Consider the following 57,671-nt stretch of genomic DNA (forward strand, 5'->3'; position numbering starts at 1 on the left):
TTCCAGAAGATGCCAGGAGAAATCGTTATAACCTAAAAGGCTCTTCTTTTGGTACTCTGTATAAAAGCAGAAGGGAGGATATCTACCTTCTTTATCAGGAAAATGAAAAAGAGTGGGCAATAGAACGCAATCATAATAGATTTGAGGAAACCTTTGCTAATTTCGAAGAAGGGGAAAGTTACTTAAAAAGAAATTTTGAGGTCTGGCTAGTAAAAGACGATGATTTTGTAAAGTACCTTATGAAAGAAGTAAAAGCATATAAGAACTAAAAACACCACCACAGAACTAGTGTTCTGTGGTGGTGTTTTTAGTAAGGGATACTACTATTGTTTCATATGATTTAAGTCCTCGATGCATTCCTGAACAAGTGTTACCGCCTGACTCATCGCTGCTCCGCCGCCAAATGCTGCAGTCACGCCAACAGCCTCTAGGATCTCCTGTTCAGAACAGCCTTGATCGAGACACCCTTTTGTATGGTAGATGATACAGTACTCATCCTGAGTATACAGGCTGATGCCCAATGCAATTAATTGTTTTTCACGCTGTGATAAAGCACCTTCTTTGAAGCATTCTTCTGTAAAAGCATTGAAGTGCCTAGCGAATTCAGGCATTTTTTGAGTAAATACTCCTAAGCCTGCTTTATACTCATGAAGCGCTGCTTCAGTACTATTTCTAGCTTCAAATTCCATTTTTCGTCAGCTCCATTTCTAATTATCATCAATCCAAAATTAGTATGAGCAAACAAGGAATAGATTAACCAACATTACAAGCTATTATGGTAGTTCTTAAAATAGGATGTTAAAGAGCAGGGTGGCGTTTCCATATCAGGCACAAAGGCACTAAGCTTCGTCAAAAAATAACATGACTCTGGAAAATGATGTTCTAAGAAACGAAGGGTAGTGGCATTGAGTACTTCTTTTCCTTTATAAAGCTTAATTACATGTTCCACCAATTGGTTAAAGGCAAGGACTGTTCCAGTGACTTCTCTTGCGAAGGCGATTTGTACAGGGAAATGAGGAGGCAAAAATCGTAAATATCCTTTGATTGCATCATTTTTTAACATATGCGCTGAAAAAAGTTTACTTAGTGTATCCACTTTTTCTTTTAGGATTAGCTCAATACCATCTAGACCCCGATTTAATAATGAAGCATGGCCAATCTGATCTTCTAACCATAAATCTAATAAATCTACTAGCGACAGTGGTGGGTAATCTGCTCCATTCATATAGTACTGAAGAATTCTTAAATATTCTCCGTTTTCATTCAATGTCCCGTTAAAATAGGTTGGAGTAATGTTGATAAGTACTTGATTATTTAATTGTAAGTTAAGGACCTTTCCTTCGAATCGATAATAATCATAGGAAACTTGAGCAGAAAGCTTTGAAAATTCAATCATGGAATGAGAATTTACATTACTGTTTTTGGGAATCTGCTCAAGCCGGTTTCTTACCTCTGAAAATCTACCTATAAACATTACGGCTTCGTCCACCAGGTTTACCTCAATTGGTGATAGATAATCTCGAACAAAAATCGCATGATCCAAAAGGATATTTACCCAGAAATAATGCTCCTCCCAAGGAGTAAATGGATTTAAGATTTTCACCGACAGCCTCCTCTAAATGAGATCTTTCTTATATAAGTTATTAAAATGCGAACGAATAAATGTATAAATTACCATTGTTAGCAAAAAATATAAGAAAAATAGATGGGGCGGATGCGAATGCGAAAAGATCGCAATCGCTTTTTTAAAGATATTAAACTGCAGAAAGAACCTATAAGAGAAAGTGTTTCAACTGAAGATACAATTTTAGCTAGGAATCCGATACTCCAGCAATTTATTAACAATTTCAGTAATCATTCGGATTTAAGTGTCACCGAATTTCCGCACCTGACAGTCAAAATATATTATTTCAGTTATCTCATTAATAAGGATCATTATGAACAATTTTTATCTAACATTAGAACGATCACTCTTGACGAGTTACCGCCATTTTTGAACCATTCAGAGTTTAAACGATTGTCAAATTTCGACAGTATTGAAGAAGCTATTCTTTCTGGCAGTGGTATTTTATTTACAGAAAAACGAGCTTATGAGCTGCCTTTTAAAGAAGGGTCCGGTCGTTCAATTGCTCCATCTGAAACAGAAACGGTTATTTTAGGTGCACATGATTCTTTTGTTGAATCGATTGATGTCAATTTATCACTTATTCGCAAAAGAGTGTTGAGTTCACAACTGAAGACAATCAAATTGCATGTGGGAAATAAGGCAAAAAGGACTGTTTATTTACTTTATATCGAAGGAGAAGCATCCGAGAAAGATATTGAAGAAATTAAAAAAAGAATACTTTCAATAAAAAACGATGCAATTGTCGATACAAATATGCTCGTTCAATTTATTGACGAACATCCTAATTCACCATTTCCACAATTTTATACAACAGAGAGACCAGATGTCATTGCATATAAATTGTTTGATGGGAAAGTTGCAGGGTTAATGGATAACAGTCCATTTGCTTTTTGCACACCAGTCAGTTTTTTTGATTTTATGGAATCGATGGATGATTTTGGGCAAAGATGGATTGTCAGTACATTTATCAAAGTAACGCGATATATTGCCATTTTAGTTACTTTGTTATTTACTGCCTTATATGTAGCCGTTACAACCTATCACTATGAAATGATTCCGCAGGCATTACTGCCGACATTGCTGGTGTCACGGAGTAAAGTGCCGTTTCCACCTGTGATTGAAGCGCTTTTTCTAGAATTTTTGTTAGAACTTTTGAGAGAAGCAGGAGCAAGGCTTCCAACAAAAGTCGGACAAACAATTGGTATTGTTGGTGGTATTGTAATCGGACAGGCCGCTGTGCAGGCAGGAATTACCAGCAATATCCTTATTATAGTTGTAGCAGCATCTGCTATCGCGTCCTTTGTCGTACCCAATTATTTATTGAGTACCTCTATCCGAATTGTCCGTTTCGGATTTATTATCATATCTGGATTTTGGGGAAATCTTGGGATAATTTTTGGAATGGGTATCTTGATTATCCATTTAAGCAGTCTGACAAATTTAAATTCTCCATATCTATTGCCAATATCACCTATGTTTCCGAAATTCTTTAAATACTCACTAATAAGGGGATCATTTAAGAAAAAAGCTGAAAGGGGTTAACAATCTTGCAAATGAAAGAAAGGTTATCACCCTTTCAAGCTTCGATATTGATGTATTTAACCCAGTCCGGTGTTACCTTATTTTCTTTACCGCGATTTGTTGCGGAGGCCTTTGGCACAAACGGCTGGATTGGACTTATCATTGTTTACTTCATCGTTAATATCAATTTAGTACTCATTTGGCTCGTATATAAAGTCAGTAAGGGGAAGTCCATGTTAGAAATTATAGACATTTTCCCGAAGTGGATGACACTTCCTTTTAATTTAATAATAGCAGGAGTGTGGATGCTATTAGGAGTAATGATCATGGTTAAGTTTTGCATGATCCTTAAAGTATTGTTTTACAATAACGTGTCACTTATATACTTATTGACAATGGTATATATATTAACCTATTTACTGTTAAAGAAAGACTTATATCAAATCGCAAAGTCTACAGTAGTATTATTTTATTTTACCATTTGGACGGTTTTTTTATTAGCATTTCACCTTCCAGAATTTAGTTTTATCCGGCTTACCCCGTTTATCTTTAAAGGTGATACGGATATGTTAACAGGGGGAATATCTATTTATACGGCCCTTTTGGGTTATGAACTGTCCATTTTATATATCCATATGATCGAGAAGAAACAATTAAAATCTATTATTGCAGGGAATACCATAACATCCATTATTTACTTAGGTGTGACCTTTGTCAGTTTTGGTTTTTTCAGTTTTGATCAGTTGTTAAAGGAAATGTACCCAGTTGTGACCTTGTTAGGGTATATATCATTTCCAGTTCTTGAACGTGTAGAAAATTTTACGTTTACGATTTTCGGCTTAAAGGTACTTATGACGACCGTCATGTATTTATGGGGTACAAAAGAACTGGTACAATATCAGTTTAAAAGGATAAAACCAAATTTTCTCGTAATTGGAATTTTGATCATTGGATTTACCGTTTCCTTTATTCCTAAGGTCATAAAAGATGTTGATTATTGGATAACGTATATTTCCTATGCAGCTACAGTAATTGCCTTTTTATTACCGATCCTTTTATTGCTTACTATTCTATCTTCGAAAATATTGAAATGGAAGGCAGCCAATGAATAAGTTTATTCTAATCATATTCATATTTTTAGTTACTGGATGTGCGGAGCAACGGATAATAGATGATTTAGCGCTTATTAACGCAGTAGGATATGACCTCAGTGATAACGAAAAGAACCCCTTAAAGTTAACTGTTACTTTCCCAATCATAACAAAAGACGGAAAATATGATCGAAAAACGATAATGGTGGAAGGGAAAACAAGTAAAGAGGCGAGGGAAAAAGTTAGATTTAAGACTAATTATAAATTAGAAAGCGGACAAGTTCGTGTTTCCTTGTTTGGCCAGGAATTAGCTAAAGAGGGACTGTTACCTAATTTACATTCCTTAGTTCGTGATCCAAGTCTTGGTACTAGAGTAAAATTGGCTTTAGCAGAAAATGAAGCCAGTGATATTTTGATGCTGCAAATAAAAAATGAAGGACAAAATGCAACGTATCTTGAGCAATTTTTATCGAAATTAAATAGAGAAAACTTTAGGACGAATTATAATATTTATCAATATCTCCGAGATTACTATGATGACGGTATAGACCCAATCCTGCCGGTCTTTAAAGTCGAGAAAAACAATATTGCTTATAATGGCATTGGTCTATTTCATGAAGATAAACTTATAGAAATCCTTAAACCTTCTGAAGCCAGTTATCTTTTCCTTTTTCGCGAAGAGATGAAACAAGGTGTTTTTGTCGAACAAATTGATGTTGGGGAGGAAGAACAAGCCTCAATCATGCTTAATTATGAACTAAAGAATCACCATATTGAAGTTCCTTCAACACCTAATAAACCAAAGGAAGCATCTATTTATATAGAACTAATAGGAGATATAGTTGAATATACAGGGAAAGAGGACGTTTCAGAACCCAAAATACAAAGAAAAATTGAAGCTATCATTACTAAGAAAATTAAGATGGAAGGAAAGAAGCTGATAATAAAATTACAAAAACTCCAAGTTGATCCGATTGGAATAAATCGATATGTACGAAATAAAATGAGCTACAATCAATGGAAATCATTAGATCAGTATAAATCCTATCAGGATATGAACATAAATATTGAGACAAAAGTTTTCATTAACAGTACAGGAAAGTGGAAGTAGGGAGGAAAAAATAATCCACCAGGAGAGTGGATTATTTTTTTTCTAAACTGGTTACATATTCCTTAACCATCTCAATTGTCACATTTTTTCTAATTGAAATGATTCGCAAATTAATTCTGTTCATTCTATTTGTTACTTCATTAATTTTATCAGTTGTAAAAGGTTTTCCTTGTTTACATAATTCAACCGCTTCTTCAATGTATTTTTCACGCAAATCATCCATGGCCTGAAACTCTTGGTAACTTTGATTTTGGTTTTGCGCATGTTTAATTAAGTCCTTATGTACACTCATGATCCCACTCCTCAAAAAATAACTGATTCCATCATACCATAATTAAAAAGGAAGGAGGATAGTTTGTTATTCCTTTAGAGTAAGTGCTATCATTTTAATAAGATAAAAGGAGATGCTACTATTGGTTAATAAAATTATTTTAGATGAAACCTCTATAAACGTATACCATTATGAAGAAGCAGCGGAAAATGGTTTACAAAAAATATCTGTCGATTTCAAAGTTACAAGCGAGGAATATCACGACATCACGACACTATTGTATAAAGGTACATTTGATGTAAAAGTCCCTGAGAGGGAGCTGTCCTTTACGGCAAAGATTTATCAATACTCTACTTCCTTTACAAATTTATACATTAAAGGGCAGGTTGGAGATTTTAAGTTAGTTTTACTAGAAGTCAAAGAGTAGATAGGAAGGATGGTAAAGGAATGAGATTAAGCATTTTAGATCAAGCACCTATTTCCTCTAATCAGTCGCCTCGAGAGGCACTGCAAGCATCAATGAAATTAGCACAGGCGGGTGAAAATCTAGGATACACGAGGTATTGGATTGCAGAGCATCATGATTTACCCGGTTTGGCATGCTCTGCACCTGAAGTGATGATAAGCTATATTGGGGCCAATACGGAAAAAATTCGGTTAGGCTCTGGAGCCGTTTTATTGCCGCATTATAAACCGTACAAAGTTGCTGAGGTATATAATATGCTGGCTACATTGTTCCCAGGACGAATTGATGTGGGCATTGGCAGGGCTCCAGGTGGTTCTGCAGAGGCAACCAACGCTTTATCCGATAACTTTTTACAGCAGGTATGGAATATGCCGAGCTCCATACAAGATTTATTATATTTCTTAGACAATGATATTCCTTCTGATCATCTGCATGCGAAGGTGTCAGCTTCACCAGTTCCTGATAAGACACCAGTGCCATGGCTGCTAGGTACTAGTAAAAAAAGTGCACTACTTGCGGCAGAGAAAGGACTTTCGTATGCATTTGGACAGTTTATGAGTGATCAAGATGGCGCAGCCATTATCAAACAATATAGAGAACACTTTAAACCTAGGAAGCAAAATGACATTCCTCAAGTAATCGTGACTGTTACGGCCATTTGTGCCGAAACATCTGAAAAAGCAGAAAAAATAGCACTAAGCTCACTAGTTTGGGGTCTGCAAAGAAAAAGAGGAGAGGGGACATATGGAGTTCCGTCTATCCAGGATGCGAAAAACTATCTAGGCAGTGAAAAAGATGATCTGCTAGATGAAATGAAACGTGGTATGATAATCGGCAATCCTAGGGAAATAAAAAAGAGTATTCTAGAACTGCAAGATAAATATAATGCTGACGAAATCATGATTGTAACTATCACACATTCACCTGCAGATAAAATCCAATCCTATAAATTGATTGCAGAAGGAATAATATCTAACACTGATGGTTAAAAGGGGTCTGTATGGTTGAAAAAGGAGGGAGGAAATGAAATAGGGCTTGGTGGGACTCGAACCCACAAAATACTCAACAGTTTACGATTGAAACTGTCGGCTGCTCTACAGTTGAGCTACAAGCCCTGTTTTTATTATGGTTTTAAGACAGTATCTTATGCATTCATTTTCCTAATTTCTTCACTCACAACAAATGCAAGATCATCATTACCAAATAAGGATAATACACCAAGAAGTGTTTCGTCGCCAATTTCTCCAGCTTCGTCTTTAGGCACTACTAATTCCAGGGCTTCTTTTAAAGCGGTGTTAGAAGATTGGTTAGGATATGCCCGCAAATACAACTCTTCAGGATTTAAATCATGATTGATACACCATTGAGCAAAAACGAGAATCATCATTTTTTCTTCGCCTTGGTAATTTTCAATAATTTTTTCTTCTAATTGTTTATTATTCATTAAGAATTCTCCTTTAAAAACAGCATAAATTTATTATATAGGAATTGTTTGTTACACAGAAGGGATTTCAGACGATTGAAGGGGAAGAGTCTAATATAGTCGATATAATACTAAGATTTTTATAAAAATTACGGCCCAATCATAGTTTAACATAATTACGTAAAATATAAATTTGACGTAATTAACCTAGTTAGGTAAAATATAGAAGTGAGGTGATTTTATGGTAAATCCATCAAAACAAGATCATTTTAAAAAGCTGCAATCCCTTTTATCTGAATTGCCCTGGTATGTGGATGAATACATCAATCATAAATTAAGGAAACTTTCGACTGCCTCCTTATTTAATTACTGCCATGATTATAAGATCTTCTTTAATTGGATGATCAGAGAGCAACTATTTACTGGAGCAGCAAAAGATATCCCTTTAGAACGATTAGAGCAAATGACAGTTATTGAGATTGAAAGTTTTTTAAATTTCCTGCATTACGAATTAAATAATAAAGAATTAACGGTTAACCGAAAATTATCAGCTTTAAAGTCCCTGTTTAATTATTTGCAGAACATTGCTGAGACCCCTGATCTAAAGCCATATCTTCACCGTAATGTATTGGCGAAAATTGAATTTAATGAAGTAAAAGAAAACATGGAAACCAAAGCTGCTAAAATGGAAGGAAAAATTCTTCTTGGAGACGAATACGAAAAGTTCCGTTTGTTCGTAGCAAATGATTACGGTGAATTAAATAAAGAAAACAAAAAACTCTATAACTTTCATCAACTAAATAAGGAACGTGATACGGCGATTGTTTCATTAATCCTAGGTTCTGGTCTTCGTCTCTCTGAATTAATTGGGATTGAATTAGATGACATTGATTACAAAAAGTACTGTGTAAGGGTCATTCGAAAAGGAAATAAAGAGCAATTTGTTTATTTTAGCCAGGTTGCTATGGCAGATCTTCAAGCCTATCTATCTGTAAGAACTACTAAATACCAAATAGAAAAAAGCAACAAAGCCTTATTTATTTCAGCACCGATTGGTCCAAAAGGAAAATCGCGAAGACTTACGGCACGAGGTGTTGAGAAATTAATCGAAAAATATGCAACGGCATTTGGTAAACCATCGTTATCCGTACATAAACTAAGACATTCATTTGCTACAAGATACCATGCAGAAATTAACGATGTACCTAAATTACGAAGACAATTAGGCCATTCATCCATTCAAACGACAATGATTTATACACATATTAAGAATGATGATTTAAAGATTGCTGTAGATAAGATGGATATGCCAAAAGAACAGGAACAGATAGAATGAAGTCGGCAGGCTATACTGCTGGCTTTTTTAATTTTTATCAGTTTACATAATATTATTATGGTAACAAATAGCGATAATATCTCAAAACCCAAGTATACTTAAGAAAATGAGACAGTATAAAATTTTTTTGGTTTTCAATATCATAATCTATCTTGATTAATTCAGTTGTTAACAAATCCATAGCTTTTTAACAACTCTTCATGATTTATTTCTTCCTAAATTACAAATTTTCCAGTCAAAAGTCACAAAAAAACACAGGTTTCCCCTGTGTTTTGTGTTATTTTAGAAGTTTCTTATATTGCTGCTCCCCCTGCCCTATTTACTCTCTTTTGTGGTAACACTTGTAGAATTGAGGTTCCACTTTCCGTTATTAAATTTCCATGTAGACTCTACAAAGGCTATCGTATCAGCATTTGCAATTCCAGTAATTCGCTGCATACCTTTTAAGATTAATTGGCCTGTGTTTAATTTAACCGGCTTAAGTGAATGAAACGAGTTAACCGTTAATTCTGTAGGTTCATTTAATTTTCCTTTATAAAATAACCCTAACTTTTTATAGTACTTTTTCCTATCTTTTAAATCAAATAGATAAGATTTACCTGTTTGTCTAATGGTCATCTTTGCTTTATATCCATTTTCAAAACTACTATCCATTTCTAATGGTTCTGGGACACTCAGTTCTTTGCTGATATTATCTTTAAGGGTATATAAATAATTTAGGGTTATTCCCCCGCTTCCCCCTGTAAAAACATTTGCAAATATATCCTTAACTCCATCCTGATTAAGATCTACTAATTTTAAAGAGGCTTTAGATCCGCTTTCAAGAGTTATTTTGTATTTTTTATCATCTGAGGTGGAGACCTCTATATAAATTTCTTTTAAATAATCTTCATCATCTTCATAAGGTACGCCTTTTAAGTGAATAACTTCGTTTATTCCATCTCCAGTTATATCAGATTCGTGTTGCGAAATAGTAACATTTTTCGTTTTTTCTTCGTAAGCATAAACCCCTGTAATCGCGGTAAACGACATGAGAAAAAATGCAGAAGCAACAAATAAAAACCCTTTTTTCATTCTTTTCCCCTCCAAAATCTGATATATGTAGTATGCCCCAGTTTTGGTAAAAACATGAAAAAAAGACCCCCAAAATTTTGGGAGTCCTTCATTATGGTTTAATCATTCGCTTTAACTGGACCTTCTGCCATCCAAATGGTTGTTACTTTTCCATTGTCATTTTCATCAAGGACGAAAGATCCGTTGGAATAACGGTCATTAAACCGTATTTCGGATGTCACAATCTTTTCGATGTGGCCTTTTTCAGTTTGAATGAAAAGTGTATCTTCGTCAGCTGCAACAACAAAGCCAACTATACGGTGAGGATTTGCCTTTAGCTCCCGTAAGATAACAACCCCGCGCTTCGCTCTTGTTGATTTATCAAATTCCTTCAGCTTCATCCGCTTCACAGAACCGCGTTGAGTGGTGATTACGATCGTTGCTTTATCATTGTCAGGAGTGATCACTTTCCCGCCGACAACAACATCCCCATCCTTCAAATTAATACCTTTGACACCAGCTGCACGAATACCGATAATACTAATTTCTTCTTCGTGGAACCATAATGCATAGCCAAAATTTGAGATGATGAATATTTCCTTTGTACCATCTGTTAGGTGTACATCAACTACTTGATCATCATCCTTAAGATTGATACCCACTAATGGTTTGGAATAGCGCTGTGCCTTATATTGCTTTAGCTCTGTCTTCTTAACCATTCCGTTTTTCGTAACAAATACTAGATAAGCATCAGCCTCAAAATCCTTGACTGGAATAACTTGAATTATATCTTCATCGCGATCAATCGGTATGATATTGGCAACATGCTGTCCTAAGTCCTTCCAGCGAATATCTGGAAGTTCATGAACCGGACAGTATAAATAGTTCCCTTTATTCGTGAAGAGAAGCACTACATCTTGTGTGTTTATTTCAAGTTGTGAAAGTAACCGGTCTGTATCCTTCATTGCCAGATCCTGACCATTAGAAGCAGCAAAAGAACGCTGGCTTGTCCGTTTGACATACCCTTCTTTTGTTACCGTTACAATTACATCTTCACTAGGAACCGTTACCTCAAGATTAATTTTTAATTCTTCAATTTCTGCCTCTATTTTAGAACGACGAGGATCAGCAAAACGTTTCTTAACGTCTTTTAATTCCTTTTTTATGACAGAAAGCAGCTTCTTCTCACTTAATAGGATTGAAGTCCATTCTTCAATTTTACTAGCCAATTCTTCCGCTTCTAGCTGTAAAGCCGTAATATCTGTGTTGGTTAAGCGGTATAGCTGTAAAGAAACAATGGCTTCAGCTTGAGCTTCGGTAAATGAGAATTTTGCAATTAAATTATCTTTTGCATCACGTTTATCCTTAGAAGCACGGATTGTCGCAATTACCTGATCAAGGATTGATAATGCCTTCATTAACCCTTCAACGATATGTTGGCGTTCTTTTGCTTTATCCAACTCATACTTCGTTCTTCTAACAACAACTTCTTTTTGGTGATCGATATAAGCATCTAATAATTCACGAATGCCTAATAACTTTGGATGCTTTTTAGAAATAGCAACCATATTGAAATTATAGGCAACCTGTAAATCACTATTTTTATATAAATAATTTAGAACACCATTTGCATTGGCATCTTTCTTTAATTCAATAACAATTCTTAGTCCAGTTCGATCTGTCTCATCACGAACCTCTGATATTCCATCGACTTTTCGGTCAAGTCGGAATTCATCAATTTTCCTAACAAGATTCGCTTTATTGATTTCAAAAGGAATCTCAGTTACAACAATTTGTTGTTTGCCGCCGCGAAGCTCCTCAATTTCAGCTTTACTGCGGACAATAATTTTACCTTTACCTGTTTCATAAGCCTTTTTAATGCCGTCTATTCCTTGAATGATTCCCCCCGTTGGGAAATCAGGTCCTTTAATAGCGGTCATTAATTCCTCAATGGATACGTTAGGATTATCCATTCTCATGATGACACCATCAATGACCTCACCAAGATTATGCGGCGGGATATCCGTTGCGTACCCTGCCGAAATTCCTGTTGAGCCATTTACAAGCAGATTTGGGAACATAGCGGGCAGCACCGTAGGTTCATTTGCTGTATCGTCAAAGTTAGGAATAAAATCGACTGTGTGTTTTTCGATATCACGAAGTAATTCTGCGGAAATAGCTGACAGACGTGCCTCAGTATAACGCATCGCTGCTGGCGGGTCGCCATCCATACTTCCGTTGTTTCCATGCATCTGAACGAGAACGTTTCGAACCTTCCAATCCTGGCTCATCCGCACCATTGCATCATAAACAGAGGAGTCACCATGCGGATGATAATTACCGATAACATTTCCGACTGTTTTAGCGGATTTACGGAAGCCCTTTTCAAAGGTATTTCCTTCAACATGCATCGCATAAAGTATTCTGCGTTGAACTGGTTTTAATCCGTCCCTTGCATCAGGTAAGGCCCGTTCTTGAATAATATATTTACTATATCTGCCGAAACGATCGCCAATTACATCCTCTAAAGGTAAGTCACGGAATATCTCAGTTGAGCTCATTCTTCAGATTCCTCCTCAGCGACCGTAATATTTTCGTTTTCCAAAATACTATCATCTTCCTCTAAACCAAAGGCTACATTGTTTTCAATCCATTTACGGCGCGGGTCAACTTTATCACCCATTAAAGTCGTAATTCGGCGCTCAGCTCTTGCCGCGTCATCAATTTTCACACGGATTAATGTCCGAGTCTCTGGATTCATCGTTGTATCCCAGAGTTGATCTGCATTCATTTCTCCAAGACCTTTATAACGCTGGATCATATAGCCTCTGCCAACTTTTTTAATCGCACCTTGGAGTTCATCATCGCTCCAGGCGTATTCAATAATCTCTTTTTTACCCGTACCTTTACTTACTTTATAAAGTGGAGGCAGTGCAATATACACCTTACCTGCTTCAATAAGTGGTTTCATATACCGATAGAAAAAGGTTAACAGTAACACTTGTATATGCGCACCGTCTGTATCGGCATCCGTCATAATAATGACTTTATCGTAGTTTGCATCCTCGACATTAAAGTCAGAACCTACTCCAGCACCAACTGTATGAATGATTGTATTTATTTCTTCATTCTTAAAGATATCAGCCAGCTTCGCTTTTTCTGTATTGATTACTTTTCCACGCAAAGGAAGTACGGCTTGGAAGCGGCGGTCACGGCCTTGTTTTGCAGAGCCGCCTGCGGAGTCACCCTCAACTAAATAGATTTCATTTTTTTGCGGATTTCTAGATTGAGCAGGTGTAAGCTTCCCTGATAAAAGAGTATCCGAGCGCTTCCTCTTTTTACCGCTCCTTGCGTCCTCCCGTGCTTTTCGTGCTGCTTCACGGGCTTGATAGGCTTTAATTGACTTTTTAATTAACAACGAGCTGATGTCGGGGTTTTCTTCAAGAAAATAGGTTAGGTTTTCAGAAACCACTGCGTCTACCGCCGATCTAGCTTCACTAGTCCCTAATTTTCCCTTCGTCTGTCCCTCGAACTGTAATAACTGCTCTGGAATTCGAATAGAAATAATCGCAGATAATCCTTCACGAATATCAGCACCCTCAAGATTCTTTTCCTTTTCTTTTAAAAGAGAAACCTTTCGGGCATATTCATTGAAAACACGAGTCATCGCTGTTTTCGTCCCTACTTCATGCGTTCCGCCGTCTTTCGTCCGGACATTGTTTACAAATGATAGCATGTTCTCTGAATAACCATCATTAAATTGAAAGGCATATTCCACTTCAATCCCATTGTGGCTTCCTTCAAAACTAATGACTGGGTGAAGGACATCTTTTTCCTCATTTAAGTAAGCAACAAAGGCCTCTATCCCATTTTCATAATGGAAAACCTCATGAAAATCATTTCGATCATCGATGATTTCAATCTTTAAACCTTTTAAAAGAAACGCTGACTCTCTTAACCTCTCACATAATGTTTCAAAGTTATATGTGGTGGCAGAAAAAATGGATGCGTCTGGTTTAAAGTGAATTGTAGTACCCGTTTGATTGGTTTTCCCGATTTTTTCCAAGGTGGTAACGGGTTTACCGCCATTTTCAAAGCGTTGTTCGTAAACAAAACCATCTCTTTTTATCGTTACCGTTAACCATTCAGATAAGGCATTAACAACGGAGGCACCAACACCATGTAATCCACCGCTGGTTTTATATCCGCCTTGACCAAATTTACCGCCAGCATGAAGAACTGTTAGGATAACTTCTGGAGTCGGTTTCCCCATTTTATGCATGCCTGTTGGCATTCCACGACCTCTATCCGAGACACTAATTGAATTATCTTTGTGGATCTTTACAATGATTTGATTCCCAAATCCTCCTAGAGCCTCATCGACTGAGTTGTCGACAATCTCATATACAAGATGGTGTAATCCGCGTGTATCAGTGCTCCCGATGTACATTCCTGGTCGCTTCCTGACGGCCTCCAGTCCCTCTAGTACCTGTATGGCATCATCATTATATTCAAAAGCTTTCTGATTACTTGCCACTAAAATACCCCTTTCATTCCCTGCAACGAAAAAACATCTTTTAATTGCTATCTTTATGAGTAAATTTATTCATTCGTGTAAAAAAGTTATTATTATGGTTATTTTAGAACGAATGTTTGCCGCTCTTAATTGTATCACATCTTTTCGGCGTCTATGCTTTATTTTAGCGATTTATTTCGATTTGGCAAATGTCTAATTTGAAACAATATAATTTTGTAACTGTTTTTTTAGTAAAAAAAAGAAAAAAACTGCTAAATATTAGCAGCCTCTTTCAACCAAAATCATTATTTTGTTAAGGCATGTGCCACTTTTATGCAAAGGTCCATAATCACTGTATATCCTTTTTCTTTCAAGAAATCATAAGCTTCTTCGTTTACTAATCCCTGCTGTGCCCAAAAAACATCTGCGTCGACTTCATCAAACTCTTTCGCAACATCAAATAATTGCTCTGAACGACGGAAAACATTCACGATATCAATATGCCCCTCAATATCTTTTAACGAGGCAACCGCTTTTACTCCAAGCACTTCATCAACTGTTGGATTAACCGGAATGATTTCATAACCCGCTTTTTGCATCACCTCAGAAACCATATACGAAGTTCTGTCTGGTTTATCACTTAAACCCACAACAGCGATACGTTTAGATTTTTTCAATATAGCTCCAATTTCTTCTAAGGTTGGATTTTCAACTGCCATGAACAAACACTTCCTTTATTTCCTGAATTTTACTATCTACTTTCACTATAACATAAATGGATAATTTGCAAAAAAAAATGCTTTCAGCATTAAAAAGAACCAAAAAAATAGACCAGCATTGCTGATCTATTTCTGTGTGACTGCTTTATTTGAATCCATATTGATGGCAGTCCATGCTGTCTGATCTCCGAAGGTTCTTGACCAGGAAGCAACTCCAGCTAGATGATAAGAGGCTGCTAGGTTTGCTCGTTTCGTTAAGGATAATTCATCTTCAATCCACACTTTATAGGTGGCATTTTCATCTGCTGCATAATACTCTGCGTAGTTTTGCCCACTAGCTTCATCATACACAGGCTGCAGACCTTTCTCTGCTAACCATTCCTTGACCTTAGACATTGACATCGACTGCGAGGTAACCACTGTACTTCCATCTGCATTGTGTTGTTCTTTCCAAAGTCTAGTATATAATGGTACACCGAGAATGAGCTTCTCTTTAGGAACCTCTTTTAACAAGTTTTGCAAATTCTTTTCAACCCAAGGCAGACTAGCGACACTGCCGGCAACTGGAGATGATCCTGCGTGCTCATCATAAGCCATGATAATAAGGTAATCTACAATTCCAGCGAGCTTACTTCGTTCATAAAAAGATGACCAATTATTATTTTCACCTGCATAAAAGGTAATGTCCATTGAAACTACTAATCCTGCTTCATGCAAATAAGGTGTGGCTTCTCTCATAAATTGGGTGACGAGTTGCCCATCTTCCTGCTTTACGTTTTCTATATCAAAATTTATCCCTTGCAGCTGGTACATTTGACTGAAATGAAGCAGCTGAACAATGATTTTTTGACGAGTTTCAAAGTCTTTTAATGCTTCATGTGTAAGTACGGGGTCGAAAGAGTTTGAAAACAATCCCCATACTTGATAACCCTTAGACTGTGCCCATTTACTATACTCTTGGGAAGCTAAGTTTTTTATACTTCCATCAGTTCCTGCTAAGGAAAACCATGTTGGAGAGACAACATTCAAACCTATCATGTCTGGTATTTGTGTATGATTTGGATTTTTCGTATAAACGGCTTCCCAAGTTAATTGGATAGGACCATCAATTTTTGTAACACCTGTCGTTTGGGGTTGCTGTTTTAGCGTAATTGTTACTTCTTTGTTTTTTGTAATATTCTTCTTACTAATGTATCCGCTGATTCCATTTTCTTTTCTTACCAAATAATAATTTTCTTCCTCAGCCTCAATCATTACATTTTCCTGTTTCGATAATTCCGCTGTAAACGGAGCCTTTAAAGTTGGCTCTGTTCGTAATCTTAGCTTTTCAGGGTGAACATCTTCCGCTGTTGTGGTCCCTTCGAAATACTGGTCCCCATTCTTTTGAATCCAAATCGTACCTGTATCCTTTAATACCTTATATTGTATAGGATAAAAGCTCAGCAGAGGATCGATTGCTACAAATATTTGTCCATCCTTTGAGATAATTGGTGAAACCTGCAGCTCTACCGGTTTTGAATTAACAAAGAAGGTTAATGAATCTGTAGGCATTTGGATAACCTTTTCTGCTGTCGTTATGATGATGGAGGTAGATTTTTCATCAAAAATAATCGTAGAATCTATGTTCTCTTGCATAAATGAAAGTGGGAGAAAGATCGTATCCCCTTCGAGTAGTGCATTTCCCTTTTGAGTTCCTTCAAAAAGGACTGGATTTTGTTGAGTAAAATAATTAACTTTTTCCTTTGAGGCAAATGGATAAAATAAAAAAAGAATAGAAGAGGCAATCAGTAAGACTGCTATCATCAATCCTCCTAGGATCCATTTTGGTGATAATGATTTCTTCTTATGGTATTCAATTTGTGACAACGCTCTTCCCCCTCATTTCTATCGTACGGTATTAAAGAAAATTTGAGAAGGAATTTTTTCAGCATAAATTGAAATAGTTAAAAGCACTGGTAGTGTTTTTTCACCATTACATGGTAAAATAAAAGGACTTGCACTATTTATAGAAGGAGAAATCATTAATGGTTCAAATTATCTTAGTCTTAATACTAGCCTACCTGCTTGGATCCATTCCGTCAGGTTTAATTATCGGTAAGGTTTTTTATAAAACTGATATCCGTGAACATGGGAGTGGAAATTTAGGGGGAACCAATACTTTTCGAACATTAGGAGTAAAAGCAGGTATCGCTGTAACCTTAGCTGATATTCTAAAAGGGACATTAGCTGCTTACTTACCTGTTATGTTTGGACTCGATATTAATCCTTTACTTGCTGGAGTATTTGCTGTAATTGGACATACCTATCCCGTCTTTGCTGGATTTAGAGGCGGCAAAGCAGTTGCTACCTCTGGGGGCGTATTATTGTTTTGTGCACCGCTTATGTTTTTAACGATTTTCGTTGTCTTTTTTGCCAGTCTATACATAACAAAGTACGTATCATTATCATCTATGCTCGCTGGCATTTGTGCAGTCATCTATGCTGCCATTGATGGGGATATTCCTCTCTTAATTGCAGTAACACTTTTAGCCTCATTTGTAATTTATCGACATCGCGCTAATATTAAACGAATCATGAATAAAACAGAACCTAAAATTAAATGGCTTTAAGGAATCTTTTGTGGCTTCCTTAGAGCCATTTTCAATTTTTCATTAAAACTACATATTCTTAGTGATTTTTTTCTCCCCTAATAAAGTAAAATAAAGGTAAAGGAACTCATGGAGGGATTTTTAATGTCTGAATATAATCAAACTTATAAGTTTTCCACAGACGTTTCACCTGCTTCCGATCAAGAATTTGAGGTTGAATTTTATCAATGTTTAGTAGACGACCATGACCTGCCGGAAAAGATTCCATACAAAGTAACAAAGACTTTTGATGAGCTAATTGATTTTCTTGAACAAATGGATGAATAAGCCTCATAAAAAAACGGAGTTTCCGCTTAAGGAAACTCCGTTTTATATTCTTAATAATGTAAATGAAGAATTCCCCATTACATCTTTTACATAATCCAGTTTGGTATGGTCAAAGTATACATAATCCTGTTCATGTATAAGGATCCCTATCCCATCAAACTCAAACAACACATCACCAGTAATTTTCTGCTCCTCCAGAGACAGATTAAGTTTTGGCCCGCCTCAGCCAATTCCCATACTTAACCGGACCAGTAGTTCCTCATTTGGAGTTTGCTGTTCCTTCATGATTAATTCTTCCAATTTACCATGGGCACTCTCAGTGATTTTGAACAAAATACATCACGTCCTTTATTTTTTTCAAAAAATGCGGGAAAAAGTCGAAAATTAGCATATAAATATAATATAGTATTGGTAGAATAGTTGAAAATATTTTGCCTTAAAATCTGTTAGTTAGGAGATATTATGAAAAAGAGAGCCATTATATCATCTGTCATTATCATTTCAATATGTATTCTCGCTGCAGGCGGGCTTCTAATTCAGCAAAATAATAACAGGAATGCTGCTTCAATAAAACACCCTGCTAAGGACCATGCAACGAGAGTACAACCCGTCGTAACGAGGACATTAACGGAAAGGTTGACCATTGGGGCAATTGGCGACATCCTGATCCATGATAGGGTTTATCAGGATGCTTTTAATGGCACGCAATATAATTTCAATCCAATCTTTGAAAATGTAAAAAGCATATTGGAATCACCGGATGTGCTTACAGCCAATCAAGAGAGTATGCTGGGTGGTGTTGACATAGGTGTTTCTAGTTACCCTATGTTTAATAGTCCCCATGAAGTGGCAGATGCTCTCGTCAATACGGGCGTAGATATTGTATCACTAGCTAATAATCATACGCTGGATAAAGGGCAGAGAGGAATCCTTTCTGCAACCGATTACTTAAATAGTATCGGACTTCCCCATGTAGGAAGCTTTTTAAATGAAGAGGATCGTCAAAAACTAAGAATCATTACTAAGAATGGCATTAAATTAGCCTTTCTTTCATACACCTATGGAACAAATGGGATACCAATCCCAGATGGTAAAGATTTTTTGGTTAATCTTATTAACCGTGATAAGATGAGTGAAGAAATAAGACGGGCAAAAAAAGAAGCTGATGTTGTGGTAATGAGCATTCATTGGGGGAACGAATACCAGCGAGTACCTACCAGTGAGCAAAAAGATTTAGCAAATTTCCTTGCGAATGAAGGGGTAGATATCATCTTTGGCTCTCACCCGCACGTACTGCAGCCAATGGAATGGATTAACCGTGATGATGGCAAGAAGTCATTTGTTATTTATTCATTGGGTAACTTTATCTCCGGGCAAGTAAGAGACTATAAAGATATAGGCGGGATGGCAACCGTTGAAATAACCAAACACATAACAGAAACAGGTAATAGTATTGATTTGTCCAACCCGGCTTTTTATCCAACCTATGTTTCAAGTCAAGGACAGCAGAACTATCGAGTAGTACCACTTGAGAAAGCAGGTTCTTTTGGACTGCAGGATGCCCCTGCAAAATATCAGGAAATTCAAAACCATATGACACAATGGCTCCGTTAATACGGGGCCTTTTACACGCTTACGTTGGAAGGGTGTTTCAAATGAACCAAAAACAATATCAAGGTACCTTTTTATCTCTATTGTTTATCGTCCTCATCTATCTTTTTACGAGAAATTATTATAGTCTGTTCTCTTGGATTCTTCTAGGTTTATTACTGCTGGTGGCCTTCCTTAGGGAAGAAAATCGATTGTTCGTATGGGTAATGATTTCTTTTTTTGGTGGAAATTTCGTATTGTTTTATATTGATAAATTTATCGAGGGATTCCAGCTAATGCCATATTATGGGGCTATCCTAAGTCAGTTAATGTTGAGCATCCCAGCCCTAACAATGGTATATGTGATCAGGCAATTTAATAAAAGAATTAGTTTCTTTTTTTATATGCCAGAACTAACTGAAAGTTTTGCTAACAAAAAAATTCTCTATATTTTTTTGTGCATGATTATTGGGAGTTTCCTTCTAATAAGTTTTACAATTAGTTTTAGAATTTACCTCCCTCTTATTTTATTTGTTTTTATACATGTTTTCCTGCAGGAGATTATATGGAGGGGCATTCTATTAACCCAATTGATAAAAATTACGAATGAAAAAATGGCTATTCTTATATCGGGTATAGCATTTGCACAAAATACAACCATATTTGGTTATTCTCTCGGAGTTTTTCTATTGTATCTAACTTTAGGGTTCTTACTTGCCTATTTAACAACTAAATATAAAAGCATTTTGCCATCTATCTTTGCTCATATATTGGTACTGCTTTTCATTTTTCTAAATGGCTGGCTGCGGCTGCCTATTTAAGCAACTTCATCGATATTTGTGTGTGCTTTATTATATACTACTACCATAGGCATTTTGAAAGGAGATACAAATGAAAATCCAAATCAGCAGTGAGGCAGCAGCATGGTATAAAAAAGAACTCAGTTTAAATACAGGTGATTTTGTCCGTTTCTATGTACGGTACGGCGGATATAGTCCCGTACAAAAAGGGTTTTCACTTGGCATTTCTAGTGATGAACCCAATGATATTGGTGCAAAGACTACTGAAGACGGGATTACCTTTTATGTTGAAGAAAAAGATTTATGGTACTTCGATGAACATGATCTAGTTGTTACATACCATGTAAAATATGACGAACCTGTATTAGATTATAAAAAATCCTAATCAACTAAAAAAGCACACATGAATGGTACTCATTTCGTGTGTGCTTTTTCTAATTCTTGCTTTCTGAGCTGTTGGACAACCAGCTCACATATTTCATGTGTCTGTAACGAATCGCGGGCAGTCACAGATGGAAGGCTATCATAACGTACGGCGCTGATAAACTCCTCAATTATCTGTTCAAATCCTCTTTTAAACAAGGTAGAATCCCAGTTGTTAAAGGAGAATGAAGTTTCTGACTGGTTACGATAAATTGTCAATTTATCTAGGTCTTGAACGACCCTTTTCTCATTTGTTCCCATTACTTCTAACTTTTCTTCAACTGCGCCACTGTCACGATTCATAATCGCCAGACCTGTCATATCTCTAGAGATAAATTGAACAACCACATGATAAAGGATTCCACTTCTTACTCTTCCATGAACGATAACATCCTGAATATCGCTTTTAAACAGGTAACGTACCGTATCTAAAACGTGAATAAAATCATCATAAACAAATGACCGAATATCACCTGGAAGGTCATGACGGTTCTTTTGGAGAATAATCATATTTGGTTTGTCAATTTCTGATATGGACCGATAAAAAGGTGCAAACCGCCTATTAAATCCTGTCATTAAGATAAGTCCTTTACTTTCAGCGAGTTCTACCAGTTCCTTGGTAGTCCCCAAGTGATAGGTTATAGGCTTGTCCACATAAACATGTATCCCATTATTTAAAAGCTCTCTCACAATGTGATCATGGGATTCAGTCGATGAATGGACAAATGCTCCTTTTATTCCGCTCTTTATGATAGAAGACAGACTAGTGTGAGTGTAAGGAAACCGATATTTATTACTGATTTCAGTTAAAACCTCAGTATTTCTAGTGTATAAATGGAACTCCACATCAGCCAGACTTCCTACAACAGGCAGATAAGCTTTTTTCGCAATATCCCCAAGTCCGATGATTCCAAGCTTTAACATCGTTTTATTCCCCCTATTTCACCAAATATGATGATGTAATCCTTCACTAAGCAGGATTTCTTTTTGCCTATCTCCAATTAGATCAAAATGGGAATAGCCATCTCGGCGGTGGTGAATCCATTCTTTTTTTAACCCATATTTCCTTCCCCATTCAGCAAGCTTTTCAAGATCATGGCAGCCTACCTTGGTTACAGTCTTGGAGCCTGGGAAGCGGTCATCTAACCAATAATGGGTTAGAAATGCGATTTCCCCGCCATCAATTTTTTGCTTCCACTCTCGTACTTCCTGTTTTTTGATTCCAAAAGCCATATCGTCACCCCAAAGGTCATTCCATTACTTTTTCTTAATTTCTTCATACTTAAGGAACCATTCAGGGAAGGCCTTTTTAAATGCAATCGGTCGAAAGGTATCCTTTTTGACAACAATATGAGTCGATGTTCCTTCTGCACAAACTTCCTTATCTCCATTTGTAATGGAATACCCGTAAATCGTTTTAATTCCATCATTTTTTTCAATCCACGTATTTACAAATCCTCTATCGCCATAACGTAACGGTTTCTTATAGGTTGCTTGGATGTCATATACGGGTGCAAAATAGCCTGCATTCTCCATATCTAGATAACTATAACCCAAATCCTCGATTAAGCCGCTTCTTCCGAGTTCAAAATATTTCAAATAGTTTGCATGATAGATAACTCCCATCATGTCCGTGTCTGCGTATAAAAGTTGAATTTCTCTAGTTGAAATAAAAACGTTGTCCATTGCTTACTCCCCTTTTCTTATCAATGAATCTTAAAGCGTCATCTTTTTAAGCGCTTTTTCCACATCTTCGCCTTCTATATGAAGGGCTTTATCTAATAAATCTTCTTCTTTTGTGTCTCCCATCAGCCTCATGGCTTGTGCTTGAATCATTTCATCCGCTAAATTGGTTGCAAATCTGCCATTTCCTTGGAATGTATTGCTTTCTATACTCTGCCTCAATCGGGCTCTAGCATCTTCACTTAAGTTGTATTGGTAGCCTTCTACATATGCCTCAATAATCGCAAGCAGCTCTTCAGGAGAATAATCAGGGAATAAAAAGAATTTCTTAAATCTCGAACGGAGACCTGGATTGCTCTCCAACAGCTGGTCCATTTCGTTTGGATATCCCGCAAGGACAACTACCAGATTTTCGTTATGTTTCGTCATTTCATCAACCAAGGTATCTACTACCTCTTTACCGAAATCACCAGCAGTTTGGCTTAATAGTGAATAGGCTTCATCAATAAATAAAACTCCTCCAAGTGCTTCTCGAATCTTTTTCTTCGTTTTTCCTGCTGTTTGACCGACATATCCCGCTACAAAATCGGCTCTGCTTGCCACGATTAAATGACCCCTTTTTAACATACCGCATTCCCTTAGGAGCTCTGCATATATCTTCGCCACTGTTGTCTTCCCAGTCCCTGGATTACCGGTGAAAACCGAATGAAGCTGTATAGGTACGGCAGGAAGTCCTTTTTCCTTCCGAAACTGCTGCATTTTTACAAAGGAGACAAGAGACTCCATTTCTCCTTTTAACTCTGTCAATCCAATTAAGCGTTCTAATTTCTCAAAAGGCGATTCCCGCTGCTCGGTCTTTTCTGCCTCAAAGTCAGTTTTATCCAAAATGGTATAGGTAAGAATATCTTCATTTGATATCGGATGATCTGATCCTTTTTTAAAAATCGCGTCTAACACAATATTTCGAACAGACCTCGCATTACCAAAGGTATCGTCTACACGCTGCTGATCAAGAAGATGGTTAATTTCTACCTTTGCTTCTTCTGTCAGGATGTAATCATTTTCTGAAGCAATTTTTTCTGCAATATTGATTAATTCCTCATTGGAGTAATTAGGTAAATGAATGAGGTTAGATTGAGGGAATCGGCTTCTTAATCCTGGATTTGCATCTAAAAAGACACGCATTTCATCAGGATATCCCGCTAAAATAACGGCGAATTTCCCGCCATATTCCTTACCGGTCATTAGCGAAACAAGGGTATCAACCGCTGTTTGACCGTAATCGTTTCCCGTTTGCCCTTCTCTTTTTAAACTATAGGCTTCATCAATAAATAGGACACCACCAATAGCTTTTTCAACCACCGCTCTGACATTTTCCTCTGTCTGGCCGACAAAGGCACCTACTAACTGTGATCTGTCCGTCTCAATCACTTCTGGCCGCGGCAGTACCTCAAGTTCGTGATAAATTTTAGCTAATAAACGGGCAATGGTTGTTTTTCCTGTGCCGGGATTCCCTGTCAATACCATATTTAGGCTAAGTTCATCTTTTGTTTGAAATCCAAGCTCTTTCCGATCTCTTTGGTATTTTAAAAACTGATAAAAATTATTGACTCTCTTTTTGACAATTTCCATCCCGATCATTTCATTAAGCTGTTCTAGTGCATTGTCAGAATCTTGCTTGAAATCTTCTTCGACAATAAAAAGCTTCTCCCAGCTTTGTTTTATTTCTTCTAGACCCGATAGATGGACTTTAAGCTCATCAAAATAGGTGGCAGTGTGAAATACTCCCTTAATCGATTCTTCATACTCCTCAGCAGCTTTTAGAAGGCTGCCAGTGATATCAATTGAATCAGAAAGCAAAACAGCAAGTTTTTTATATTGTTGAGAAAGTGAAATGTCTTTCAAGGATTCCGCAAGTTTCATCTTTTCAGTAAGATCCTCTACATGATCATCTGCTTCTGCTAAGAAACTTTGGCAAATTTGTATGTATTGTTCTGCAACCTTTTTCTTTGCTGTCCTGTTATCTGTTTCCCGAATAGCCGGAAAGGTAAGAACATCAAAGATATCTTTCTTCTTTTTCCAATCGTATTGGATAAAATACGACTTTGCTTTCTCATTATCAGGGAATAATTCCAATGCTTTATGAAGCCAAGCTAGAGCTAATGAATCATTACTTTTACGATTTAACCGTGAAAGTGCAGCAACTGTTAACAACCTTGAAAGCAATACAGAGTTAGACTCAAAGCGTATGGCAGTTAACAGCTCATTTTCATTGGCAATTTGTCCTTTTTCATTTAACTCTGTTTCCCACTGTTCTATACGTTCTACAGAGGGAATGTTTTGATTGGTTTGTTGTCTTATCATAGGATCACTTCTTCTTCAAAATTTCCCTTTTATCTTACCATAACCTGTTCAAACAAACGAAATTCAAGGCTCAAATAAAAAGGACCTGTACAAAATGAACAGGTCCTAATTACCTCTATGTTAAACTTCATCCTTTATTTCGGAGCGGAAGGATTCGATACTTTCACGACGTCTTTCGTTTTTCGCCGCAATTTGCTGGCGCTGTGTTTCGCTGTTTGTAAATGCAAGAGATTCCTCAGCAGCTTCAATGTTTTCAATTGTATCATGAATCATGGATTGGAGCTTTTCAACATTATCACTGCGGTCATCTGGTTTTGGTTTGTTGTTATAAGTCATCACAATTCCTCCTTGGTATTATCAGGGTTACTACAGATATAGTTTGTTACGAAGTGAAAAAAATATCACAGAGAAATTTTGTTAGACTTAAAACAAAAAGACCCGGTGGCACATGCCTGACGGGTCTTTACCATATAACTTATTCACCTTTGGTTTGCATGACTTGAGCATGTTTACCAGATTTATCTTGATATTTTTTACCTTTGTTTCCACCAAAGTTCTTGGACTTAGTTCCAAGATGATCTTCGCTGAAGCCTTGTTGACTGTGTTTTGGATTACTCATATTAACATCCCTCCTCTTTTACATTTTGTCCGCTTTAAAGGAGGAACATGATTGGTAATCTATGTGAGTTTATTTATTCAGCTTTTCCAAGGCGTTTTTCTTCAAGGCGTAATTCAATTTTCTCCATCGCAGCTCTATCTTTTAAAAGTTGACTTTTATTTTCAGATACCAATTCTGCAAAGGAACGTTTTCTAGGCTTTCTCATGTATATCACCTTCCTTATTTCCTATTCTAACAGTTATTATGCCCGGAAACGGTTGCAATTATTACAACTTTTTGAAAATTATAAGAAAATAATGCGTTAAAGCTTTAAAGTGTCCGTAGTATAAAAAAAGACATCGGATTTTTTCATCCAATGTCTAATTTAGATCCTTTGTATATTGTTTCATTGCATCAAGACTCATAGCCCCGATAAACTTATTTCCGATATTCCCTTTTGTATCAATAAAATACGTCGTAGGAATGGAAAGTACTTGGTAGGTTTCGTTTACTTTATCCTCGGCATCTAAAGGTATAGGAAAGGTAATCCCATTTTCGTCAACAAAAGCTTGAACATCCAAATGAGGATCAATATTTACCGCTAATATAACAACTTCGTCCCCAACTTCTTTATGAAATTCTTCCATAGCTGGCATTTCAGCTTTACATGGTGGACACCAAGTTGCCCAGAAATTGAGCATTACTTTTTTTCCTTTTAAATCCGAAAGTTTAACGGTCTCCCCCGTTAATGTTTTTAATTCAAAATCAGGAGCTTTTGCCCCCACTTTTAAACCACCCATATTAGCCGCTTCTTGACTTACGTTCTCGGGTTCAGCCTTTTTGTCCATAGCCTGCACAATTGCAACTCCAAGTAAGGCTATAAGTACAACAGCAGCGATGACTTTTTTTACCATACCCCCGAACCCCCTTGATTCAATAATGTACTACATTGATTTTACACTATAAAGTAAGTTGAAATGAAAGTTGTGTATGCCAAATATGTGACAATTTACAAACAGTTTAGTAAAAGTATACTAGAAAAGCAAATAAAGTTACTTATTTAAGGCATTAAAGACACTGGTTGTCACACGGTCTACAATGATGTCAATATCCCTTTCAGATAAGGTCTGTTCGTTTGTGGGTGTCACTCGCTTTGCATTATAGCCTTTAGGTACATCTACGCCTAATGGTGATACGCCATCAAGTCCCAACATGTTTTTTATATCAATGAGCTTAGCAACATTCTCCTTTGAGAGTTCTCGGTCACCTCTTAATTGTCTGGAAATCCAATTAATTTTTGCGGTGAACTCTAATGATTCCATTAAGTAATAAGTATGCAATAAATCCTTGCCCCAGGTTAAAGCCCCATGGTTTTCTAATAATACACCCTGATGATCATAAACATGTGATTTGACGGCTTTCGGTACCTCATCTGTTGATGGTGTTCCATATTTTGCTAATGGAATCGTCCCTAACGATACGACTGCTTCAGGCATTATGGCCTGGTCTAAAGGTATCCCCGCAATTGCAAAGGCTGTTGCATATGGCGGATGGACATGCAGCACCGCATGAACATCAGGACGTTCCTGATAGACAAGCAAATGCATTGTCATTTCAGAAGATGGTTTATACTCGCCTTCAAGTACGTTTCCTTCGCCATCAACTTTAATAATCATATCGGTAGTTAGGAACCCTTTACTTACTCCTGTTGGCGTAATCAAAAACTCATTTTCATCAATACGGACGGAGATATTTCCGACATTAGCTGCAACAAAGCCTTTTTCATAAACACGTTTTCCAATATCACAAATAAGTTTTTTATATTTAATCTCGATAATCATATAAACCCTGCTTTCCGTTTTGCGAAAACAATTGTTTCACATAGTATACCCTTAATCTTATTGATATTAGAGATTTATGCTTAGTTAGATATTAACGCAATGTTATGAAAATTTGTTCCTATTAACTTCGCGGATATGTTTGATTTTACGCTGATATACAGCAATCATAGTAGTTGAAATAAAAAATAGCCCCCTTCTCGAGGGGGCTATCTTATTGTTATTATAGTAATTTTCTTTTTTGCTTCAGCAATTCGTTGAATTCACTATCTAATTCGTTGTATTTTGGGTTCTTTTGATCAATTAAGGATAGTTCTCCTAAAATGGTCGCAATTCTGTTTTCGATAATCATTAATGTTTCTTTTTTTTCAGCAGGTTCTGCAGTCTGTTCTTTCTGAAAGTATTCTTCAGGCTTCATTTCCACACGCTTTATCCTTTGGTTATCGAATACAAGGAGCTTATCACATAGCTTATTTAAGAAATAGTAATCGTGAGAAACGGTTATGATGGTGCCATTAAATTCACTAAGCGTCTTTTCAAGCTCTTCTCTGCTAGGTAAGTCTAAATGATTGGTGGGCTCATCTAAAATAAGAACATCATATTCTCTCATTAGCATGTCGACTAGTTTCACGCGTGTTCTCTCTCCAAGGCTCAAAGTCCCAATTGGCTTTGTAATGAACTGCTCCTTTAATCCGAGATTGGCAAATAAGGTTCGGGCGCGAAGTATATTTTCACGGTCTGTAAACCCTAATGCCTCTAAAGCGGTTCTATCTTCGGGTAAATTATCAACATCCTGACTGAGGTAAGCAATCTTTAAAGAATCACTTTTCCACAGCTCTCCATTAGAAATGGATGTTTCGCCAAGCAGCATTTTAATCAAAGTCGTTTTACCACTGCCATTTTCTCCTAATAAGCCTATACGTTCTCCATGATTTATATAAAAGTGACTTCCGCTGAAAAGGGATCTTTCTTCAAAAGACTTTGTTAGACCCTTCGCCTCAATAATCCTTTTTCCTCTATTCCCTTTCGAATCAAATTGAAATTTAACCTTTGTCTCTTCTAGAGGTTTTTCAACCTTGTTTTTTTCAAGCTCACTCTGCAGTCGCTTCATTTTCGACTTCACTTGCTTATCACGATTCTTTGCTTTTACCCGGTGATATTCCTTATTACCATAATCTCTGCCTTGCTTTGTTGAGGTCCTGTGAGCCTTATCAGACCATGCAGTTAATTGCTCCATTTGCATCTCAATGTCTTCTTTTTTACGCTGTTGTACCTCGAAATGGTGCATTTGGGTTTCTGTTCGATGCTTCTTTTCTTTCTGGTAATCACTGTAGTTCCCAGTATAAAAGTTAAGCTTAGTATTCACTATTTCAAATATCCTGGTTACTGTCTTATCTAAGAAATGACGATCGTGAGATATGATTAATACTGGACCCGTAAATTTCTCCAACTCTTCAATTAACCATTCTATCCCTTTAAAATCAAGATGGTTCGTAGGCTCATCTAGAATTAAGAATCCGGGCTTGGAAGCCCACACATTAGATAAGGCAAGTTTCAACTTCTCACCACCGCTTAAATGGTTTAAACGCTTCTCTTCCCATTCATACACCTTTTTTAGCCCTAACTCACTGGAGTGCTGCAAGATTTGTCCCTCAGAAGATAGAGATTGTTGAAATTCACTGCCTTCGTAATCTATCGATTGTGTCAGATAACCAATCTTTAATTCCGGTGATTTTTCAACAAAACCCTTATCAGGGGTGAGTTTTCCAGTAAGGATATTGGCTAATGTCGTTTTTCCGGTGCCGTTATACCCTACGAGACCAATCCTTTCGCCATTTTTTATATCAAAAGAAATATTGTCTAGGATTTTTCGAAGATTAAAGTTCATCTCCAATCCAGTTACTTTTATTATTGAAAAATTACTTTTGTTCATAAAAAAACTCCCTTCCATTGAACCTGAAGAGAGTGTTTAAGTCATGTAGTTTACACATTAATAAAAAAGCATACGTTAATAAACCTAAAAAGGCCTAAGTTAACGATGATTTTCATTGTAATATAAACGTAGAGGACTAAAAAAGGATAGACTAATCCTATTCTTCAGGTTCACCATTTTTCGTTATTCGAATAAATGTGCTGAAAAAATAAGATTATAACTTCATTCCTCTTTACCATTCCTTTGCGTTTGTTATGTTTATTTTATTTTACCGTAAACCAATTTGTCAATGATTTCCGCAAAATTAACATCTGAATACGGCTTTCCACGCTCAATATTATTTTTTAAATCAATAAGAGTATACTCCTGCCAATCCTGTAAGTTTAACAAATCCCATTTCTCCAAAAATAATGTATATAAAAAGATCTCCCTGATTTTTAAAAAGATTGGTATTTGCTGAATGAGTTCTTTGCTAATTTTGTGTTCCTTCTGATAACCTCGTAAGAAATGTTCCCAGAATTCCCTGCTAAATTGGGTGTTTTCTGATGTAAAAGAGGAAGCTTGCCAATAGGCATGATAAAAGGAAGTGGCTATGTCATAGGCAAACCAATGATAGGCACTATCATCAAAATCAAAAAGTGTCAGCCTGCCTTTATCTACAAATAAATTCCCTTGGTGAAAATCATTATGGATAAGCCCGAATAAATCAGACGTTAGTGGGAACGCAAATAAATGCTTTAAATGTTGTTTATACTTTTCTGCTATAGGTTCTGAAGTAATCCTTGGGAGAAGATTTAATAAATCCGGTTGGTTTACGGTCCACCTAGGTCTGTTTAGCTCAATGTTTTTCCCTGCATTATGCATCTTCCCCATTAAATTTCCCCAATAATAATAGAGTTCTTTGTTCCATATATCAAGATTGGTGACATCAATGGGTATTCCCTTGGCTTTTTCAAATACCACTAAAAAATATTGATTGCCTACTGTCTCAACGAAATTCCCACGAATAGATTTTACAGGCATCGATACCGGAACAGCTTTCTTCCATAAATCCTTTATAAATTCCAATTCATTTAAAATATCCTCTTTCTTCCGTCTGCTGGATGGTGAAAGTCTGAATATGAGATTACCAAGGGAATAGACGGTATTATGAAAGCCATCATTTATTGGAACTAGTTCACCCTCCGTAAACCCATATAAAGGTAAAATCTTTTCCGTAATCATTTTTCTCTCTCTTTCGTAATGAACTCTTATTTTAATTTTTTATAAATTTTATCCGCATAGCTCCCAAAACGAGAATTGGTGGTTGTTCCTCTCTTTTCCAGCAGCCTCTCCATTTCCATTCGTTTTTTTCCCAGTTTCGCTTGAAGACGTTTTTTCTCGTCTTCATCTGTTGAATTTTCCAATAATTCTTCAATTCTAAAAATTTCATTTTTTACTTCATCAGGTGAATAGCCCGCATTTTTTAATACGCGGTATGCCATTTTCCATTCATCGGACATTCCGGGAAAGTCATCTTTTAATTCCAGCGGCTGCCCCATTCCAGGGAGATTGTCGAGATCATTCTTCTTTATTGCGTCCTTAATTTTATCTTCAGCAATTTTTGAAAAATCCATTTACCTACCACCCTTTGCTCCACAAGTAAATAATTTATTCTTCCCAAAAATATATGTTGTTATCAGCTGTAAAAAACCACCATGCAAAGTGAGCATGGTGGTTTGGACATTAAGCTTCTTGTAATTTTTCGCGAAGTACCATTGGAAGGATACCGCCATGACGGTAGTAATCAATTTCAACTTCAGAATCGAAGCGAACAAGTACTTCAAATTCTTTCTTGTTGCCAGCTTCATCAGTAGCAGTAACTTTTAGGAAGTCACGTGGTTTAACGTTCTCATCCACTTGAACATCGATTGTTTCTTTACCCGTTAAACCAAGTGTTTCAGCACTTTCGCCATCTTTAAATTGAAGTGGAAGAACGCCCATTAACACAAGGTTTGAACGGTGGATACGCTCGAAGCTTTCAGCAAGTACTGTCTTAATGCCTAGAAGGTTTGTACCTTTCGCAGCCCAGTCACGTGAAGAACCCATTCCGTAATCTTTACCAGCAAGAACAATTAAGCCAGTGCCGTTTTCTTTGTATTTCATACAAGCATCATAAATCGGTGTTACTTCGCCTGTTGGCCAGTAAGTGGTTACTCCGCCTTCTGTGCCTGGTGCGATTTGGTTACGAATACGAATGTTTGCAAAAGTTCCACGCATCATGACTTCGTGGTTACCACGACGAGACCCGTATGAGTTAAAGTCACGCGGCTGAACACCTTTTTCAAGCAGATACTTACCAGCTGGAGTGTTCTTACCAATTGCTCCTGCAGGTGAAATATGGTCAGTTGTTACAGAATCCCCAAACTTCGCTACTACACGTAGGTTAGTCAAAGGCTCAACTGTACCTGGCTCAGGTGATAAACCTTCAAAGAATGGTGGGTTTGCAATGTAAGTGGAATCCTCATCCCAAGTATACAATGGCTCATTGCTAGTTTTGATATCGTTCCAACGTTCGTTATCACCGAACACATTCGCATACTCTCTGCGGAATAGTTCAGGAGTTACTGTGCGCTTAACAACATCATTTACTTCAGCAGTTGTTGGCCAGATATCCTTGAAGAATACATCGTTTCCATCTTTATCTTTACCAATTGCTTCAGAAGCAAAGTCAATGTTAACAGTACCAGCTAAAGCATAAGCAACTACTAGTGGTGGTGAAGCAAGGTAGTTACCTTTTACAAGCGGGTGAATACGTCCTTCAAAGTTACGGTTACCTGAAAGTACGGATGTAACTAATAGATCGTTTTCAGCGATTGTTTTTTCAATTTCTTCTTTTAATGGACCGGAGTTACCGATACAAGTTGTACAGCCGTAACCTACAAGGTTGAAGCCAATTTCTTCTAAATAAGGAAGTAATCCGGAATCACGAAGGTATCCAGTAACAACCTTTGAACCTGGTGCCAAAGAAGTTTTAACGAACTTTGGAACTTCCATGCCTAGTTCAACAGCTTTTTTCGCTACAAGTCCAGCACCTACTAATACGTATGGGTTAGAAGTGTTTGTACAGCTAGTAATAGAAGCAATTGCAACTGCACCTGTTTTAATGGTTGTTTCATCACCATTTTGGAAATTAACCACAGCTGACTTTTCAAGCTCATCTGCTTGTAAGCCGAAGCCTTGGTTTCCTTGTGGTGCAGAAACTGCCTTAACAAATTCTTCTTTCATTTTAGAAAGTGGAATCAAATCTTGTGGACGCTTAGGACCTGAAAGATTCGCTTCAATAACTGAAAGGTCAATTTCAACAACATTTGTATAAACTGGCTCTAAAGCTGGATCAAAGAATAATCCATTTGCTTTGCAGTATTGTTCTACCACATTGATTTGTTCTTCCTCACGGCCAGTTAAACGCATATATGCAAGAGATTCATCATCAATTGGGAAGAATCCACATGTAGCACCATATTCAGGAGCCATGTTAGCAATCGTTGCACGGTCTGCTAGTGGAAGTACAGATACTCCAGGACCAAAGAATTCAACAAATTTGCCAACTACACCTTTGCTGCGAAGAACCTGTGTTACTTTTAAAGCTAAGTCTGTTGCAGTAGCACCGTTTGGCAGCTCGCCTGTTAACTTAACTCCGACTACTTCAGGTACCGGGAAGTATGAAGGCTGACCAAGCATTCCAGCTTCTGCTTCAATACCGCCAACACCCCATCCAAGAACACCAAGACCATTGATCATGGTTGTATGGGAGTCAGTACCAACTAATGTATCTGGATATGCTTCTAATTCACCATCAGCAGTTTCTGCTACATGAACAACATCTGCTAAGTACTCAAGGTTAACTTGGTGCACGATACCTGTAGCAGGCGGCACTGCACGATAGTTATTGAATGATTTTTGAGCCCAGCTTAGGAACTGGTAACGCTCCGCATTACGTTCAAATTCAAAATCCATGTTTACTCGCAATGAGTCTGCTGAACCGTATGCATCAACCTGTACAGAGTGGTCGATTACAAGGTCAACTGTTTTCTCTGGATTAATTTTATCTGGATCCCCGCCAAGGTCTGCCATTGCTTTTCTTAAAGAAGCAAGGTCAACTACTGCTGGAACTCCTGTGAAGTCTTGCAGGATTACACGAGATGGCTTGAATGGAACGTCCACTTCTTTAAGCTCATCTGTTCCCCATTTTGCTAAGTTTTCAACGTGCTCTTTTCCGATAACACGGCCATCGTATTGGCGGAGCACTGATTCAAGTAATACTTTTACGGAATATGGCAGGTTTGAAACCTTGCCGATTCCAGCCTCTTCAAGTGCACTTAAGCGGTAATAGTGGTAGCGTTTACCGTTAACTTCAAAAGAAGTTCGTGCGTTAAATACGTCATTTTTCACCATTGTAAAGCCCCCTCATTCGTCATACATTAACTAAATTAACGAAAAGTCGAAAAGTTTGAATATTCATATCCATTCCTACTTTTCTCACAATTCTAATCTTAATACAACCTTCTACATAAGTAAATAACAAGAAAGTTATTGTACTTGATAAGTTTTCCTTATGTTTTTTATGTAAAGTGTTCATAATATTTAGAAAAATCTTATAAGAACGTGTAACTGGATTTCATAATGATTAGAATTGTGTGCAGATTTATTATCTCAAAAAACTTTTTTGTTGTCATTTATTTTCTCTAAAAAGGTAATATTATCATTATCGAAAGAGAATTCAACAGAATTCTCCTAGGAGGTGAATGGTGTGCAACGAAGAAAGTCTAATCATGTAATCCCTGGAGCGAATGCTGCTAAAGGTCAGGGGCAAGGCGCAGGTTACAATGAAGAAATGGCGAATGAACCATTAACAATAAAAGAAAAAATGAACAATAAGAAACGAAAAAAGAATCAATAATACAGTTAAAAAGCAGGAGCTCCATGTCCCCTGCTTTTTTAACTTGTTTATTCTGGAAGATTTACTTCTGCGACTATGCTCTGCAAATCTTGCTGAAAACGCTCAAGTTGTGCTCTTTGGTGTTCGGAAGCTACTTCCAGCGCATTTTCAATTTGTTGGTAGGCTTCATTCACTTCTTCTTTTAAATGCTTCAATTGATGGCCGTAACTTGCACTATCACTAATAATAGTTGCCGCAAGCCCTTGTGCCTCTTCATATCCTTGCTGAGCAGCTTGAAAAGCCTGTTGTTTGTCTTTATTGTATGGATATTGCTGCATTGACTGTTTCACTCCCCTCAATCGTTTATAACGTTAAATTGCACAGCGGAATAACAAATTATTCAGCATAAAAACTCTTCAGCATACCATCCTAACATTATAGGAGGGATGAAAAATGGTGAACAAAAATGACGGCAAGGATATGAGAAGAAATCAACCGAAGATATCTGGTCAGCCTGAGCCATTAAGCGGATCGAAAAAAGTGAAAAACCGCAACCATACACGCCAAAAAAGTAAGTCGCATCACGATATGTAACTGGTTAAACAAGTGATTACTTGGAACCATATAAATAGTTCGAACCCCCTCTAGACCGAAGAGGGGGTTCGATTTATAATTGGATTAAGGCTTGAAGTAAAAGCTTTTCTTCTTCCTCTGTAACAGTTCTTAAGTCGATGATAAATTCATCCTTTTGAATTCGTCCGATGATGGCTGGCTTACTTTCTGTTCTCAATTTTCTTCCTACCTTTTCGGCAGTAAGAGTAAGATGTTTAAGAGAAATGACCATGGTTGGAAGCCCTACATCCGGCATCGTACCCCCTCCTACTTGACTTGTATCTGGGAATATTTTCGCCTGGAAATGTTCTGTCGCTTGTAACAAGTTTGTAACAAACTTCTTCGATCTTGCGTCTAATTCATCGAGAGTAACTAATAAATCACGGATTGTGGGAATATTTTGTACACCTTGTTCTCCTCGTGCATAATCAATTAATGTACCTTCTAGTGCCGCTAATGTCATTTTATCAACCCGGACTACTCGTGCTAATTGATGTCTTTTTAGGGTATCAATGAATTTCTTTTTACCAGCAATGATCCCAGCTTGAGGTCCGCCTAACAGTTTATCCCCACTAAAGGTTACAATATCCGCACCCATTTCAATGACCTCTCTCACTACTGGTTCATCGCCGATTCCATGTTTTCTAAAATCAAAGAGTGCACCACTGCCTAGATCTTCATAAAAAATAACGTCTTGTGTTTGATTGGATAGCTTTATTAAATCTTCGGTTTCCACAGATTTAGTAAATCCAATCACTTTGAAATTACTTGTATGTACTTTCATGATAATCGCCGTTTCAGGATTAAGTGCTTTTTCATAATCATATAAATGAGTTTTATTTGTTGTACCGACTTCGACTAACTTCGCTCCACTTTCTTCCATAATTGAAGAAATACGGAACGAACCGCCGATTTCTACTAACTGACCTCTTGATACAATGACTTCTTTATTTTCTGCAAGCGCTCTTAATATCAGATATACCGCGGCAGCATTGTTATTAACAACCATTGCTGCCTCTGCACCCGTTATTTCTTTAATGAGGGCCTCTACATGGCTGTGTCTTGAGCCGCGCTCACCTTCAATAAGTTTATATTCTAGGTTTGAGTAGTTTTGTGCTGTCTCCACAACATGCTGTATAGCATGATGACTAAGTCTAGCTCTTCCGAGATTGGTATGCAGGATAGTTCCTGTTGCATTAATAACTCTTTCTAGGGTATAGGAATATTGTTTCTTTATATTAACTTGTACCAGTTGAAAAATTTCTTCAATAAATTGATTGGTATCTGGAGTTGCTCCAGTCCAGTCTCCTTTTAATAATAAATGCCTAATATGGTCGAGCGCTTCCTTAACCTGTTTTGTCAGCTGGGAAGCATCAAGACGATTCTCGATTAGAAGAGCTTCAAACTGTGCATGATTTTGCAATTCATGTACAGCAGGAATTGAACGTAACCATTCTTTCACTACAAAAACTCCTTTACTATTCCTACTTTATTCCTATTATATCATTTCACATTTTCATTCTGAATGAATAATATAAACCGAGCAAGGGGGATAGTTATGAAATCTAAAAAAAATTTACAGCCAATTGATTTTGACCTTGTGGAAAAGTGGTTAGAAAACTACTGCCTTGATCCTCTTACTTCGCAGGACGATCTGACTCAATTTCGAATAGATTTATATGAAACAGATCAAGAATGGATCGTTGAGGCATTACTTAACGAGTATAACAGCTCGGATATAAAGGTTTTTATAGAGGATAATAAGCTTGTTATAACTGCTGTTAAATCTTCCACTCCCTCTAATGAACTAAAAAAAGTCCGTACTATCCAGTTCCCCTTTCAAGTGATTAACCAAAAAGTAATGGCGCATTATATTAATGGAATTTTAGAGGTCCTTATTTCAAAGTCTGAAAAAGGCTTAGGGAAAAATTGCTATATAACACTGCCTTAAGGTTATAGCTTATGGCATGATTTTTTTGTATACAGTTAACATAATGTGATTATATAAAACAAAACACCCTCATATCTGATTTGATATGAGGGTGTTTTTTATTTTTCTGAAATTTTATTAATGATATCCTCAGTGTCAGGAAATACACCGGTATCTAGCTTGGAATAGATCTTTTCCCCATTGACAGTTACTTCAAATGCTCCGCCTGAAACAGGAATTAATTCCATTTTTCCAATCTTTCGGTTAAAGTGTGTAAACAGTTCTTCCGCGAGACTCGCGGCTTTTGGTGCGTAGTTTCATTGCATGCAAAATTCAACAGTTACTTGATATATATTCATTGTTAGTCCTCCAACTCATTTGTCCTAATTTCCTACATCACTATAGTAAAAATATTTTATCGTATGGAAATATTCCATGCAAATCTTTTGCTTCTACCCTAGTGTGTGCGATTTTTAGTGGAAACAGTTATACTAATTAATGGAGGTGGATCTAATGAGTGAGCAAGAGAAAATTCGCCTAACCTCTTTATCAACTAAAGCTGGTTGAGGCTGTAAAATTGGTCCTGAGGACCTAGCGCAAGTTTTGCGCTTATTACCTAAGCAAGAACCTGTTCCAGAATTATTAGTGGGACATGAAACGTCAGATGATGCGGGTGTTTATCAGTTAACTGACTCTATTGCCCTTATTCAAACGGTTGATTATTTTACCCCAATCGTGGATGACCCATATATGTTTGGACAGATTACCGCTGCAAATGCATTAAGTGATGTTTATGCAATGGGTGGAGAACCGAAAACAGTATTAAATATTGTCGGTTTTCCAATAAAGAAACTTGGAGCCCAGATGCTTTCTGATATTCTCCGCGGTGCAGCAGATAAAGTAAAGGAAGCTGGAGCGCTGACCGTTGGAGGCCATTCCATTGATGACCAAGAGCCTAAATTTGGACTCTCTGTGACGGGAATTGTTCATCCTGACAAGGTTTGGAAAAATGTTGGTGCCAAGCCTGGTGATGTTTTGGTTTTAACCAAGCCGATTGGCGTTGGTATCATCACTACTGGTATTAAGCGGAGTGTGGTAACACCTCAGCAAGAACAAATTGTCACAGAAACAATGGCTGAGTTAAATAAAACTGCTGCTGAAGTGTTAACAAACTATCATCCTCATGCTGTAACGGATGTAACAGGATTTGGATTGTTAGGGCACAGCAGTGAGATGGCTCGGGGCAGTGATGTAAGCTTTGAAATTTCCTATTCAAAGGTTCCAATTCTTGAAGGTGCAGTAGAGTTAGCAAGAGACGGAGTGGTTCCAGGTGGTTCAAAGTCAAATCACAAATGGATACTCGAAGATGTTGAATATGACTCCTTGCTTCCTGAAGAACAGCTAATTCTATGTGATGCAATCACTTCTGGAGGGCTGCTCGTTTCCATGAGTGAAGCAGAAGCTGTCCAATATGTGGACAACCTACATTCAGCTGGAAAACCTCATGCAGCTATTGTTGGCAGAGTTACGGAAAAGAAAGAAAAATTAATTTATGCAAAAAGATAACAGCGCAGCATTTGCTACGCTGTTTTTTTCTATAGTTGATGTTTTACAAAACCGTACAGTTTATACAAAATAGTGTACAGTTTTTACAAAGAACCATACAGTTTATACAAAAAAGTGTACAGTTTTTACAAAGAACCGTACACTTTATACAAAAAAGTGTACAGGTTCTACAAATTCGAAGGATTAACCTTTCATATGTAAACATAAAAAAAGATGACCCAATAAATAGGCCATCTATTAGTATAATTATTGGATCCCGCTCGCGTTGGTTTTATTCATGGTTAATTTATTTGTTAGTTTACTAATCATGTCTTGTGTCATTTTCGCTAAGTCATATTCGAACTTAAAGCCCCACTCTTCTTCTGCGGCAATCGCATCAATGGAATTTGGCCAGCTGTCAGCAATTCTTTGACGAACAGGATCAACTTGATACGTCAGCTCAAAACCAGGTATATGCTTCTTAATCTCGTTCGCAATTTCTTCTGGGTCAAAGCTCATCGCCGTTACATTAAACGAGTTACGGTGAATAAGCTTACATGGGTCCGCCTCCATTAAATCGATAATGGCATTAAGGGCATCAGGCATATACATCATATCCATGTAAGTCCCTTTGTCGATATAGGAAGTATATTTGCCAGTCTTGATGGCTTCATAGTATATTTCAACCGCGTAATCGGTTGTTCCCCCGCCAGGCAGTGCAACATGGGAGATTAAGCCTGGGAAACGTAGACCCCTGGTGTCGACTCCGAATTTATGATAATAATAATCGCTTAAGAGCTCGCCAGCTACCTTATTCACTCCATACATCGTAGTGGGACGCATAATCGTGTCCTGTGGAGTGCTATCTTTTGGTGTTGAAGGGCCAAAAGCACCAATGGAACTTGGTGTAAAAAATTGCGCATTAAGTTCTCTTGCAGTTTCCAGGGCATTCATTAAACCGCCCATATTTAAATTCCAGGCTAAGACGGGTCTAGCCTCGGCTGTAGCAGACAATAATGCGGCTAAGTGCATAACGGTATCAACTTTATATTTTTTTGCAACTTCACCCATTCTTTTCAAGTCAGTTACGTCAACAACTTCGAAGGGGCCGCTCTGTGCTGCTTCACTGTCATTCTTTTTAATATCAGTAGCAATTACATTATCAGTACCATACGTTTCCCGTAACTTCATCGTAAGTTCAGAACCGATTTGACCTAATGCACCTGTTATTAATATCCGTTTCATTCTTCTCCGTCCTCTTCACTTGTGTCATAAATTCTTGCCCACTGAAGGGTTTCTATAATTAAATAATGCTCATTTCCTTACCAACTTTTTCATATATAGCAATAGCCTGGTCAAGCATTTCTTTCGTATGTGCAGCTGTTGGCATATTGCGAACACGTCCTGTTCCTTTTGGAACGGTTGGGAATACAATTGCCTTTGCATATACTCCTTCATCATTCAAACGTTTGCTGAATTGCTGTGTTAATGCCTCGTCTCCGATAATACATGGCGTTATTGGGGTTTCAGAGTTCCCGATATTAAAGCCTAATTCTTTTAAGCCTTTTTTTAGATAATCGCCATTCTCCCAAAGCTTCTTATTAAGCTCTGTGCTTTCCATTAAGATTTCAATGGATTTTTTGCTTGCTGCCACATCTGCTGGTGTAAGTGATGTTGAGAACAGGAATGGACGGCTGCGTACCTTTAACCAATCAATTAAATTCTTCTTCCCTGCAACATAGCCTCCTACTACTCCAATGGCTTTTGAAAGGGTCCCAATTTGGAAATCGATTCTATCAGACAAGCCGAAATGCTTAACCGTACCAGCACCATCACCAAGGACACCTGATCCATGTGCATCATCTACATATGTAATGAGATCGAATTCTTCTGCGATTTTTACGATTTCTGGTAATAATGCAATATCGCCATCCATGGAGAAAACGCCATCGGTGATAACCATGATTTTGTTGTATTGACCAGATTCCTTTGCTGCCTTCGCCTTTGCCCGCAAGTCATCCATGTCAGAGTGGTTTACACGAATAATCTTTGCTTTTGATAAACGGCAGCCATCAATAATAGAAGCATGATTAAGTTCATCGGAAAGAATCGCATCGTTTTTATCCATAACAGCCGAAATAGCAGCCATATTACAATTGAACCCAGATTGATAGGCAATTGCAGCTTCCGTGTGTTTAAATTCTGCTAATTTCTCCTCGAGTTCCACGTGAAGTTTTAATGTTCCATTAATGGTCCGAACGGCTCCTGCACCAACACCGTATGTCTCAATTGCCTCAGCAGCTGCTTGCTTTAAGCGTTCGTCCGTTGCTAATCCCAAATAGTTATTAGAAGATAGATTAACTAATTGCTTACCATTTATCGTAATCATTGGACCATTAGGACTCTCTAATGGATCGATGACATTATATAGACCTTTACCTTTTAAATCTTCTAGGTTCTCGTTTAAAAATTGCTCCAAAATCGTACTGGACATATTTATTCCTCCTTATTGTCGCTTTTAGAAAAACAATTGTCCGTCTCAGGCGGACAGTGGAAAGTTCGTTGAATACCATTGTAAAAGGGTTTCTGTACTATACTTTATCATATTTTTTTGGAAATGTTCACACCTAGAGGACATTTCTTATGAAAAATTTTCATTTTTAGGTTATCCAATTAGAAAACAGGTTATTTTTCAAAAGCCTTAAAATAGGTATAATGGTAGGCACAGTCTTAAAGGTTGTTTGATTACAGGAAGGATGTCAAATGTGGAAGTTATTTCATCACTAATCTATACCGTCATTGTTGGCGGGTTGTTTATCTTTATTTTTATGTACCTCTATGATTGGCTTTTTGGGGAAAAACACGAAAAACAAATTCGTAAAATCCATAAATATTATGCAAAGGAGAACATACAAAAAGTTGAGATGCTTGAGCATCAGCCGAAGAAATTCACTTTGTATCAAGTCAAAAGTGACAGAGAAACAAAACGTGTGAAAATAAAGCCAGGTTATAAAGTGGTTAAAATGGTATCTAAGAAAAAAGAACCTTCCCGATGATAGGGTTGGTTCTTTTTTCTTAGATACCTGTTGGCCATGAGGCGAGACGTCGTTCACTTTTTTCGCGTTTTTTGGTTAATAAGTATTCTAGTGATTGACAGAGAAATTTTCTTGTATCACTTGGGTGAATGACATCATCGATTAGGTTTTTGGCAGCTGCCTTATATGGTGAGCTGTCAAAAGACCAGTGCTCTAATAGTTGTTTTCTTACTTCCTTAGGATCCTCTGCACGTGCAAGTTCCCTTCCATAAACAACATTTATTCCAACCTCGGGTCCAGTAAAGTTGATTTCAGCTGTTGGCCAAGCTGCAACCAAATCGCCTCCCATCCCCGGACCGCACATATTCCCATAGGCAGCACCAATACTCTTTCGAATAACAACCGAAATTTTAGGTACAGTTGAAAGAGCAAGCGCCTGATTCCAAACCATTATCTTTGTCGGCATCTTCGCCTTTTCTGCTTCGCTGCTGATCCTGAATCCAGGTGTATCATGCAGAAATATTAATGGTATATGGTAGGAATCACAGAGACAAATAAATTCAGTCGCTTTTTGACATTCCTGTGGACCCGATGCTCCAGCATACTGGTTTGGCTGACTGGCAATAATACCAACCACATGACCATTCATATGTCCGAAAGTAGTAAGCAATGCCTTGCCGAATTTCCTTTGATATTCATAAGTTTGCCCATCATCCACTAACACAGAGATAATTTTCCTCATATCGTAAACACTGTTGCTTTTCTGCGGCAGGATGGATAAAACCTCGTGAACCTGCCGGTAAGGATCATCGAGTGTTTCTCTCATCATTGGACGTTCATCTGCATTTTGCGGCATATAGGTAAGAAAGGTTTTTAACTGATTTATGCACTCTTCCTCGGTGGCACCATCATCATCGATTTGTCCTGTATATCGATGATGAACATCCACTCCGCCGAGCTCTTCAGGGGATAGAATTTGCCCATTGGCGAGTTCAAGCATCCGGGGACCAGCAATAGCCATACAAGTTCCTTGAAGCTGGGTAACGAAATCAGAAGAAACTGCTTCCCAGGTTGGACCTCCAAAGCTGTCACCTAAAATCGCAGCCATGGTTGGAACTTGCCGATGAAGGGTTAGCATTTCTCGTGGGAAAAGTTTTTCGCTAATACCATCTGAGCCCATTCCATCTGGCATTCGCAAGCCACCGCCTTCATTTAAGGCGATAATCGGCAAGCCATTCTTCACAGCAAATTCGTGAATCTTTTTTGATTTCCGAATATGAACATTTCCTTCCGTACCAGCAAATACCGTTTTATCGCCAGCTCGTATTACTGCTGGCCGGCCATTTACTTTACCTATCCCAGCAATTAGCCCATCGCCATAACTCTTATCTTCTACTCCTTTAACATCTGAAGTATTTAGCATTCCCAGCTCCATAAATGTACCAGAGTCAACTAGCTTTTCTATTCTTTCCCTAGCTGTTAAAGATCCTTTTTTATGCTGGGCTTCGATTCTTTCGGGTCCTCCTCCCAAAAGTGCTTTTTCCTTTCTTCGCTGAAGGTCATCCGTTATCTGTTTTAATACATCCATTCATTCTCTCCCTCCTAACCAGTCAGTATCATTTTTTGATTATTTTACGGATAATCTACTTAATTTTGCAGAAGTTTGATTAACTTTTTTCAACGCTTCTTGATACTGAACTTCTAGAGTATTGATGATATCCGCAGTTGACTCAATCTTATCTATTGCTCCCACCCCATGTCCAGCGGACCAAATATCACGCCAAGCTTTCGCATCTGATTTTTTCTGGAGGCCATCAAAATCAACTTTCTCCTTCTTCACTAATTGCTCCGGATCCAGCCCTTCCTTAACAATACTTGGTATAAGCATGTTTGCCTTTACTCCAGAAAATGCATCCGTTAGGATGATATCCTCTTGTGACGACTTTACAAGCATTTCACGATAATCATCATGAGCCATACTCTCAGTTGAGACGATAAATCTAGTTCCCATATACGCTAAATCAGCACCTGCAGCCTGTGCCGCTAAGATTCCATTACCGGTTGAGATACCTCCCGCTAGGACAATGATTCCATCCCAGAAGGAACGGACCATATCCACGAAGGCTAGACTATTGATTTGTCCTGCGTGTCCGCCTGCGCCGCTGGCAACTAAAATTAACCCGTCAACACCTGTTTCAGCAGCCTTCCGGGCAAATTTAAGATCGCTGACATCCGAGAAGACCAATCCGCCATATTCATGGACTATTTCGACTACGTGTTTTGGACTGCCTAGAGAAGTAATGACCAATTGTGGTTTGTGTTTTTTGATTAGCTCCAGTTCATCCTGTAGACGACTATAGGTGCTATGTACAACCATATTCATGGCCCATGGTGCAATTTTTCGGTCAGGCTCAGCATTCCTAGCCTCTGCTAATTCTTCATTTAATTGACCCATCCATTGATCGAGAACCTCGATCGGTCTAGCATTTGGCGCTGGGAATGATCCAATTACACCATTTAAACAACAGCTTTTTACTAGTTCTGGCCCAGATACTAAAAACATAGGTGCTGAAATTACCGGCAGTCTCAATTGATTCCACCAATTTTCAGGAATTGATTTTTGCATTGGATTCGCTCCTTCATTTTGAATTTTCTGAATAGATTACCTATTTTAATAGTAACTGAAAATGAATGGTTATTCAATCATAGACTGAAGCCTTTTAGATTAAATATTAAAGCGTTTTCACTACACGAACGATGCATCGCGAAAAAAACTTATCGTTCGTCTTTTGCTTAAAAAACAATTGCTTTCCTTCTTCACCATGTTATAATGAATTTAAATTTAAAAGGTATCACTCATATAATCGCAGGGATATGGCCTGCAAGTTTCTACCGGATTGCCGTTAACAATCCGACTATGAGTGGGTAATGCTTACGGCGCTATTTTGCGTCTATACATTTCGGTTATCAAGCCCAAATGTCATTGCCTCACTCAAATTTGATGTGAGCAATGGCGTTTGGGCTTTTTATTTTTTCATAGGGGGATAAACATGAGATTACTAGAAGAAAAGATTAAAAAGGATGGCAGAGTGCTTAATGAAAATGTATTAAAGGTGGATTCGTTTTTAAATCACCAAATTGATCCTCAATTAATGAATGAACTTGGAAAAGAATTTGCACAGCGATTTTCAGCAGAAGGAATTACGAAGATCGTTACGATTGAGTCTTCAGGGATTGCCCCTGCTGTGATGGCTGGATTATATATGAATGTACCAGTGATTTTTGCACGAAAAAGAAAATCAGTCACATTAACAGATGACCTTCTGACAGCAAGTGTTCATTCTTTTACGAAAAACGAAAGTAATGAACTGGCGATTGCACGAAAATTTATAGATGAAAACGATAAAGTTTTAATTATTGATGACTTTTTAGCTAACGGTCAGGCAGCTCTCGCCTTAGTGGCAATGGTCCAACAGGCAAAAGCCTCGGTTGCTGGGATTGGTATCGTTATAGAAAAGTCCTTCCAACCTGGTGCGGCAAAATTAAAAGATCAAGGATTACGAGTTGAATCATTAGCTAGAATTGCCTCTCTATCAAATGGAGAAGTTACGTTTATTACAGAGAAAATGGAGGAATTGGTCTAATGAAACAGCATCCGTTTAAAATCGCATCTTTAGGAATTCAACATGTGTTAGCCATGTATGCAGGAGCTGTCATCGTTCCTCTTATCGTTGGAGGAGCTTTGAATCTTACTGGGGAACAATTAACCTATTTAGTCTCGATTGATATTTTGATGTGCGGGATTGCTACAATATTACAAGTTTGGCAGAATCGCTTTTTTGGAATTGGCTTGCCGATTGTTTTAGGATGTACGTTTACTGCGGTTGGACCAATGATTGCCATTGGCGGTGAATATGGAATTTCAGCCATTTATGGTTCGATTCTAGTCTCTGGTTTAATCGTTGTTTTGATTGCTAGTTTCTTCAGTAAGTTAATTAAATTCTTCCCGCCCGTTGTGACGGGCTCGGTTGTTACCATTATAGGTATTACGCTTATTCCGGTTGCGATGAATAATATCGCTGGCGGACAAGGCAGTCCAGACTTTGGAAGTCTATCAAACATCAGTTTAGCTTTCGGAACTTTATTATTCATCATTCTTCTCTATCGTTTCACAAAAGGTTTTATCCGTTCTGTTGCGATTCTTCTAGGTCTTGCGGGTGGAACAATTGTAGCTGCATTTATGGGTAAGGTGAACTTTGCGGCAGTTGGGGATGCCTCATGGTTCCATATGGTCAAACCTTTTTACTTCGGTACTCCTACCTTTGAATGGACACCGATTATTACGATGACCCTTGTTGCGATTGTAAGTTTAGTTGAATCTACAGGTGTCTACTTTGCTCTAAGTGATATCACAGGGAGAAAGTTAAAGGAAAATGATTTAGCTAAAGGTTATCGTGCGGAAGGTCTTGCGATCATGTTAGGGGCATTGTTTAATGCATTCCCTTATACTACCTACTCTCAAAACGTGGGGTTATTGCAGTTAACAGGTGTTAAGACTAAAAACGTCATCTATACCATGGGTACAATGTTAGTGATCTTGGGATTCGTTCCTAAAATCGGTGCATTAACAACGGTTATTCCAACCTCTGTTCTAGGCGGAGCTATGGTAGCCATGTTCGGAATGGTTATTGCTTATGGAATTAAAATGTTAAGTAAAGTAGAATTCGCTTCACAGGAAAATCTGTTAATTATTGCTTGTTCTGTAGGAATGGGTCTTGGTGTTACCGCTGTTCCTGACCTTTTTGCACAGCTGCCTGAAAGTGTTAAAATCCTAACCAATAATGGTATTGTTGCTGGAAGTTTAACGGCTATTTTCCTAAATATTGTATTTAATGTCGCTAGACCGGCCAAACAAAGTCAGTCCGTAAATTCAAACAGTCAAAGTGTTGCTTAATTGATATAAAAAAGCTGCCTATAGTTTAATATGGCAGCTTTTTTATTCAATAAGACCTGTTCTTCTTATAGTGAAATCTAGGTTTACGTTGACTTTAGCCTCTTTAAGCATTTTGTACCATTTTTCATCCGTAAGCTTTGAATGCCGCACTGAACTTTTGTAAACTTCCCCCAATCCAACTACATCTGATTCCTTAGATTGAAAATAAGCGATGAGTTTCTCAATCTCTTTTTTCATGCTCTTATTAATTTCCTTCTCGATTAGTTTGATATTTTCAGGATTTCCAAGACTTATTTGACTAGTAATTTCTAGCAGCCGAGCGGTAAGGTTAACATTTAGATCAAATTCCACTTTTTCTTTGTTGATTAGCTTAATATCACTACTGCTGCCGATTGAATCTAAAGAGGCAACTATTTTGTTAAGTCGACGGTTAATAGGTTCTAATTTCGAAGAATCACTATTAATCTCGATATCGATACTGCCACTTTTAAATTTGTCCGTTAGGAGCGTTAAATAAAAGCTTTGTTCCGTGCTTATTTTTCCAACTAAGTTACTGCCCTTAAAAATTGCTACTCCTGAAAAAGCAATCTCCTTATTACCTTCTTTCTTAAGAATTGGTAAGACAGGATCTTTTCCTACAGTGAAATGATTATGTAAAACTTCCTGGAGGGTGGCTGACGGCATTATTTTTACCTTGGTGTTTTGATTAATAAGGTTATAGAGATGGATTCCGATATCAGGAATTTGTTTCGCTTTTAACTGTAATATATCCCGAGCTTTCCCATCAGCCATTGCCAAGTAGGTCAAATCACTAATGACTGGGTCGGTTGATAACGATTCGGCTATCCCTGTGTTTCCTTTATTAAACATACCTTCACCATATAGGATGACACGAAGCTGACCCGATGCCAGCCCTTTAGATGTCTTTTTATTTGCAGCGTTACGTATTCCCCTTATCGTTGATGATTCTGTCTCTAGAATAACAACATCATTCGTTGCAACAGGATCAATTTTTAACTCAACTAGCGTTCCTAAAATAGTGCCATTTTTCCCTGGATCGTAGCCAGATGCCGTAATAAGGCCGATTTCTTCAATTACTTTTGGTTCCGCACATCCACACAACAATAGAAAGGACAAGAAACCGCACCATAACCATCCTTTTTTCCTCATTTCTATTTCTCCTTAAGGGTAGTCATTTTCTTCTTTATCAATGCCAAAATATAAAGAAGAAATGGATAACAAAACGTAAGATAAAAAGCAATGCTCGCAAAGAAATCGTTAAACTGGTTGATTTTTATTCGTGTATCGATGAACAAACTGCCTAAAAAAATGATCAACGAAAAAAACCAGACGAGTCCATTCGATTTTAATTTAAACGTACGCTTTACTCCTTGATGAGCTGACCACAAATATAGCATTAGATTTGGGAGGATAATTAGCAGCCAAAAAGATACAGCTACATACTCTGTTCTTTCGATAAAAGGCAGTTTAATTACTTTAAATAAGGAAAGAGTAGCCCAGATGGTATTTTCCAATTGACCAGGACTAAAATAGACAATGGTTAAAAGCATAAGAAGCAGGTATAAAACATTCGTTCCCGCGATTCCTAAATGAGCAAACTTAGTAACCTTCCCCTTTTCCTTCAAGAAAGGGTAAATAACATAAAGGATTTCAAAACCGATTATCGTGAGTGTCATTTTATAGGTCCCCTTAAGAATCGATGTTATATTCGATTCCATAACGGGTAGAAGATGGCTGTAGTCAAGAAAACGAAAAGGATAGCCGATTAAACCTAACATCCAGACCGACAGAATGACGCTAAAAAAACAGGCACCTACAATTACCCTTATTCCGCCAGTCACCCCGTAAATAACTAATAATAGGATTGAGGCTGAAAACAACCATGTGGGTACGGTTTGAAAAACCCATGTTTGCATGACCTCAATATAGTTCATCAATATAGTCATAAACACCCATAAGCAATAAATGATATATATAGAATTAACAAACTTTCCAATCCATTTTCCATACACTTCATCATGGATGCCATAAATATCTGCCGGTCCATATAGTTGTAACGTTTTAATCATAACCATTACCACAAGATGTGTGAAAATGCCTGCAAGAACAACGGAGATCCACGCATCTTGTTTCGCTTCAAAAAAAATAATCCGTTGAAATCCCTGTACTCCTATTCCAACTTGTATCGAATGGATGATAAAAAATAGAATAAATGTATTGAGACTATTTTGAGGTTGTGGTTGATATTGAACTTTCATACAGTCACCCGCTACTTAAGGTCATTTATGTTTTTTTGCCTTTACTGGGTCATATTTGTATACGTCCTCGGCTCTAGTTTGGTTCGGTCTTTTGTTGGTGAATGATAATGGCAGGCGAATGATACTGTCTTTCCAATCAGCCAAACGCGGCGGATAAAATGGTGCTAGGTAAGGTGTTCCAAGGCTTGTTTGTCTTAATAGGTGCAGAAGTAAAAAACAAAAACCGTACATAATTCCGTAAAAACCCCAAAAACCCGCAAGTATGATTAGAGGAAATCGTAATATCCTAATGACATTGCCCATGGTATAACTGGGTGTAACAAATGAACTTAGAGCTCCTAAAGAAATAATGATAATTAGAATGTTACTTGTAAATCCAGCTTGTACCGCTGCTGTTCCAATGACGATACCGCCAACGATACCCATCGTTTGACCCACTTTTACAGGCAGGCGTGCACCGGCCTCTCGTAGTAATTCGATAATAAATTCTAAAAGAAGAGCTTCAATTAACGGTGGGAAAGGCACCTTTGCCCTTGATTCACTAAGTGTAAACAACAAGGTTTGTGGGATGATTTCATAGTGAAAAGTAAGGGCGGCAACATAAATTGACGTAAAAAAAACGGAAAGAAATAAGGCGGTGAATCGTAATAGGCGCAAGAATGTAGCAATTTGCCAATTTACATTACTATCCTCCATACTGTGAAAAAATTCCATAAAAGATTGAGGACAAACAATCGCTAATGAACTGCCATCCACAAAAATAGCTAATTTGCCCTTTAGCAGAGAATCTGAAACGCGATCTGGCCGTTCCGTTAACGCAGTTTGGGGAAATATCGATAACGAATTCTCTGATAGAAGTTGTTCTAACATTGAACTATCAAGTATTCCATCAATTTTTAACTCTTGAATCCTTTTTCTTAAGGTGCCGACCATTTGCTCAGATACAATTCCGTTTATGTAGATAAGGGACACCGTTTTATTAGTACGGGCTCCTACTTTAATTTCCTCAATGCATAAGGAGATATCCTTAATATAATTTCTAATGAGAGTGAGATTTGTTTTTAAGCTTTCGGTGAAGGCCATCTGTGGACCAATAACCAAGGATTCATTTTGAGCAAACGTGACAGAACGCCCAACTTGGGAAGGTATTTTCACTAATAGAACAGATGAGTTTCCTTCTAAATATATGATTACATTTCCATCTAGCGCGGAATTGACCACCTTTTCCATTTGTGTTGACTCTTCCATCTCCCCGATTGATAAATCCTCCTTAATTTTTTGAACGGAATCGAAGGATTTGTTTTTTATCGGATCAATAATATCCTGATGAAGCATCGTTTTATCGATTAAGGTACTAATGGAAAATAAGGTAATACCTGAAATTCCTATTTCACTCTCCAGTATGTCTGCGCTGTCCTGCAGTCTTTTTTTAAATTCAGCTGACATTAATTCTCTTGTAGCTGGTATAAGATCCTTGTCCATAGACGGTAAATTAATCTTTGGTAAAAATAGCTTTTTATTAAAGAACAAATGCAGCACCCTCTATCATCAAAAACATTCGCTTATGTATTATTTACCATTCAAACCTCTTTATACCACGAGACACTTCTGCAAAAAAATAAAGCAATGCTATTATTCGCATCGCTTTGGGAATTTCAAAATTGGTTCATTTTCGGTATTCATTTCTAAATCCATACCATCATCGGGGCTGGTATTGCTTTCGCCTGAGCCGCCAATGGTTTTGGTGATGGAAATAGGTGAAATGTAAACAGCACCGCCAAAATTAACAATGCCGCCAGAAATCGTCCCGATTGAAACATTATTATGGTTTGTGACCAAAGTAACCCCTCCTTGGTGTTACTATCATGTTATGTACACGTGGGGTTAGGGTTCATCATAAACAAAGTGAAAGAGCCCTTATCGTAAAGGCTCTTTTGAACAGATCTCTACTGATTTTAAATGATTCCTAAAAAAACGATTTAAACATTTCTTGATGGTCGTTGCATTCCTTACAAATGTATTCAATTTCTAACGGATCTTCTCTAACCATATGTACAGTTTCTCTGCTGCAGTTTTCACAAAATCTAACTTCTTCGATTTGTTCCATGAAATAAGCACCTCGTTTTCTTAGTTCATAGTAAATAGTATGTCCAAGAAATTCTATTTTCATGGTTCAAATCCTAACTCACTTTACAAATGTCCATTTTCTTTTTCAATTTTTAAAAGCTGCTCCTTCATATTCAATCCACCTCGAAATCCTGTGAGTTTACCGTTCTTCCCAATCACTCGATGACACGGTACAGTTAAGAGAACTGGATTTGCCCCAATTGCAGTGCCAACAGCACGGACTGCTGCCGGCCTTTGAATGGTATTAGCAATATCGGAATATGTCCATGTATCTCCGTAAGGAATTTTACAAAGGGCGTTCCACACCTCTGTCTGGAAAGCTGTCCCCTTTAAGTCGTGAGAAATGGTAAAGGAATTGCGTGCGCCTTGGAAAAACTCAATAAATTCAGCAACATATGGCTCCATGAAAACATCATCCTGAACCAATGTACTTTGTGGATAATGCTTGTTAACCCAATCCTCTAATTCCTCAAAAGGTTTTTCCTGCGAACCAACGTAACAGAGCCCCTTAGATGTCGCTGCCATATATAGTTTCCATTTATCAAATACCAACTTTGTCCAATATAGTATAGGTGTCATCTTAAACCCCTCCATCCTTCTTTATTTTCTATGGTATAACTTTATTATGACATTGAAAAGAGGAGGATTTTACTGGTGATTCAAACTTCGGATGATAACGACGATGAATTAATGCTATTTGTACCGAAAGAGTTCAACTTTGATGAAAATATAAATTATTTAGCTAGGAGTCGTAACGAGTGCCTTTACCACATCGATAATAATCGTGTTACCAAGGCCATTCAAATTGGTGATGAGACACTAATTTTTGAGGTTAGTTCTGTAGATGACAACTATTTAAACGTACGATTTTTGGGTGAAAGTAAGCCTGCCCCAGTGTTACGTGAGAAAGTTGCTTGTTATGTCAGAGAGTGGTTTGATCTTGATAGAGATCTACGTCCCTTTTATACCATGGCAAAAGAAGATCCACTGCTGGCTTCAGCTGTTGATTCCTTTTATGGACTGCGGATAATAGGAATTCATGATTTATTTGAAGCCCTATGCTGGGGTATCCTCGGTCAGCAAATCAACCTATCTTTTGCCTACACCTTAAAAAGGCGTCTAGTTGAAAAATTCGGTCGAAGTGTTGTCCATGACGGTGTTACTTATTGGGTCTTCCCATCTCCTGAGGATATAGCGTCTCTATCACCTCCGGAATTGGAAAGCCTTAGGATGACAAAAAAGAAAGCTGAATATATTATTGGGGTTGCGGGGCTTATGGTCCAAGGAACATTATCGAAGGAGTTGTTAGTAACTGTCAGAAGTCATCAGCAAGCCGAGAAAACGTTAGTAAAAATAAGAGGAATTGGTCCTTGGACAGCAAATTATGTGTTAATGCGATGCTTGAGGTATCCTTGTGCCTTTCCTATTGATGATGTTGGATTGCACAACGCGATTAAACAACGACTTGGTAGAGAATTAAAACCTGACAAAGATGAAATTTTGAAACTAGCTGTAAATTGGAATGGTTGGGAATCGTACGCAACCTTTTATTTGTGGAGATTCCTTTACTGAGGCGTATAGATTTTTATTAGATGAAAAAACTAAAAGAAACGAGTGCGTAAGGAGCATTAGCTAATGAAGACCATAAAGCCGATTAAGATTACCTCTAAACTTACGAATCAACCAGTCGAAAAATTAACCTCAGCTGAATTGGGTAAACTTTGGGCTGTCTATATGGGGAATACCATGTCTAAATGTGTTCTTAGTTATTATCTCCAGCATGTGGAAGACAAAGATATAAAAGAAATCCTGAAAAATGCATTAAATATCAGTAATGAATTTTTAAAAGACATTAAATCCATTTTTCAGAGCGAGGACTTCCCCATACCTATTGGATTTACGGAAGAGGATGTTAATTTAGGAGCTCCTAGATTATTTGCAGATGAATTTTATCTTCATTACTTGAAGTACGCTGCTAAAGCAGGGTTAAGTCTTTATTCCACTGCAATCCCATTAATGCTAAGAAAAGATGTGAGGGATTTTATCCTAAAGTGTAATCAATTAACAACTGATTTGTTAGTAACACTTAATGATACATTAAAAGATAAAGGGTATTTGACGAGACCACCCGTCATTCCGATTCCTGAAAAAGTAGAATTCGTACAAAAAGAAAGTTATTTTAATGGTTTCTTAGGGCATGTCCGCCCTTTACATGGTCTGGAGATTGCTCATTTATACGATAATATGGAGAATAACTCCACGAGCAAAGTGTTATTAATGGGCTTTGGGCAGGTAGCGAAAAGGGATAAGGTTAGAGACTTTATGCTTCGCGGAAAAGATATTACCATGAAACATATTGAAGCATGCAGACATCAGTTAAATAATGAAGATTTACCTGCACATCCATTGTTGGATGACTTAGTGGAAAACTCAACATTTGCTCCATTTTCAGATAAATTGATGATGTTTCATAAAATAGATATGTTCAGCATGAAAATCAGGTCATATGCGAATGCTTCATCACTTAATGGGCGGCATGATATTGGTGCAATGTACAGCAAGTTTTTATTGGATATAGGGCTTTATGTACAAGATGGTGCCAAGATATTTATTGATGAAGGATGGATGGAACAACCCCCTCAAGCAGTGGACCGTGATTCCATGAAATCTTAATAAAAGAAGGAATGGGTATTCAAATTACGGAATGTCGAAGAATGGTCACAAACGATAAACTCCTAAAAAACATCTTCTCCCGCTTTTGGGCGGGAGATTTTCTTTATTTCCAAGGGTTTAGTCCCATTAACCTATTATTTTCCTATAGAAAATATAGATTAATATCTATTTGTATAATAGATAAAATGAATTTAATAGAATGATACTATTCATTATAATCAAGGAGGCAAGGTCATACTTACAGTGATAAACTACAAAATACTTGAGGTGGATAGTTTTATGAAGAAAGTGTTATCTGGTATTATTTTATTTATGCTTGTTTTTTCATTAGCAGCTTGTGGGCAAACTGATGATAAAACAAATGAAGAAAAAGACGATAAAAAAGATAAGAAAACGGAGGAAGTATTTAAAATTGGTGCCATACCAGATCAAAATGCATCTTTCCTTCAAACCGGTATGGACGCGGTTGCTAAGGAATTAAGTGAAGCAACAGGGTTGAAGGTTGAATATGTCCCTTCTGTTGATTATGCAGCGTTAGTTACAGGATTCCAACGTGGTGAAATTCATTTAGCATGGTTTGGCGGTTTAACTAGTGTTCAAGCAAGAAACCTTGTGCCTGAAGCAGAATCGATTGTTCAACGGCCGCGTGACGCTGAGTTCAAATCTGTATTCATTACGCAGGAAGGCTCAGGTATAAATACATTAGCTGATTTAAAAGGAAAATCCTTCACATTTGGCAGTGAAAGCTCTACCTCAGGACATTTAATGCCGCGTTATTTCTTATCTGAAGAAGGCATTGATGCGAATACTGACTTTAATGGAAAGCCTAACTTCTCAGGCTCTCATGATACAACCTACAAGTTAATCGAATCTGGATCTTACCAAGCTGGCGCGCTAAACATTTCTGTTTGGGAAGCTGCTGTTAAAGAAGGAAAAGTTGATACAAACAAAGTGAAAGTATTCTATACAACTCCAGATTATTATGACTATAACTGGACCATCAATAGCAATGTGGAAGAAGTGTTTGGCAGTGACGCGAAGCAAAAAGTAAAAGAATCCCTGCTTACTATGCCTGGGGACTCAACTGAGATTACTGATTTATTCCAAACGGATAAGTTTATTGAAACAAAAAATGATAACTATGAAAAGATCGAACAAGTTGCGAAAGAATTAAAGATTATTAAGTAGTAGGTGTTGGAACATGTCATCCAAAACGATGATTGAAGCAAAAAATATATCAAAACATTTTGAGCGGAAGATAGCCTTATCTTCCCTTTCTTTTTCTATTAAACAAGGTGAATTGGTTGCTTTAATTGGACCAAGCGGTGCCGGCAAAACGACTTTATTGAATTCTATTGCGGGTATTGAATCTCTTGAGAATGGTGAACTCCTCATTGATAGTAAACCGCTCAAAGAATATAAACGAGGAAAAAGGTTTGCTAAGAAGATAGGTGTCATTCGCCAGCAGTTTGATTTAATTGGTCCTCTTGCTGTTATCCATAATGTACTCGCTGGAAAACTATCTGAGTGGAGTTTAATTAAGTCGTTATTATCCCTGCTTGTCCCTAAGGAAAAAGAAATAGCCTTAAAAGCACTTGATAGAGTCGGGTTAGCAGATAAACTATACGAAATAACGGCAACACTATCAGGAGGAGAACAACAGCGTGTGGCTATGGCAAGATTAATGGTACAGAATCCAGAAATCATTCTTGCAGATGAACCTGTAGCCTCTCTCGACCCTGCAAGGGCAGATGATGTCCTTGCTATGCTGACAAAGATTGTTGCAGAGGAGAATCAAACATTACTTGCTAGTCTGCATTCAGTTGAATATGCTAGGAAATACTTTACGAGAATCATTTCACTCAAAAATGGTGAAATAATGTTTGATTTGCCAACAGAAAAAGTAAGTGATGAGCTATTAAAAGAGCTATATCAACTAAAGGAGCAGGGATAAAATGACAAAGCTATACCCCTCCCTCCGATTGCATAAAAGATTCATTCTTACTTTACTGTTGACGGCTATTTTTATATGGAGCCTTACCTCCATCCATTGGAATTCCGAGCTTTTTCATACGGGTGGAATTCCTACAATGCTGCAAATAGTTGAAGGGTTACTAAAGCCAAATTTAGAACCTAGCATTTTATTAGTGGGGTTAGAATCGGCTTGGATTACACTTGCGTACGCAATTGCTGGGATGTCGCTTGCCATTGTGTATGCTTTTATTGTTGGTGTACTCGCATCTGGAACATTAACTTCAAGCAGGTTTTCACGTATCATTTCCAAAGTTTTTTTTCGAGGTGTATTAGGTTTTACCCGTTCCATTCATGAATTAATTTGGGCCTGGCTTTTTGTGGCTGCGGTTGGACTATCTCCTTTTGCTGCAATCCTGGCACTTGCAATTCCTTATGGCGGCATTCTAGGCAGGATATTTGCAGATATGTTAAATGATGTTCCAGAACAGCCAATCCTCGCTTTAAAAGCAGCCGGTTCTACCCGCCTGCAAACACTAATTTATGGATACCTGCCCTTGGTTTGGGCTGATTTCATTAGTTACACGATGTACCGCTTTGAATGTGCGATTCGTTCCTCAGCAATTATGAGCTTTGTTGGACTTGGCGGACTTGGTTTTCAAATTCAATTAGCACTTGCTGATTTGAAGTATGCTTCCGTTTGGACCTTTGTCTTTTTCCTGATTGCACTCGTAATTTTTGTTGATGGCTGGAGTAATTTAGTCCGTAAAGGGTTAACAGACCATAAACGGAAAAAAGGACTGAAATCTGGATGGTTTTCTGTATTTTTTGCCCTTCTTTTAATTGCTGCTTCCTGGTTATATATAACAATTGGTGAACAAGCTAAATTAGGAGAGTTATTATCACAGAAAAATTTGGAATATGCTAGTAAGTTTTTCGGTGGACTACTTGGAATCAATCAAGAAAACCCAGCGTTCCTTAATGGTGAGAGCTGGATAACAGCCTTGAAGCTGACCTTAGAAACCCTTGAAATGAGTATCATGGCGATTGGTTTTGCAACCATTGTTGCCTTTATTACGGTCATTCCAGCAGCTAGAAACATAGCCAATGGAAGTCTCACCCTAAAAAAGAATTGGTACAACAGAATTCTTTTTGGTGTAATCCGCCTGCTCTATATCTTTTCAAGATCCGTACCAGAACTAGTATGGGCGATGATGATAATCTTTATATTCAAACCAGGACTCTTGCCAGGTGCATTGGCCCTTGCCCTGCATAACTTTGGTATTCTTGGTAAACTCTGGGCAGAGGTTGTTGAAGATATGGATCCTAGGCCAATTAGGAACCTAGCAACTGCAGGTGCTTCAAAAATTGAAATCCTTTTTTATGGAATACTACCCATTGTTCTGCCAAGATTTCTTACCTATATTCTATATAGATGGGAAGTTATTATGAGAACTACAATCGTGGTTGGGTTTGTCGGTGCAGGCGGTTTGGGAATGGACTTTAAGCTCGCCATGAGCTATTTTGATTATACACAAATTACCTTATTATTACTTTGTTATATGATTCTCGTCATCATTGCAGATTTTGCATCGGAAACCACTAGGAAAGCAGTAAAATAAGAGCACAGGTCCTAAAGGCTTGTGCTTTTTTATGGACTATCAGCTGCTATATACATGCTAGCAGTTGATAGCATGTAGCTGCTTTTGTGATACCGACTTATTTGACCCCTTTTTACTATTTTACAAAATTATATGAAATAAAAAATTGAAATGCTTGTATTGGATTGATGTTTTCTATTATCCTAAGCATAGCAGCCAAAATTTGTATCAATATTATACATAAGGATTTGAACTGTACAGATTATTTAGGAGTTGGAGTATTTGGAAACAAAAAGAGCTTTACCTATATTATTTTTAGTCATGTTTTTAGTGATGATTGGTTTTGGAATCATCATCCCTGTTCTTCCTTTTTATGCGGAGGAAATGGGGGCAACGCCTACTCAACTAGGATTTTTAATGGCTGTTTACTCGTTGATGCAGCTCATTTTCGCACCATTTTGGGGTAAATTATCTGACAGGATCGGCCGTAAGCCGATTATGATGATTGGAATTGCTGGATTATCATTATCATTCTTTATACAAGCAATGTCTACTGAGCTTTGGATGTTATTTGCAGCCCGTATCATAGGCGGAGTACTATCTTCAGCCAATATGCCAACTGCGATGGCCTATGTAGCAGATATTACGACTCCGGAAAATCGTGGGAAAGGTATGGGGATTATAGGAGCAGCAGTTGGACTAGGATTTGTGTTCGGTCCAGCTATCGGTGGAATATTTTCAGAAT

At 37.6% G+C, this 57,671-nt stretch carries 59 protein-coding genes, 1 tRNA gene, 1 pseudogene and 1 riboswitch (2 of these 62 running past the window's edge); of the genes and pseudogenes, 25 read left to right on the forward strand and 36 right to left on the reverse strand.

Going from position 1 to position 57,671, the window contains the following annotated elements:
* Positions 1 to 269, forward strand: the 3' portion of a protein-coding gene (locus tag H0184_RS19070; RefSeq protein WP_221827611.1) for a DHH family phosphoesterase. 916 nt of this gene lie to the left of the window's left edge; the window shows 269 of its 1,185 coding nt (coding positions 917–1,185); the start codon falls outside the window, past its left edge; its stop codon occupies positions 267 to 269.
* A 54-nt stretch (positions 270 to 323) separates the two neighbouring features.
* On the opposite strand, the gene H0184_RS19075 is transcribed toward H0184_RS19070, so the two are convergent.
* Both H0184_RS19075 and H0184_RS19080 read right to left on the reverse strand, forming a co-directional pair.
* Positions 324 to 689 carry a carboxymuconolactone decarboxylase family protein gene (locus H0184_RS19075; protein ID WP_221827612.1) on the reverse strand — a complete coding sequence of 122 codons (366 nt, stop codon included), beginning with the start codon at positions 687 to 689 and terminating at the stop codon, positions 324 to 326.
* Between the two features lie 74 nt (positions 690 to 763).
* Positions 764 to 1,603 carry a DUF2935 domain-containing protein gene (locus tag H0184_RS19080; RefSeq protein ID WP_221827613.1) on the reverse strand — a complete coding sequence of 280 codons (840 nt, stop codon included), beginning with the start codon at positions 1,601 to 1,603 and terminating at the stop codon, positions 764 to 766.
* Between the two features lie 117 nt (positions 1,604 to 1,720).
* Between H0184_RS19080 and H0184_RS19085 the strand changes: the two genes are divergently transcribed.
* Genes H0184_RS19085 through H0184_RS19095 form a run of 3 tightly spaced genes read left to right on the forward strand, consistent with a single transcriptional unit; the run spans position 1,721 to position 5,350 of the window.
* Entirely contained in the window at positions 1,721 to 3,169 is a 1,449-nt protein-coding gene (locus H0184_RS19085) for a spore germination protein (RefSeq protein ID WP_221827614.1), read from the forward strand.
* 11 nt (positions 3,170 to 3,180) lie between these two features.
* Positions 3,181 to 4,260 carry a spore germination protein gene (locus H0184_RS19090; RefSeq protein ID WP_260631685.1) on the forward strand — a complete coding sequence of 360 codons (1,080 nt, stop codon included), beginning with the start codon at positions 3,181 to 3,183 and terminating at the stop codon, positions 4,258 to 4,260.
* Positions 4,253 to 5,350 carry a Ger(x)C family spore germination protein gene (locus H0184_RS19095; protein ID WP_221827616.1) on the forward strand — a complete coding sequence of 366 codons (1,098 nt, stop codon included), beginning with the start codon at positions 4,253 to 4,255 and terminating at the stop codon, positions 5,348 to 5,350. Before H0184_RS19090 ends, H0184_RS19095 begins: the two co-directional genes overlap by 8 nt.
* Positions 5,351 to 5,381: 31 nt before the next feature.
* Here H0184_RS19095 and H0184_RS19100 read toward each other — a convergent pair whose 3' ends face one another.
* Complete coding sequence (locus tag H0184_RS19100) at positions 5,382 to 5,642, reverse strand: DUF2533 family protein (protein ID WP_221827617.1); 261 nt, start codon at positions 5,640 to 5,642, stop codon at positions 5,382 to 5,384.
* A gap of 121 nt (positions 5,643 to 5,763) precedes the next feature.
* On the opposite strand from H0184_RS19100, the gene H0184_RS19105 reads away from it, so the two are divergent.
* Both H0184_RS19105 and H0184_RS19110 read left to right on the forward strand, forming a co-directional pair.
* Entirely contained in the window at positions 5,764 to 6,048 is a 285-nt protein-coding gene (locus tag H0184_RS19105; RefSeq protein WP_221827618.1) for a DUF3219 family protein, read from the forward strand.
* A 20-nt stretch (positions 6,049 to 6,068) separates the two neighbouring features.
* Positions 6,069 to 7,076 (forward strand): LLM class flavin-dependent oxidoreductase, encoded by a 1,008-nt coding sequence (locus tag H0184_RS19110; protein WP_221827619.1) that lies wholly within the window; start codon positions 6,069 to 6,071, stop codon positions 7,074 to 7,076.
* A gap of 41 nt (positions 7,077 to 7,117) precedes the next feature.
* Here the strand turns inward: H0184_RS19110 and H0184_RS19115 are convergent.
* Positions 7,118 to 7,202 (reverse strand) — tRNA-OTHER (locus H0184_RS19115).
* 29 nt (positions 7,203 to 7,231) lie between these two features.
* Positions 7,232 to 7,531, reverse strand: a complete 300-nt coding sequence (locus tag H0184_RS19120; RefSeq protein ID WP_221827620.1) for a hypothetical protein — start codon at positions 7,529 to 7,531, stop codon at positions 7,232 to 7,234.
* A 220-nt stretch (positions 7,532 to 7,751) separates the two neighbouring features.
* On the opposite strand from H0184_RS19120, the gene xerS reads away from it, so the two are divergent.
* Complete coding sequence (gene xerS / locus H0184_RS19125; RefSeq protein ID WP_221827621.1) at positions 7,752 to 8,846, forward strand: tyrosine recombinase XerS; 1,095 nt, start codon at positions 7,752 to 7,754, stop codon at positions 8,844 to 8,846.
* Between the two features lie 315 nt (positions 8,847 to 9,161).
* Here xerS and H0184_RS19130 read toward each other — a convergent pair whose 3' ends face one another.
* The 5 genes from H0184_RS19130 to H0184_RS19150 form a co-directional block, all read right to left on the reverse strand.
* On the reverse strand, positions 9,162 to 9,920 hold the full coding sequence (locus H0184_RS19130) for a hypothetical protein (protein WP_221827622.1): 759 nt from the start codon (positions 9,918 to 9,920) through the stop codon (positions 9,162 to 9,164).
* A gap of 98 nt (positions 9,921 to 10,018) precedes the next feature.
* Positions 10,019 to 12,460: a DNA topoisomerase IV subunit A gene (parC, locus tag H0184_RS19135; RefSeq protein ID WP_221827623.1), complete on the reverse strand. Its 2,442-nt coding sequence runs from the start codon at positions 12,458 to 12,460 to the stop codon at positions 10,019 to 10,021.
* Positions 12,457 to 14,436 (reverse strand): DNA topoisomerase IV subunit B, encoded by a 1,980-nt coding sequence (gene parE / locus H0184_RS19140; RefSeq protein WP_221827624.1) that lies wholly within the window; start codon positions 14,434 to 14,436, stop codon positions 12,457 to 12,459. The genes parC and parE overlap by 4 nt, the downstream gene beginning before the upstream one ends.
* Positions 14,437 to 14,720: 284 nt before the next feature.
* Entirely contained in the window at positions 14,721 to 15,134 is a 414-nt protein-coding gene (locus H0184_RS19145) for a CoA-binding protein (RefSeq protein ID WP_221827625.1), read from the reverse strand.
* Positions 15,135 to 15,260: 126 nt separating this feature from the next.
* Complete coding sequence (locus H0184_RS19150; protein ID WP_221827626.1) at positions 15,261 to 17,000, reverse strand: glycosyl hydrolase family 18 protein; 1,740 nt, start codon at positions 16,998 to 17,000, stop codon at positions 15,261 to 15,263.
* 158 nt (positions 17,001 to 17,158) lie between these two features.
* On the opposite strand from H0184_RS19150, the gene plsY reads away from it, so the two are divergent.
* The 5 genes from plsY to H0184_RS19175 all read left to right on the forward strand — a co-directional run bounded on the left by plsY (position 17,159) and on the right by H0184_RS19175 (position 20,824).
* Entirely contained in the window at positions 17,159 to 17,743 is a 585-nt protein-coding gene (gene plsY, locus H0184_RS19155) for a glycerol-3-phosphate 1-O-acyltransferase PlsY (protein ID WP_221827627.1), read from the forward strand.
* A 123-nt stretch (positions 17,744 to 17,866) separates the two neighbouring features.
* Positions 17,867 to 18,049 carry a hypothetical protein gene (locus H0184_RS19160; protein WP_221827628.1) on the forward strand — a complete coding sequence of 61 codons (183 nt, stop codon included), beginning with the start codon at positions 17,867 to 17,869 and terminating at the stop codon, positions 18,047 to 18,049.
* A 462-nt stretch (positions 18,050 to 18,511) separates the two neighbouring features.
* Positions 18,512 to 19,663 (forward strand): CapA family protein, encoded by a 1,152-nt coding sequence (locus tag H0184_RS19165; RefSeq protein ID WP_221827629.1) that lies wholly within the window; start codon positions 18,512 to 18,514, stop codon positions 19,661 to 19,663.
* A 41-nt stretch (positions 19,664 to 19,704) separates the two neighbouring features.
* A complete protein-coding gene (locus tag H0184_RS19170; RefSeq protein WP_221827630.1) occupies positions 19,705 to 20,460 on the forward strand; it encodes a CPBP family intramembrane glutamic endopeptidase in 756 nt (251 codons plus the stop codon).
* Between the two features lie 70 nt (positions 20,461 to 20,530).
* Positions 20,531 to 20,824: a HesB/YadR/YfhF family protein gene (locus H0184_RS19175; RefSeq protein WP_221827631.1), complete on the forward strand. Its 294-nt coding sequence runs from the start codon at positions 20,531 to 20,533 to the stop codon at positions 20,822 to 20,824.
* Positions 20,825 to 20,853: 29 nt separating this feature from the next.
* Here H0184_RS19175 and H0184_RS19180 read toward each other — a convergent pair whose 3' ends face one another.
* From H0184_RS19180 to acnA, 13 genes are all read right to left on the reverse strand, one after another.
* Positions 20,854 to 21,786 (reverse strand): Gfo/Idh/MocA family protein, encoded by a 933-nt coding sequence (locus H0184_RS19180; RefSeq protein ID WP_221827632.1) that lies wholly within the window; start codon positions 21,784 to 21,786, stop codon positions 20,854 to 20,856.
* Between the two features lie 18 nt (positions 21,787 to 21,804).
* Positions 21,805 to 22,095: a hypothetical protein gene (locus tag H0184_RS19185; protein WP_221827633.1), complete on the reverse strand. Its 291-nt coding sequence runs from the start codon at positions 22,093 to 22,095 to the stop codon at positions 21,805 to 21,807.
* Between the two features lie 24 nt (positions 22,096 to 22,119).
* Positions 22,120 to 22,548 carry an acyl-CoA thioesterase gene (locus H0184_RS19190; RefSeq protein ID WP_221827634.1) on the reverse strand — a complete coding sequence of 143 codons (429 nt, stop codon included), beginning with the start codon at positions 22,546 to 22,548 and terminating at the stop codon, positions 22,120 to 22,122.
* A gap of 30 nt (positions 22,549 to 22,578) precedes the next feature.
* A complete protein-coding gene (locus tag H0184_RS19195; RefSeq protein WP_221827635.1) occupies positions 22,579 to 24,909 on the reverse strand; it encodes an AAA family ATPase in 2,331 nt (776 codons plus the stop codon).
* Positions 24,910 to 25,029: 120 nt separating this feature from the next.
* On the reverse strand, positions 25,030 to 25,245 hold the full coding sequence (tlp, locus tag H0184_RS19200) for a small acid-soluble spore protein Tlp (protein WP_221827636.1): 216 nt from the start codon (positions 25,243 to 25,245) through the stop codon (positions 25,030 to 25,032).
* A gap of 139 nt (positions 25,246 to 25,384) precedes the next feature.
* Positions 25,385 to 25,528, reverse strand: coding sequence for an acid-soluble spore protein N (locus tag H0184_RS19205; RefSeq protein ID WP_221827637.1), 144 nt, complete (start codon positions 25,526 to 25,528; stop codon positions 25,385 to 25,387).
* A 73-nt stretch (positions 25,529 to 25,601) separates the two neighbouring features.
* Positions 25,602 to 25,733 carry an FbpB family small basic protein gene (locus tag H0184_RS19210; RefSeq protein ID WP_090764428.1) on the reverse strand — a complete coding sequence of 44 codons (132 nt, stop codon included), beginning with the start codon at positions 25,731 to 25,733 and terminating at the stop codon, positions 25,602 to 25,604.
* Positions 25,734 to 25,887: 154 nt separating this feature from the next.
* Positions 25,888 to 26,421, reverse strand: a complete 534-nt coding sequence (locus H0184_RS19215) for a redoxin domain-containing protein (RefSeq protein WP_221827638.1) — start codon at positions 26,419 to 26,421, stop codon at positions 25,888 to 25,890.
* Between the two features lie 138 nt (positions 26,422 to 26,559).
* A complete protein-coding gene (locus H0184_RS19220; protein WP_221827639.1) occupies positions 26,560 to 27,348 on the reverse strand; it encodes a class II aldolase/adducin family protein in 789 nt (262 codons plus the stop codon).
* 220 nt (positions 27,349 to 27,568) lie between these two features.
* Positions 27,569 to 29,278, reverse strand: a complete 1,710-nt coding sequence (gene abc-f / locus H0184_RS19225; RefSeq protein WP_221827640.1) for a ribosomal protection-like ABC-F family protein — start codon at positions 29,276 to 29,278, stop codon at positions 27,569 to 27,571.
* 258 nt (positions 29,279 to 29,536) lie between these two features.
* Complete coding sequence (locus H0184_RS19230) at positions 29,537 to 30,502, reverse strand: phosphotransferase enzyme family protein (protein WP_221827641.1); 966 nt, start codon at positions 30,500 to 30,502, stop codon at positions 29,537 to 29,539.
* 26 nt (positions 30,503 to 30,528) lie between these two features.
* Entirely contained in the window at positions 30,529 to 30,894 is a 366-nt protein-coding gene (locus H0184_RS19235) for a DnaJ family domain-containing protein (RefSeq protein ID WP_221827642.1), read from the reverse strand.
* 109 nt (positions 30,895 to 31,003) lie between these two features.
* The gene (gene acnA, locus H0184_RS19240; protein ID WP_221827643.1) at positions 31,004 to 33,715 is read right to left on the reverse strand and encodes an aconitate hydratase AcnA; all 2,712 of its coding nucleotides are present in this window, start codon (positions 33,713 to 33,715) and stop codon (positions 31,004 to 31,006) included.
* A 355-nt stretch (positions 33,716 to 34,070) separates the two neighbouring features.
* Here acnA and sspO point away from each other — a divergent pair, with 355 nt between their 5' ends.
* The gene (gene sspO / locus H0184_RS19245) at positions 34,071 to 34,220 is read left to right on the forward strand and encodes a small acid-soluble spore protein O (RefSeq protein ID WP_192652158.1); all 150 of its coding nucleotides are present in this window, start codon (positions 34,071 to 34,073) and stop codon (positions 34,218 to 34,220) included.
* A gap of 47 nt (positions 34,221 to 34,267) precedes the next feature.
* Here sspO and H0184_RS19250 read toward each other — a convergent pair whose 3' ends face one another.
* Complete coding sequence (locus H0184_RS19250) at positions 34,268 to 34,537, reverse strand: hypothetical protein (protein WP_221827644.1); 270 nt, start codon at positions 34,535 to 34,537, stop codon at positions 34,268 to 34,270.
* A 115-nt stretch (positions 34,538 to 34,652) separates the two neighbouring features.
* Between H0184_RS19250 and H0184_RS19255 the strand changes: the two genes are divergently transcribed.
* Entirely contained in the window at positions 34,653 to 34,793 is a 141-nt protein-coding gene (locus tag H0184_RS19255) for a small acid-soluble spore protein P (protein WP_063254270.1), read from the forward strand.
* A gap of 73 nt (positions 34,794 to 34,866) precedes the next feature.
* Here H0184_RS19255 and selA read toward each other — a convergent pair whose 3' ends face one another.
* Positions 34,867 to 36,273 (reverse strand): L-seryl-tRNA(Sec) selenium transferase, encoded by a 1,407-nt coding sequence (gene selA, locus H0184_RS19260; RefSeq protein WP_221827645.1) that lies wholly within the window; start codon positions 36,271 to 36,273, stop codon positions 34,867 to 34,869.
* A gap of 96 nt (positions 36,274 to 36,369) precedes the next feature.
* Here selA and H0184_RS19265 point away from each other — a divergent pair, with 96 nt between their 5' ends.
* The gene (locus tag H0184_RS19265; protein ID WP_221827646.1) at positions 36,370 to 36,762 is read left to right on the forward strand and encodes an Hsp20/alpha crystallin family protein; all 393 of its coding nucleotides are present in this window, start codon (positions 36,370 to 36,372) and stop codon (positions 36,760 to 36,762) included.
* A 98-nt stretch (positions 36,763 to 36,860) separates the two neighbouring features.
* On the opposite strand, the pseudogene H0184_RS19270 reads toward H0184_RS19265, so the two are convergent.
* A pseudogene (locus tag H0184_RS19270) lies at positions 36,861 to 37,046 on the reverse strand (Rdx family protein); the annotation flags it as partial.
* 208 nt (positions 37,047 to 37,254) lie between these two features.
* On the opposite strand from H0184_RS19270, the gene selD reads away from it, so the two are divergent.
* On the forward strand, positions 37,255 to 38,307 hold the full coding sequence (gene selD / locus H0184_RS19275) for a selenide, water dikinase SelD (protein WP_221827647.1): 1,053 nt from the start codon (positions 37,255 to 37,257) through the stop codon (positions 38,305 to 38,307).
* 246 nt (positions 38,308 to 38,553) lie between these two features.
* Here selD and H0184_RS19280 read toward each other — a convergent pair whose 3' ends face one another.
* Positions 38,554 to 39,531 (reverse strand): L-threonine 3-dehydrogenase, encoded by a 978-nt coding sequence (locus tag H0184_RS19280; protein ID WP_221827648.1) that lies wholly within the window; start codon positions 39,529 to 39,531, stop codon positions 38,554 to 38,556.
* A gap of 58 nt (positions 39,532 to 39,589) precedes the next feature.
* A complete protein-coding gene (locus tag H0184_RS19285) occupies positions 39,590 to 40,780 on the reverse strand; it encodes a glycine C-acetyltransferase (RefSeq protein ID WP_221827649.1) in 1,191 nt (396 codons plus the stop codon).
* Positions 40,781 to 41,051: 271 nt separating this feature from the next.
* Here H0184_RS19285 and H0184_RS19290 point away from each other — a divergent pair, with 271 nt between their 5' ends.
* Positions 41,052 to 41,342 (forward strand): hypothetical protein, encoded by a 291-nt coding sequence (locus H0184_RS19290; RefSeq protein WP_221827650.1) that lies wholly within the window; start codon positions 41,052 to 41,054, stop codon positions 41,340 to 41,342.
* A 19-nt stretch (positions 41,343 to 41,361) separates the two neighbouring features.
* Here H0184_RS19290 and H0184_RS19295 read toward each other — a convergent pair whose 3' ends face one another.
* Positions 41,362 to 42,909, reverse strand: coding sequence for an acyl-CoA carboxylase subunit beta (locus tag H0184_RS19295; protein ID WP_221827651.1), 1,548 nt, complete (start codon positions 42,907 to 42,909; stop codon positions 41,362 to 41,364).
* A gap of 39 nt (positions 42,910 to 42,948) precedes the next feature.
* The gene (locus tag H0184_RS19300) at positions 42,949 to 43,947 is read right to left on the reverse strand and encodes an NAD(P)H-dependent flavin oxidoreductase (protein WP_221827652.1); all 999 of its coding nucleotides are present in this window, start codon (positions 43,945 to 43,947) and stop codon (positions 42,949 to 42,951) included.
* A 210-nt stretch (positions 43,948 to 44,157) separates the two neighbouring features.
* A riboswitch (purine riboswitch) is annotated at positions 44,158 to 44,259 on the forward strand.
* Positions 44,260 to 44,371: 112 nt separating this feature from the next.
* On the opposite strand from H0184_RS19300, the gene H0184_RS19305 reads away from it, so the two are divergent.
* Positions 44,372 to 44,965, forward strand: coding sequence for a xanthine phosphoribosyltransferase (locus H0184_RS19305; RefSeq protein WP_221827653.1), 594 nt, complete (start codon positions 44,372 to 44,374; stop codon positions 44,963 to 44,965).
* Complete coding sequence (locus H0184_RS19310) at positions 44,965 to 46,275, forward strand: nucleobase:cation symporter-2 family protein (RefSeq protein ID WP_221827654.1); 1,311 nt, start codon at positions 44,965 to 44,967, stop codon at positions 46,273 to 46,275. The genes H0184_RS19305 and H0184_RS19310 overlap by 1 nt, the downstream gene beginning before the upstream one ends.
* 42 nt (positions 46,276 to 46,317) lie before the next feature.
* On the opposite strand, the gene H0184_RS19315 is transcribed toward H0184_RS19310, so the two are convergent.
* From H0184_RS19315 to H0184_RS19340, 6 genes are all read right to left on the reverse strand, one after another.
* A complete protein-coding gene (locus tag H0184_RS19315) occupies positions 46,318 to 47,445 on the reverse strand; it encodes a Ger(x)C family spore germination protein (protein ID WP_221827655.1) in 1,128 nt (375 codons plus the stop codon).
* Between the two features lie 2 nt (positions 47,446 to 47,447).
* The gene (locus H0184_RS19320; protein ID WP_221827656.1) at positions 47,448 to 48,554 is read right to left on the reverse strand and encodes a GerAB/ArcD/ProY family transporter; all 1,107 of its coding nucleotides are present in this window, start codon (positions 48,552 to 48,554) and stop codon (positions 47,448 to 47,450) included.
* Between the two features lie 21 nt (positions 48,555 to 48,575).
* Positions 48,576 to 50,084 carry a spore germination protein gene (locus tag H0184_RS19325; RefSeq protein ID WP_260631672.1) on the reverse strand — a complete coding sequence of 503 codons (1,509 nt, stop codon included), beginning with the start codon at positions 50,082 to 50,084 and terminating at the stop codon, positions 48,576 to 48,578.
* A gap of 102 nt (positions 50,085 to 50,186) precedes the next feature.
* Positions 50,187 to 50,393, reverse strand: coding sequence for a spore germination protein (locus H0184_RS19330; RefSeq protein WP_260631673.1), 207 nt, complete (start codon positions 50,391 to 50,393; stop codon positions 50,187 to 50,189).
* A 127-nt stretch (positions 50,394 to 50,520) separates the two neighbouring features.
* Positions 50,521 to 50,724, reverse strand: a complete 204-nt coding sequence (locus tag H0184_RS19335) for a hypothetical protein (RefSeq protein ID WP_221827714.1) — start codon at positions 50,722 to 50,724, stop codon at positions 50,521 to 50,523.
* Positions 50,725 to 50,744: 20 nt separating this feature from the next.
* Complete coding sequence (locus tag H0184_RS19340) at positions 50,745 to 51,260, reverse strand: methylated-DNA--[protein]-cysteine S-methyltransferase (protein ID WP_313771800.1); 516 nt, start codon at positions 51,258 to 51,260, stop codon at positions 50,745 to 50,747.
* A gap of 111 nt (positions 51,261 to 51,371) precedes the next feature.
* On the opposite strand from H0184_RS19340, the gene H0184_RS19345 reads away from it, so the two are divergent.
* The 6 genes from H0184_RS19345 to H0184_RS19370 form a co-directional block, all read left to right on the forward strand.
* Complete coding sequence (locus H0184_RS19345) at positions 51,372 to 52,253, forward strand: DNA-3-methyladenine glycosylase 2 (RefSeq protein WP_221827713.1); 882 nt, start codon at positions 51,372 to 51,374, stop codon at positions 52,251 to 52,253.
* 63 nt (positions 52,254 to 52,316) lie between these two features.
* Positions 52,317 to 53,354, forward strand: a complete 1,038-nt coding sequence (locus H0184_RS19350) for a DUF3231 family protein (RefSeq protein WP_221827658.1) — start codon at positions 52,317 to 52,319, stop codon at positions 53,352 to 53,354.
* 279 nt (positions 53,355 to 53,633) lie between these two features.
* Complete coding sequence (locus H0184_RS19355) at positions 53,634 to 54,542, forward strand: putative selenate ABC transporter substrate-binding protein (RefSeq protein WP_221827659.1); 909 nt, start codon at positions 53,634 to 53,636, stop codon at positions 54,540 to 54,542.
* 13 nt (positions 54,543 to 54,555) lie between these two features.
* Complete coding sequence (locus tag H0184_RS19360; protein ID WP_221827660.1) at positions 54,556 to 55,308, forward strand: phosphonate ABC transporter ATP-binding protein; 753 nt, start codon at positions 54,556 to 54,558, stop codon at positions 55,306 to 55,308.
* A 136-nt stretch (positions 55,309 to 55,444) separates the two neighbouring features.
* A complete protein-coding gene (locus H0184_RS19365) occupies positions 55,445 to 56,947 on the forward strand; it encodes a PhnE/PtxC family ABC transporter permease (RefSeq protein ID WP_260631674.1) in 1,503 nt (500 codons plus the stop codon).
* A gap of 261 nt (positions 56,948 to 57,208) precedes the next feature.
* Positions 57,209 to 57,671 carry the beginning of an MFS transporter gene (locus H0184_RS19370; protein ID WP_221827662.1) on the forward strand. Its footprint extends 704 nt past the window's final position, so 463 of the gene's 1,167 nt are visible here — the first part of the coding sequence; it begins with the start codon at positions 57,209 to 57,211; the stop codon falls past the right edge of the window.

Source organism: Neobacillus niacini, assembly GCF_019749295.1.
In the GTDB taxonomy this organism is placed as follows: Bacteria; Bacillota; Bacilli; order Bacillales; family Cytobacillaceae; genus Neobacillus; species Neobacillus niacini_D.

Coding starts and splice junctions, on each gene's coding strand:
- H0184_RS19215 (WP_221827638.1), bottom strand. CDS start 26,421: ATGGTAAAAAAAGTCATCGCTGCTGTTGTACTTATAGCCTTACTTGGA.
- H0184_RS19130 (WP_221827622.1), bottom strand. CDS start 9,920: ATGAAAAAAGGGTTTTTATTTGTTGCTTCTGCATTTTTTCTCATGTCG.
- H0184_RS19350 (WP_221827658.1), top strand. CDS start 52,317: ATGAAGACCATAAAGCCGATTAAGATTACCTCTAAACTTACGAATCAA.
- H0184_RS19100 (WP_221827617.1), bottom strand. CDS start 5,642: ATGAGTGTACATAAGGACTTAATTAAACATGCGCAAAACCAAAATCAA.
- H0184_RS19335 (WP_221827714.1), bottom strand. CDS start 50,724: ATGAAAATAGAATTTCTTGGACATACTATTTACTATGAACTAAGAAAA.
- H0184_RS19110 (WP_221827619.1), top strand. CDS start 6,069: ATGAGATTAAGCATTTTAGATCAAGCACCTATTTCCTCTAATCAGTCG.
- H0184_RS19120 (WP_221827620.1), bottom strand. CDS start 7,531: ATGAATAATAAACAATTAGAAGAAAAAATTATTGAAAATTACCAAGGC.
- H0184_RS19090 (WP_260631685.1), top strand. CDS start 3,181: ATGAAAGAAAGGTTATCACCCTTTCAAGCTTCGATATTGATGTATTTA.
- H0184_RS19285 (WP_221827649.1), bottom strand. CDS start 40,780: ATGTCCAGTACGATTTTGGAGCAATTTTTAAACGAGAACCTAGAAGAT.
- abc-f (WP_221827640.1), bottom strand. CDS start 29,278: ATGAACAAAAGTAATTTTTCAATAATAAAAGTAACTGGATTGGAGATG.
- acnA (WP_221827643.1), bottom strand. CDS start 33,715: ATGGTGAAAAATGACGTATTTAACGCACGAACTTCTTTTGAAGTTAAC.
- H0184_RS19170 (WP_221827630.1), top strand. CDS start 19,705: ATGAACCAAAAACAATATCAAGGTACCTTTTTATCTCTATTGTTTATC.
- H0184_RS19360 (WP_221827660.1), top strand. CDS start 54,556: ATGTCATCCAAAACGATGATTGAAGCAAAAAATATATCAAAACATTTT.
- H0184_RS19315 (WP_221827655.1), bottom strand. CDS start 47,445: ATGAGGAAAAAAGGATGGTTATGGTGCGGTTTCTTGTCCTTTCTATTG.
- H0184_RS19165 (WP_221827629.1), top strand. CDS start 18,512: ATGAAAAAGAGAGCCATTATATCATCTGTCATTATCATTTCAATATGT.
- H0184_RS19145 (WP_221827625.1), bottom strand. CDS start 15,134: ATGGCAGTTGAAAATCCAACCTTAGAAGAAATTGGAGCTATATTGAAA.
- H0184_RS19075 (WP_221827612.1), bottom strand. CDS start 689: ATGGAATTTGAAGCTAGAAATAGTACTGAAGCAGCGCTTCATGAGTAT.
- H0184_RS19280 (WP_221827648.1), bottom strand. CDS start 39,531: ATGAAACGGATATTAATAACAGGTGCATTAGGTCAAATCGGTTCTGAA.
- H0184_RS19205 (WP_221827637.1), bottom strand. CDS start 25,528: ATGAGTAATCCAAAACACAGTCAACAAGGCTTCAGCGAAGATCATCTT.
- H0184_RS19190 (WP_221827634.1), bottom strand. CDS start 22,548: ATGGACAACGTTTTTATTTCAACTAGAGAAATTCAACTTTTATACGCA.
- H0184_RS19180 (WP_221827632.1), bottom strand. CDS start 21,786: ATGTTAAAGCTTGGAATCATCGGACTTGGGGATATTGCGAAAAAAGCT.
- H0184_RS19250 (WP_221827644.1), bottom strand. CDS start 34,537: ATGCAGCAATATCCATACAATAAAGACAAACAACAGGCTTTTCAAGCT.
- xerS (WP_221827621.1), top strand. CDS start 7,752: ATGGTAAATCCATCAAAACAAGATCATTTTAAAAAGCTGCAATCCCTT.
- H0184_RS19235 (WP_221827642.1), bottom strand. CDS start 30,894: ATGGATTTTTCAAAAATTGCTGAAGATAAAATTAAGGACGCAATAAAG.
- H0184_RS19160 (WP_221827628.1), top strand. CDS start 17,867: ATGTCTGAATATAATCAAACTTATAAGTTTTCCACAGACGTTTCACCT.
- H0184_RS19175 (WP_221827631.1), top strand. CDS start 20,531: ATGAAAATCCAAATCAGCAGTGAGGCAGCAGCATGGTATAAAAAAGAA.
- H0184_RS19085 (WP_221827614.1), top strand. CDS start 1,721: ATGCGAAAAGATCGCAATCGCTTTTTTAAAGATATTAAACTGCAGAAA.
- H0184_RS19365 (WP_260631674.1), top strand. CDS start 55,445: ATGCTGCAAATAGTTGAAGGGTTACTAAAGCCAAATTTAGAACCTAGC.
- H0184_RS19210 (WP_090764428.1), bottom strand. CDS start 25,733: ATGAGAAAGCCTAGAAAACGTTCCTTTGCAGAATTGGTATCTGAAAAT.
- H0184_RS19320 (WP_221827656.1), bottom strand. CDS start 48,554: ATGAAAGTTCAATATCAACCACAACCTCAAAATAGTCTCAATACATTT.
- H0184_RS19195 (WP_221827635.1), bottom strand. CDS start 24,909: ATGATAAGACAACAAACCAATCAAAACATTCCCTCTGTAGAACGTATA.
- H0184_RS19345 (WP_221827713.1), top strand. CDS start 51,372: ATGCTATTTGTACCGAAAGAGTTCAACTTTGATGAAAATATAAATTAT.
- H0184_RS19300 (WP_221827652.1), bottom strand. CDS start 43,947: ATGCAAAAATCAATTCCTGAAAATTGGTGGAATCAATTGAGACTGCCG.
- H0184_RS19220 (WP_221827639.1), bottom strand. CDS start 27,348: ATGATTATCGAGATTAAATATAAAAAACTTATTTGTGATATTGGAAAA.
- H0184_RS19310 (WP_221827654.1), top strand. CDS start 44,965: ATGAAACAGCATCCGTTTAAAATCGCATCTTTAGGAATTCAACATGTG.
- H0184_RS19265 (WP_221827646.1), top strand. CDS start 36,370: ATGAAATCTAAAAAAAATTTACAGCCAATTGATTTTGACCTTGTGGAA.
- H0184_RS19185 (WP_221827633.1), bottom strand. CDS start 22,095: ATGGCTTTTGGAATCAAAAAACAGGAAGTACGAGAGTGGAAGCAAAAA.
- tlp (WP_221827636.1), bottom strand. CDS start 25,245: ATGACTTATAACAACAAACCAAAACCAGATGACCGCAGTGATAATGTT.
- H0184_RS19305 (WP_221827653.1), top strand. CDS start 44,372: ATGAGATTACTAGAAGAAAAGATTAAAAAGGATGGCAGAGTGCTTAAT.
- H0184_RS19355 (WP_221827659.1), top strand. CDS start 53,634: ATGAAGAAAGTGTTATCTGGTATTATTTTATTTATGCTTGTTTTTTCA.
- H0184_RS19340 (WP_313771800.1), bottom strand. CDS start 51,260: ATGACACCTATACTATATTGGACAAAGTTGGTATTTGATAAATGGAAA.
- plsY (WP_221827627.1), top strand. CDS start 17,159: ATGGTTCAAATTATCTTAGTCTTAATACTAGCCTACCTGCTTGGATCC.
- H0184_RS19295 (WP_221827651.1), bottom strand. CDS start 42,909: ATGGATGTATTAAAACAGATAACGGATGACCTTCAGCGAAGAAAGGAA.
- H0184_RS19230 (WP_221827641.1), bottom strand. CDS start 30,502: ATGATTACGGAAAAGATTTTACCTTTATATGGGTTTACGGAGGGTGAA.
- H0184_RS19095 (WP_221827616.1), top strand. CDS start 4,253: ATGAATAAGTTTATTCTAATCATATTCATATTTTTAGTTACTGGATGT.
- H0184_RS19255 (WP_063254270.1), top strand. CDS start 34,653: ATGGTGAACAAAAATGACGGCAAGGATATGAGAAGAAATCAACCGAAG.
- parC (WP_221827623.1), bottom strand. CDS start 12,460: ATGAGCTCAACTGAGATATTCCGTGACTTACCTTTAGAGGATGTAATT.